Genomic DNA, 56123 nt, shown 5'->3' with positions numbered 1-56123 from the left:
GAAGGTAAGGCCACGATCGACGACACTGCGAGAACCAGAGATGCGAAGCGAAAACCGGACATGGTTCACGCGTCCGCCGGGAACCGTCTGCGGTAATGCTCGACCACGTCGGGATTGCGCAGATTGACAGGCAGCCGGTTGGCCAGCACCAGCAAGGTCTCGCCGGCCGCGCCCACGCCCATGCGCATCATCGATTGCTCGGTAATCCCCGCCATATGCGGGGTGACGATAACATTGTCGAAACCGAAATAGGGATGGTTTGCCGGCAGCGGCTGCGTGGCAAAGACGTCGAGTGCGGCGCCGCCGATCCGGTCTTGGCGCAAGGCCTCGATCAGCGCCTCGTCGTCGATCACCGGTCCGCGCGAAATGTTGATCAAAAGCGCGTCCGGCTTCATGCGGGCAATGCGTTCGCGGCTGATCAGGCCGCGCGTTTCCGGCGTCAGCGGGCAGCAGAGCACGATGATGTCGCTCTGTTCGATCAGCGCATCGATCGACAGGAAGCCGATCCTGTCGGGTGCCGGCTGCATGCTGCGGGTCGTCGCCACGACGTCGAGGCCGAAGCCGTGCGCGGCGATATGGGCGACCGCCTGACCGATGGCGCCGAAGCCGATGATCCCGATGGTCTTGCCGGCAAGCTCGCTGGCATGGCTGGCGTGGTCGCGGCCGGCATTCCAGCCCTTGGCGCGCAAGTCGCGGTCGACCGAACGGAAGCGCCGAAGCAGGGCAAGGGCCGCGAACATCACATATTCGGCGACCGAACGCGCATTGACCGCCGGCACGTTGGCGACCAGCACGCCGGCCGCGGCCGCGGCCTCCATCGGCACCATGTCGAGCCCGGCGCCGTGGCGGACCGCTGCTCTGAGTTTCGTGGCGTTTTCGAACAGCGACGGCGGCAGCGGTGCGCGAACGATGATGACGTCGGCATGCTTCGCCTCGGCGGTCAGCGTTGCCGCATCGAGCGCTGAGGCGACGACGAGTTCACCGGCGCCCGCCAGCATTGCGGAGGCACGCGGATGCAGCGTGTGCGTCGACAGGATTCTGGGCATGGGGCTCTCGCTAGTCGCAATTCTCAAAGGAAAGCGCCGCGCGCTTTTCCCAGAAAAACCGTTTCACACCTTTCCTGGAATTGCACTAGACCTTCTCAAGTGCCAGGCTTTGCGCTTGCGCCTCCCGGCCCTCGATGATCCCCTTCCAGTAGCTTTCCGCGCCTTGCAGGTGGGCGCTCATCAGCGCCTGGGCGAGATTGCCGTCGCGACGCAGCAGCGCCTCGTAGATCTGGATATGCTCGGCATGCGAGCGCACTGAGCGCTCGGGATCGTTGAAGTAGATCGGCAGCCGCTGCTCGCCCATCAGGTAATAGACACTGCAGATATTGTGGAAGACGCCGTTCTTGGTCGCCCGCACGATTTCGAGGTGGAATTCGCGGTCTTCGTTGGCGAGGCCTTCGCCGGCGGCGATGCACTCCTCCGAGGCTTTCAGGATCTCCCGCAGGCGTTCGAAATTCTCTTCAGTGGCGCGGGAACAGGCAAGTTCGGCGGCCTTAATCTCGTGGATCTTGCGCAGTTCGACGGTCTCGTAGATTTGCACCGGGTCGAGCGGCAGGCCGGCACGGGCAAACAGCGCCAGCGCCTCGACACTGGCCTGCCTGGTGTCGACATAGATGCCGGATTTGGCGCGGCGCTCGACGATGCGCATGGCCTCCAGAATGGCCAGCGCCTCGCGGATCTGGCCGCGACTGACGACGAAATGCTCCGCCAGTTCGCGCTCCGAAGGCGTGCGGCCGGTCTCCTTGTCCGAATGGGCGAAGAGATAGGCGGCGAGCTCGGCGAGAAGGTTCTTTTCTTTCATCGTCAACCGCGTTGCGCGTGCGCCTCCAGGAACCGCTCCGAAATGGTGAATCCCAGACCCGGCTTTTCAGGGATCGCTATCATACCGTCCCTTGCTTCGACAGTCTCTTCGATAAGATCGTGGATCATCGGGTTGGCGCCGAGCGAATATTCGACGGTAAAACTGGCAGGCGAGGCCGCACAAACATGCAGGCCGGCGAAGAAGCATGGCGCGCCGGCCCACAGATGCGGGGCAAAGCGCAGATTGAAGGCACTGGCGATGGTGCCGATCTTCATCGCCTCGCTGATACCGCCGCAAAAGGCCGGATCCGGCTGGAAGATGTCGGCGGATTTCAGCACCGCGAGATCGCGGAAGGCGTAGCGCGTCGCTTCGCTTTCGCCGGTGGCGATCGGGATCGAACCCGAGGCGCGCACCTCGGCCATACCAGCCTTGTCGTCGGCGATAACAGGCTCCTCGAACCAGGCGAGGTCGAGATCGCTGGCCAGGCTGATGAAGCGCTTGGCCTCGGCCACCGTATAGGTGCCGTGCGCGTCGACCATCAACTCGACGTCAGGACCGAGCGCCTGCCGTGCGGCGCGGACGCGGGCGGCGGAAATGTGCGGGGCGCCGTCCATGGCGCCGACGCGCATCTTCAGCGCCTTGAAGCCGCCTTTGGCGATGTAGGATTTGAGCTGCTCGCCGATAGCGTCGGCGGCAGCCCAGCCGCCTGAGGCGTAGGCCGGCATGCGGTCGAGCTTGCGGCCGCCGATGAGCCGCCACACCGGCTGTCCCAACGACTTGCCCAGAATATCCCAGAGCGCGATATCGACGGCGCTGATTGCCGCAATGCTCATGCCGCGCCGCGCCAGCTGCGGCATGGCATGGCCGGCGCGCGCGGCACTGTCATGGCGCACGCCGTTGTAGAGCATCTCCCAGATCATGCCGATGTCGGCGGGGTCGCGGCCGATCAGCTGCGGCCCGACCTCGTGATTCAGCATGTAGACCAGCGCACCATAGCTGCCGGCGCTGCCGGCGGCGTTCTTGCCCTCGCCCCAGCCGATCAGCCCGTCGTCAGTCTCAATGCGCAGGATGGCGGCGTCGAACGTCGTCACCTGGCCAAAGTCGCTGCGATGCTGCTTCGCGGCCTCAATCGGCACGCGGACCCACCACGCCTGGACCGTTTTGATGCGCATCCCGATCGGCTACTTGATTAGCGGCAGCAGCGTTTCGGCCGTGATGCGCATCTGGTCGGTGTAGAATTTCTCCGTCAGCACGCTGGAGCCGTGATCCTGGATGAACTTCAGCTGTTCGGGAGAAATGTCGACCGGATTGCGCTCGACCATGTCGGGATAGGGCGCGGCGGGTGTGCGGTCGACTGGCGCGACAAATTCGTTCGTCAGCGCGCCGTCATAGCCGACTTCCTTCAGCGTCTGCACGATCCGTGGCCAATCAATCTGGCCAAGGCCGGCGGCAAAGCGGTTGTTGTCGGCGACGTGGAAGTCGAACAGCCGTTTGCCGACCTGACGGATCGCGTCATGGACGTTAAATTCTTCCATATGGATGTGATAGGCGTCGAGGCAGACGCCGCATTCGGGGCTGACCGCATCGGCCAGGGCCAACGCCTGCGCGCCGCGGTTGAACAGATAGGTCTCGAAGCGGTTGAGCGGCTCGACCGCGATCTTGACGCCGACCTTCTTGGCATGGGTGAAGCATTCGCGGGTGGCGTCGACCACCCACTTCCATTCCTCTTCCTCGGTGCCGTCCGGTACCACTTTGCCGACGGTCGCGGGCACCAGCGTTATGATCTCGCCATCAAGTTCGCTGACCATGGTCAGCACGTCCTTGACGTACTGCACCGAGCGTTCGCGCTGGCCCTGGTCCCTGGCGGCAAGGTTGCGTTCGCCCAGCATCAGCGTCACCGACCCCCAGCAGCGGATGCCGTATTCTTTCAGCAGCGCGCGGGTCTCCTTGGTCTTGTATTGCTCGGGCTCGCCGGAAATCTCGATCGACTCGTAGCCGAATTTCTTGATGCGCTTCAGCGTCACCTCCAACGGTTCCGCGCGCATCCAGTTGTGCGTCGAAAGATGCATGGTCTATCCTTCCCAGAATTCGTCTGTGCCAGTTCGCCTGCGACGCGCCCCACAAGGCGCGTTGCGTGTTTCCTCCCCAAGGCGCTCCAGCGTTTTTGCGCAACTGGTTCGACCAATTGGGCCCTAATGGAGGTCTACAGCAATTTTTGTCGCGCGGCAAGAACCGCCGCCATGCGATATCGACATCTGTGTACCGTATTGATTATGCTGGTATATATCGCCAAAAATGGAATGCCCTGGCAGCTTTGCGCGTGAGTCAAATGGCTTGACCCATTTTCGGTATTTGGTAATACCAGAATGCCGATACGAGAATGCACATCACGAGAGACCAAAGAGGCTGGCCCTGCTTTCATCAGACGCTATGCTTGGTCCTTGGAAAAATGAATTGGGAGGATGCCGATGCCGTCGACAATGAAGGGTCCGGGGCTGTTTCTGGCGCAGTTCGCGGGGGATACCGCGCCGTTCAATTCGCTGGCCTCGATCACCAAATGGGCGGCCGGTCTCGGTTACAAGGGCGTGCAGATCCCGACCTGGGATGCACGCCTGTTCGACCTCAAGAAGGCGGCATCTTCCAAGACCTATTGCGACGAGGTGAAAGGCATCTGCGCGGATGCCGGCGTCGAGATCACCGAACTGTCGACGCATCTTCAAGGGCAGCTGGTGGCGGTGCACCCGGCCTATGATGCCCAGTTCGACGGCTTTGCACCGCCTGCGGTGCACAACAACCCCAAGGCCAGGCAGAAATGGGCGGTCGAACAGATGGAGTTCGGCGCCAAGGCCTCGAAGAATCTTGGCCTGAAAGCCTCGGTGACGTTTTCCGGCGCCCTAGCTTTCCCGTACCTCTATCCCTGGCCACAGCGGCCGGCCGGGCTGATCGAGGAGGCCTTCGCCGAGCTCGGCACACGCTGGAAGCCGATCCTGGACGTCTATGACGAAAACGGCGTCGATGTCGGCTACGAGATCCATCCTGGCGAGGACATCTTCGACGGCGCAACCTTCGAGATGTTCCTAGATGCGGTTGGCGGTCACAAGCGCTGCAACATCAACTACGACCCGTCGCATTTCCTTTTGCAGCAGCTCGACTATCTCGAATTCATCGACATCTATCACGAGCGGATAAAGGCCTTCCATGCCAAGGATGCCGAGTTCAATCCGACGGGGCGGCAAGGCGTCTATTCCGGCTATCAGAGCTGGACCAATCGCGCGGGGCGATTCCGTTCGCTTGGCGACGGGCAGGTCGATTTCGGCGGCATCTTCTCCAAGCTTACCCAGTATGGCTACGATTCCTGGGCGGTGCTGGAGTGGGAGTGTTGCCTCAAGCATCCGGAGGACGGCGCGGCCGAAGGCGCGCCCTTCATCCAGCACCACATTATCCGGGTGACGGAAAAGGCCTTTGATGATTTCGCCGGCGGCACCACCGACAAGAAGATGCTGCGCGCCATGATGGGTATTTGAGACAAGCAGGAGAAAGACATGGTCGGCGCATCGAAGTCGGAAGCGGGGGGCGGCCCGATCCGCTATGGTATGGTCGGCGGCGGCCAAGGCGCCTTCATCGGCGCGGTGCATCGGATCGCGGCGCGCATGGACAATGACTTCGTGCTGGTGGCCGGCGCCCTGTCGGCCAATCCCGAGCGCGCCAAGGCTTCCGCCGCCGAACTCGGTCTCGACCCGGCGCGCAGCTACGCCTCCTATACCGAGATGGCCAAGGCCGAGGCCAAGCGCCCGGACGGCATCGAGGCGGTGGCGATCGTCACCCCCAACAATGTGCACGTGCCGGCGGCCAAGGTCTTCCTCGAGGCGGGCATCCACGTCATCTGCGACAAGCCGCTGGCGACGACTTTGGCCGAGGCCAAGAAGCTCGCGGCCGTGGTTGAAAAGACCGGCAAGGTGTTCGTGCTGACGCACAATTACACTGCCTATCCGATGATCCGGCAGGCGCGCGAGATGGTGGCCAAGGGGCAGCTTGGCGACATCCGCATCGTTCAGTCCGAGTACCCGCAGGACTGGCTGACCGAGGATCTTGCCGCCACCGGCCAGAAGCAGGCGGCGTGGCGCTCCGACCCCAAGCAGGCGGGCGCGGGCGGCGCGCTCGGCGACATCGGCACGCATGCCTACAATCTGGCGCGCTTCGTCTCGGGTCTGGAGCTCGATTCCCTGTCGGCCGATCTCGACGCTTTCGTGCCGGGGCGACTGCTCGACGACAATGTCAATGTCATGCTGCGCTTCAAGCCGGTCGGCAAGGTGCATCCGGCCAAGGGCATGATCTGGGCGAGCCAGGTGGCGCCCGGCCACGAGAACGGGCTGAAGCTGCGCATCTATGGCTCGAAAGGCGGGCTGGAATGGGTGCAGGCCGATCCGAACTATCTCTGGTACACGCCGTTCGGCCAGCCCAAGCAGCTGCTCACCCGCAACGGCGCCGGCGCGCTGCCGGTTGCGGGACGCGTCAGCCGCGTTCCGTCTGGCCATCCGGAAGGCTATCTCGAAGGCTTCGCCAACATCTACCAGGAGGCGGCGCGCGCGATCCGCGCGGCACGCAAGAAGGGCGGCAGACCGGGCAAGGACGTGGTGTTCCCGACCATCCAGGACGGCGTCGAAGGTATGGCGTTCATCGAGGCCTGCGTGAAGTCGTCGAAGAAGAACGGGGCGTGGACGAAACTTTAGGTAGCGCCGGCGCCAAGTCTCTTCTCCCTTCGGGGAGAAGGTGGCCGCTAAGCGGCCGAATGAGGGCGCATGGTGCGAGGTGCGAAAGAAACCAGCGCGCCGTCAAATGGGGAGGGGCTGTCGATGAAAATCGGCATGTGCATGTTTTTGTGGACGACTTCCGTGTCTAAGAAACACGAGCCGTTGCTGCGCGACATCAAGGCGACCGGCTTCGACGGCGTCGAGATACCGATCTTCTCAGGCACGCCAGAGGACTACAAGAAGCTTGGCGATTTGCTCGACCGCATCGGGTTGGAGCGCACGGCTGTTACGGCGATGGGCGACCCGGCGATGAATCTGATTTCGCCGGATGCCGTGACCCGCAAGGCCGGCATCGGCTACATGAAATGGGCGATCGATTGCGCCCAGGCGCTCGGCGCGAGTACGCTGAGCGGGCCGCTGCATTCGACGCTCGGCGCCTTCTCCGGCAGCGGGCCGACCGCTGCCGAGAAGAAGCGCTCGATCGCCTCGCAGCGCGCCATTGGCGATCATGCCGGCAAGCGGAACGTTACCATCGGGTTGGAGGCGCTCAACCGTTTCGAGTGCTATCTGCTGAACACGATGGCCGATCTGTCCGAGCACGTCGATGCCATCGACCGGCCGCACATCAAGGCGATGTACGACACCTTCCACGCCAATATCGAGGAAGCCGACCCGATCGGCGCCTATACGAAGCACCGCAGGAATGTCGTGCACATCCACATTTCGGAGAACGATCGCGGCGTGCCGGGACGCGGGAACATTCCGTGGAAAGAGACTTTCGCGGCCATCCGCAAGAGCGGCTATGACGACTGGCTGACGATCGAGGCGTTTGGCAGGTCGCTGAAGGATCTGGCGGCGGCGACCAAGGTGTGGCGGGATTTTTCCGAGACGCCGGAGGCAGTTTATCGCGAGGGATACAGGCATATCAGGGATGGGTGGAAGCGGGCGGCTTAGCCGCGCCGCCCAAGGAGTGCTGCGTTCCTTCACACCCCCCTCTGTCCGGCAGGACAGAGGGGGGTGCTGTCCCTCGCACGTCACCCCTCCTCGGCCTGCATCCTGTTGTAATCATGGATGGTCCGGCTGAGCCGGCGCCTCAGGAAATTCGAGATGTTGTCGAACACAAACACGACGAGCAGGATCAGCAGCACCATGTAGAAGACGTTGGCCCAGTTGGAATTGGTGCGCATGGCTTCCCAGAGTTTCAGGCCGATGCCGCCAGCGCCGACGGCGCCGATGATGGTGGCGCCTCTTGTGTTGGATTCCCACTGGTAGAGCGTCTGGCTGATGAAGACCGGGATCACTTCCGGCATGACCCCATAGCGCTGCACCAGCAGGCCGTTGGCGCCGGTCGACTTGATGCCCTCGCGCGGTTTGTCGTCGATGTTTTCCAGGCTTTCCGAATAGATTTTGCCGAGCGTGCCTATTTCGGTGAAGAAGATCGCGGCGCTGCCGGCGAGCGGTCCCGGGCCGAAGGCGCGGGTGAAGAACAGCGCCCAGATCAGCATGTCGACCGATCGCATGAAATCGAAGAAGCGCTTGAGCACCTGGCCGAACAATCCGCTCGGCGTGATGTTGCGGGCGGCGAAGAAGGCGAGCGGGAAGGCGACGAGGCCGCCGAGCAACGTGCCGAGAAAGGCCATGACGATGGTCTGCAGCAGTTTCGTCCAGACGTCGCCATGCTGCCACTGCGCATTGTTCCAGATGTTGTCGCCGGCGAGCGCGACGTTCGAGGTGCCAGGCTTAAGTTCCGGTCCGGACCAGATCAGCGAGATCACTTCACTGGCCGATTTGCCGAAGAAGGGCGAGCGCGTGTCGAAGACGAAATTTGCCCAGCCGAGGAAGCGCTTGCGGACCTTGACGCGATCGACGGTGACGCGCACTTCGCCGACAAAGCCCATCCTGGCGACGATCTCGTCGTCATGCGCGGTGATCCAGCCAGGCACCGGACCTGTAATTACCGGCTTACCGCTGGTCAGCGCCACCGGCACCATCTCGCCATTGGCGACGATCGTCGCTTTGGTCTTGTCGAAGGTGACGGACCTGGCCGCGCCATCGATCAGGACGGTGAAGGTGCCATCCGCGTTCTTGACAACCCAGTCGGGATCTGGGTTCTCGCCGAGTGCTGAAAACCGCGGGTATTTCGGCGTGATTTCAGGCTGGTCGAGGCGGAATTCAGGCTGCAGATCGTAGCTGATCCATTGCGTCAGGAAGAGCGGCAGGCGCTCCCAATGCGAGTCGCGCATCACCTGCGGCAGGTCGAAAAACCACAAGGCGTAAACGAGGTAGAGCAGGATGCCGCCGAACAGGAACAGCGGCGCGAAGCGCTTGTAGGCCGGCCGCCGAAAGATTTGCGGATAGCGTTCCTCGATCGACTGGACCTGATCAGTGGTCAAAGCGGTCATTTAAGCGCTCATCAGAAAAGCTTGCTCGCCGACCAGCTTGCGGCGCAGCCAGGCGGAGAACTGGTCGACGATGAAGATCGTCGTGAACAACAGCAGCACCAACGCCACCGTCTTGGCGCCGAAACCGCGCGATATCGAGAGCTTCAGTTCCTCGCCGATACCGCCGCCGCCGACGGCGCCGATAATGGTCGAGGCCCGCACGTTGATCTCGACGCGCAGCAATGTGTAGGACATGAAATTGGGCAGCACCTGCGGCAGGTCGGCGAAGCGCACGCGCTCGAACCAGTTGCCGCCGACCGCTCTCAGGCCCTCTTCGGCGCGCATGTCGATGTTCTCGTTGATTTCATAGAACAGCTTGCCCAGCGCGCCGATCGAATGCAGGCCGATGGCGATGATGGCTGCGATCGGCCCGGTCGAGACAATGGCGGCGAACAGGCCGGCAATGACGATTTCGGGAAAGGCGCGCAGCAATTCCATGAAGCGCTTGACGACGAGCCGCAGCGCCGGATGCGGCGTCAGGTTGCGCGCGGCGATGAACGAAAACGGCACGGCGAAGATGAAACCGATGAAAGTCGAGACCAGCGCCACGTTGAGTGTGGTCAGCATCAGCTCGAAATATTCGGGGATGTAGAAGCCGCCCCAGACATAGACGCGGCCGAGCGGGAAGTTGAACTCCTGGGTGCCGGTGTCATGCGGCGAGGCGATGTCGAACAGCGCCCGCCAGACGTCGTTCCAGTCCTTCGGGATCAGCCAGCTGAGGAAGTCGAATATATGCGGCAGCCGGTCCCAGAAGTGACCGGCATTGGCCTCGTCGGCGAACCACATGCTCGACAGCGTCGCCGCCAGCAGCAGGCCGATGCCGAGGATGGTATAAAGCCGCCGCAACGATATCTGGCGCTGCCAGGCGTTGGCTACCTGCAGGGTCGCGTTGGAGCGGGCTGTTGCTGAGATGGTCATGATCGGGACATGCAAAAAAGGCGGCGTTTTTCACGTCGCCCTTTCTGATTTTGCCGTCAGCCGCCGATGGCTGCCTTACGGGCTTCGACGATGACGTTGTAGAAGTCAGGCTTGACCGGGACGTAACCGGTGAAGTCGCCGCCTTCGACGCCTTCGAAACAGGCCTTGTCCTTCTTCGGCAGGTCGGTGAAGAAGGCGGCAAGCTTGGCGGTCATGTCGTCGCCGAGCGCGGTGCGCACGACCAGCGGGCCGTTCGGGATCAGGCCCGAGCGCCAGACTTCGACGAAGTCGTTGGGGTCGACGGCGCCCTTGGCGGTGACCTTGTGGAAGGTGCCGGAGGTGTAGCCGTTCTTGAAGTCGCCGATGCCGGAGGAATCGTCAACCGCAACGTCGACCTTGCCGTCGCGAACGGCGAGGATGTTGTTTTCATGGCCGCCATTGAACTGGGTCGAGGCGAAGTAGGCGTCGTTCGAGGCGCCGGTGTCCTTCGGGATCTGGGTCAGCGGGATCAGGTAGCCCGAGGTCGAGTCCGGATCGGCGTAGCCGAGCTTCTTGCCCTTGGCCGACTTGATGTCGGTAATGCCCGAAGACTTCAGCGCCAGGCCGATGGAATAATAGCCGGTGGCGCCGTCGGTCTGCTGGGTGGTGAGGATCGGGGTGACCGCCTTCGGGTCCTTGATGTAGACGCTGGCGTAGCCGGAAGCGCCGAGTTCGGCGAAGTCGAGCGTGCCGCCGAGCAGGCCCTGGATGACGCCGTCATAGTCGGCGGCGGGGAACAGCGAGACCTTTTCGAAGCCGAATTCGGTCTTCAGGTGATCGGCCAGGCACTGATAGTTGCGCAGGCGGTCGGTTTCGTTCTCTCCGCCGAGGATGCCGACGCGGAATTCCTTGAGGTCGGCCGCATGCGCGGCGCTGGTTGCCATGGCGAGCGCCGAAACGGCGCCGAATACCATCTTCCTGAACATTTGATGTCTCTCCTGTAAGTTCCGGCCCCGCGCCGGCAGCGTTCTTGATTTTTGCAAGTGCCCTTGACGCGGGCGGTCGATCCAGTGCGGCTCAGTTTTGGTCCATGATCTTTTCCGAAAACCGGTATCCACTTTTCGGGATCATGGATCAGTACCCGGGAATGCGGGCTCGAGCGGGCTGGCGGATGCGGCGATCTTTTGCTTGTAGGCGATGCTGGTCGAGGTGATGGCCTCGGAGATATCGACGCCGTTGCCGTCGGCGCCATAGACCAGGCGCACGGCCTCGCGGTTGAGCGCTTCCGGCGGACCGTCGAAGACGATCTTGCCGGCAGCCATGCCGATGATGCGGTTGCAATAGGTGCGGGCGGTGTCCAGCGTGTGCAGATTGGTGACGACGGTGATGCCTTCGCGCAGGTTGATGTCCTGCAGCGAGTCCATCACCACCTTGGCGTTGAGCGGGTCGAGCGAAGCGATCGGCTCATCGGCGAGCAGCACCTTGGGCTGCTGCATCATGGCGCGGGCAATGGCGACGCGCTGCTGCTGGCCGCCAGACAGCGTGCCGGCTGGCTGCAGTGCGGTGCGGGCGATGTCGAGGCGCTCGAGTGCTGCAATCGCCTCAGCGCATTCGGCGCGGGTAAACATGCCGAGCAGGTTGGAAAAGGTCGAGCGATGATTGAGACGGCCGAGCAGCACATTGGTCAGCACATCGAGGCGCGGCACCAGGTTGAACTGCTGGAAGATCATGGCGCAGTCGCGCTGCCAGCGTCGCAGCGGCGAGCCACGCAGCCGCGAGACCTCGGCACCGTCAAAAAAAATCGATCCCTGGCTGGGGTCGATGAGACGGTTGATCATGCGAAGGAGGGTGGATTTGCCGGCGCCGGAACGACCGATGATGCCGACCATCTGGCCCTGCGGGATCGACAGGTCGATGGCGCTGACAGCGGTGTTCTTGCCAAATCGGCGCGAGACGCCGCGGATTTCGAGCGTGGCAGGGGTCGATAACATCGAAGAGTTCCAGACCTGAATTGATCGTCTGGTTCTCGCCTAGCGCAGCGACATGAACCTGCCATGTCATCACGATGTCAGTTTTGTTACGCTCCACAGCCGTGCGGCAAGTGGGGGTGATCGCACCCGATCAGGCGCCGTATTTCTCGAGGAACGCGTCTGCCTCGAGTACGCGAAAATCGTCGAGCGCGGCGCGCAGCCTGGCGTGGTCCCAGTCCCACCAGGCGAGCGCCTGGTAGCGTTCGGCCGTGCGGCGATCGAAACGCTCGCGGATCGGCTTGGCTGGCACCCCGCCAACGATGGTGTAGGGCGCGACATCCTTCGACACCACAGCGCCGGCGCCTACGGCAGCACCATCGCCGACGGTGACGCCGGGCAGGATGGTCGAGCCGTGGCCGAGCCAGGTGTCGTGGCCGATGGAGACGCGTTTGGCGCGGCGCTGGGCGAAGAATTCTGTTTCGTGCTCGGCGTCGTCCCAATAGTAGGAGGCGCGATAGGTGAAGTGATGCAGCGTCGGCCGCCAAGTCGGGTGGTTTGTGGCGTTGATGCGCACGGCGGCGGCTATGTTGGAGAACTTGCCGATGGTCGCGCACCAGACGACGCAGTCCTGCATGATGTAGGAATAGTCGCCGAGGATGCTTTCGGACACGCGGCTGCGGTCGGCGATCTCTGTCCAGCGCCCCAATGTCGAGTTCTCGACCTGCGCCGTGGCGTGGACCAACGGCGCTTCCGATAGTTTCCTGCTCATGCAGCGATTTTTCCGGCGGCGAAAGAGGTCACGTCGATGATGCGATCGGCGACGGCGTCACGCACATCCGGGTCATGGAAGATGCCGAGCAAGGCGACACCGCCGGCCTTCTTGGCGGCGATCAACGCAACCACAACGTCGCGGTTTTTCGAATCGAGCGAAGCTGTCGGCTCGTCGAGCAGCAAGACCGGATGCTCGGTGATGAAGCCGCGCGCGATATTGACGCGCTGCTGCTCACCGCCCGAGAAAGTCGCCGGCGGCAGCGCCCAGAGCTTTTCCGGCAAATTGAGCTGCCCCAGCAAGGTGCGTGCTTTTTTCCGCGCGCTCTCGCGGTCCTCGCCGCGTTCGACCAGCGGCTCGGCGACCACGTCGAGCGCGGAGACGCGCGGCACGGTGCGCAGGAACTGGCTGACATAGCCGATCGTCTGGCGGCGCACGGAAAGCACCGTGCGCGGGCTGGCGATGGCGAGATCGATCAGGCCGCCCTCATGCTGAACGATGATCTGGCCTTCATCGACGGCATAATTGCCATAGAGCATTTTCAGGATCGAGCTTTTGCCGGCGCCGGAAGGCCCGCCGAGCACGGCGCATTCACCGGCCCGGATCGAGAATGAGACGCCGGCGACAACCGGCAATCTGATGCCGTCGCGCAGATGCATGGTGAAGCTTTTGGCGACGCCGGAAACAACGAGGGGCGTCGGCATCAGAAGGTTCTCCAATCGTTGTTCGTCCGCGGGCCAACACCCCCCTCTGCCTTGCCAGGCATCTCCCCCTCAAGGGGGGAGATTGGCTGTCGCGTTCGACTTCGCCATTCTTCTGCATCGTAGAAGGGGCGGGACATAAAAGCTGCTGATCTCCCCCCTTGAGGGGGAGATGGCCGGCAGGCCAGAGGGGGGTGCCTTGGCGCCATCTTCACACCTGTAGAATCGAGGAAACAAGCAATTGCGTGTAAGGCGCGCGGGGATCGTCGAGCACGCGATCCGTCAGGCCGCTTTCGACGACACGGCCGTCTTTCATCACCATCATACGCTGCGACAGAAGCCGGGCGACGGCGAGATCGTGGGTGACGACGATGGCCGCCAGGCCGAGATCGGTGACCAACCCGCGCAGCAAATCGAGCAGGCGCGCCTGCACCGAGACGTCGAGGCCGCCGGTCGGCTCGTCCATGAACACCAGCCTCGGTCCGGTGACGAGGTTGCGGGCGATTTGCAGGCGCTGGCGCATGCCGCCGGAAAAGGCGCGCGGCTCGTCGTCGATGCGGTCCTCGTCGATCTCGACGCGCGACAGCCAGTCGACGGCAGTGGCGCGGATCTTGCCGTAATGGCGGTCACCGACCGCCATTAGCCGCTCGCCGACATTGGCGCCGGCAGACACCGTCATGCGCAAGCCGTCGGCGGGGTTCTGATGAACAAAGCCCCAGTCGGTGCGCATCAGGAAGCGGCACTCGGCCTCGCTCATACGGTAGAGTTCGCGGAACTGGCCGTCGCGCATGCGGTAGCTGGCGGTGCCAGAAGATGGTAGCAGCCGCGTCGACAGGCAGTTGAGCAGCGTCGTCTTGCCGGAGCCGGATTCGCCGACGACGGCCAGAACCTCACCCGGCCACAGGTCGAAGGTGACATTCTCGCAGCCGACGCGCGAGCCGTAGAATTTGGACAGTTCGGAGACGCGCAGCAGTGGGTCGCCGGTCATTCTGCTGGCCTCATCTTTCCTGCGGTAACATGGCTTTCAGCCGCAAGGTGGCCGCGATGTCCTTCGGCGCGCCGCTTCTCGCAATGGTCGGTGTCGGAGCAGACGAACATGTGGTCGCCATGGTCGTCGAGGATGACCTCGTCGAGATAGACATTTTCCGCCGCGCACAGCGCACAGGGCAGGTCGAAGGTCTGGACCTCGAAGGGATGATCCTCGAAGTCGAGGCTGACGACATCGGTGAAGGGCGGCACGGCATAGATGCGCTTTTCGCGCCCGGCTCCGAACAGCTGCAGGGCCGGCGAACGGTGCATTTTGGGGTTGTCGAATTTCGGCGTCGGCGAGGGGTCCATGACATAGCGGCCCTCGACCTTGACCGGATAGGCATAGGTGGTGGCGATGCGGCCGTGTTTGGCAATGTCCTCGTAGAGCTTCACATGCATCAGGCCGTATTCCTCGAGCGCATGCATTTTGCGCGTTTCGGTTTCGCGCGGCTCGAGGAAGCGCAACGGCTCGGGTATCGGCACTTGGTAGACTAGAACTTGGCCGGCGCTCAGCGGGTGTTCCGGGACGCGGTGGCGGGTCTGGATGATGGTGGCGCTGGCGGTATCGGTCGTCACCGCGACGTTGGCTACCTTCTTGAAGAAGGCGCGGATCGAGACGGCATTGGTGGTGTCGTCGGCGCCCTGGTCGATGACTTTCAGCACATCGTCCGGCCCGATAATCGAGGCGGTGACCTGCACGCCGCCAGTGCCCCAGCCATAGGGCATCGGCATTTCGCGCGAAGCGAAGGGAACCTGATAGCCAGGGATGGCGATGCCCTTGAGGATCGCCCGGCGGATCATCCTTTTGGTCTGCTCGTCGAGATAGGCGAAGTTGTAGGTGGCGATGTCGGTCATGGCGATCAAATCCACTCCCTGCTATTGCATTGACGCCCAGAAAACGGAAATGAAGGCGAAGTCGAATGACTCAGACCGGTTGGATCCAGATTGCAATTCTGCTTCTGGCGTTTGTCTGCGTGGTCGGTTTTGTACCTCGGCGCTGTTTCTGCCTGCTTCCAGAGATGGCGCGCATGTCACAGGCGGAAACGGCAGCTACGTCGGCGGGCATAGCAGCCATTCCCATGACGGCGGCAACGGGGATGGCGGCAACGGGGGTGGCGGCAATGGCGGGGGCGATTAGGCTCATTCGGCCGCCTCCCGCTTCTCTTCCACCTTTGCAGGGTTCTCTCGAGCTTCGTATTCGGCGCGCATGCGGCGCACCAAATCGAGCTCGGCCTGGAAGTCGACATAGTGCGGCAGCTTCAAATGCTCCACGAAGCCGGTCGCCTGAACATTGTCGGAGTGCGAGATGACGAACTCCTCGTCCTGCGCGGCGGCGACGACATCTTCGCCGAGTTCCGGTGCGCGCAGCGCGCGGTCGCACAGCGCCATGGCCATCGCCTTGCGCTCGCTTTGGCCGAAGACCAGTCCGTAGCCGCGGGTGAATTGCGGCGGCGCCTTGGCCGAGCCCTTGAACTGGTTGACCATCTGGCATTCGGTGACGCGGACCTTGCCGAGCAGCACGGCGAAGGGCAGTTCCGGCACGTCGAGTTCCAGCTCGACCTCGCCGATACGCACCTCGCCGACAAAGGGGTGGTTGCGGGCATAGCCGCGCTGGGTGGAATAGCCGAGCGCCAGCAGAAACCCTTCATCGCCGCGTGACAGCGCCTGCAGGCGGATGTCGCGCGCCATCGGAAACTCAAGCGGCTCGCGGGTGATGTCGCCGGGGACATGGTCCTGCGGCATGTCGCCATCCGGCTCAATCAGCCCTTCGCGGGCGAGGATCGTCGAAACGCGCGGCATGGCCTGCGTTTCCGTCTCGCGCTGGAGCGGTTCGGCGACATCGGCGCCGGCGGCGAGTTCCGGGTCGAGCAGGCGGTGGGTGTAGTCGAAGGTAGGCCCAAGCAGCTGGCCGCCGGGCAAATCCTTGTAGGTCGCCGACACGCGCCGCTCGACCAGCATGGCGCCGGTGTCGATGGCGTTGGTGTAGCCGAAGCGCGGCAGTGTGGTGCGGTAGGCGCGCACCAGGAAGATCGCCTCGATCATGTCGCCGCGCGCCTGGACTATGGCGAGCGCCGCCAGTTCCCGGTCGTAGAGCGATCCTTCGCTCATCACCCGGTCGACGCCGAGCGCCAGCTGTTCGACGATCTGGTCGAGGCGCAGCGCCGGCACCGAACGGTCGCCGCGACGGCGGTCCGCAAGCAGGCTGTGGGCATTGGCGATTGCGACTTCGCCGCCTTTTACCGAGACATACATTTATGCCTCCATCGTCTTGATGCGCGTCGTGCGCGGCAGGCAGGCGATACCGTCGGGCGCCGCCAGGATGATGTCGACGCCGCGCGGAAAGCGCTGGCTGTTCTGCTTCCACTGTTCGACGAAATGGCGCGGCATCTGCGCCGGCGCGATGGTCGCCGTCTTTTCGATGCCTGGGCCTTCGAGCAATAGCGGCGCGCCGGAGGTGAGATCGCTGACCTGCAGGATCAGTGTCGTCGAACGGTCGGGATAATCCTGCGTGCCTTGCGAAAAACCGTCGAGGGCGGCCATCTCGGCCGGCGTGGCGACCAACGCGAAATGCGCATCGGCAGGTGTGTTGGCGAGTGGCGCGCCGGCGTGGAAGCCGAGCCAGGACTTGATCGCTGCCGATGCCTGCAAAGCAGGATCGAGCCAGAGCGGTGTGTCGTTGTCGCAGAGCGAAAGTGCAATGGCGCCGGCGGTTGCGGACAGCGGCGAAGGGGGGCGGGCGAAGGCAGGCAGAGGCCGCTCGCTGCCCGGCCGCGCCATGGCATCCATGACCGCGCGGAAGACCGCCTGGGCGTTGAACACCGGATCGGCGAAGCCGCCGTCGATCCATTGGGCTGCGATGTCCATTAGTCTTCTCCGCGCACCATGGTGAAGAAATCCACTTTCGTTGCCGCCGTCTCGGAGCGGCGCTTTTCGCGCGCCTCGCTTTGGGCGGCGCGCAGCGGTGCGACCAGCGCACTCTCGACCGTCTGCCGATGGGCGGGATCCTGCCAAAGTGCATCGGCGATTGCCGCAAGCTTCGCCTTCTGCCTGTCGCGGCCGAGCATGTAGCTGTGGCCGACCTGTCCGGAAGAGAGCCGGACGGTGGCGCGGGTGACGGTCACTTCACCGACATTGAAGGGCGCGCCGCCGCCGCCGATGCGACCACGCACGGTGACCAGACCGGTTTCCGGGCCACGCAGAAGCTCGGCCTCGGAGGTCAGGCCGGCCTCGTTCCAGAGCCGGGCGATGTCGTCGCCGTTAGCCTGCGCCAGCGTTGCCATGACGTCTTTGCGCTCGGCCTGTTCCCGCGCTTCCTGTCCTCGCATTGGGTTACTCCCTGACCATGTAAAATTTGCCTAGTGATGTAGACAACTATACAAATTATACCTATTATCTAACCCGTGTCCATGACGGGTGGATGACAGGGGCTGGAGCGGGGGGGAAATGGTGGCTCAAAAGAGCGCGAGCAGCATCGAACGCCGCAGTGGCGTCTCGCTCTGGCGGCAGATCGCCGACCAGATCCTGCATTCGATTGCGTCCGGCGATTTCGCCGAGAATGCCGCGCTGCCGCCGGAGATGGCGCTGGCCGAACGCTACGGCGTCAACCGCCACACGGTGCGCAGCGCCATATCGGCCCTGGTACAGGACGGTGTGCTGCGGGCCGAGCAGGGACGCGGCACTTTCGTGTTGTCGCGCAAGCGGCTGTCCTATCCGATCGGCGCGCGCACGCGTTTTTCGACGGGCCTGCAGGGACAGACTTCGGAACGGCATATCGTGCTGCTCACGTCCGTAGTTGAATCGGCCAGCCAGCGCGTCGCCGACGGCCTCGGCCTTGCCAGGGGCACCGAGGTGATCCGGCTGGAGACGCGCGGCGAAGCCGATGGACGGCCGGTGTCCCGCGCCGCCAGCTGGTACGAAGCAAAGCGCTTCGCCGGCATCGATGCCGTGATGGCGGAGACCGGTTCGATAACCGCCTCGCTCCGGCGTTTCGGCATCGACGATTATCTCCGGCAATCGACGGTTCTGTCGGCGCGTCACGCCGATGCCGCCGACCTTGCCGATCTCGATTTGCAGCCCGGCGCCATCGTGCTGGTCGCGGTCGCCGTCAACGTCACACCGGACGGCCAGCCGATCCAGTTTGCCGAAACGCGGTTTCCGGCGGAGCGGGTGGAGCTGAAGCTGTCGGCGCTGTAGGGAGCGTCGAGACTCATGCGATATCAGACCAACTCGGTCGCGCTCACTTGTCAGCGGCTTGACGTTTGAGGACCGCCTTCCCCCACTCCGACTCGGCTTCGCCGAGCCACCTCTCCCCCCTCCGGAGGGAGAGGAAGGGAGCCCGCCTTGCCAAGCTCGCGCCTTTCCTCTCCCCCGTCGATGGGGGGAGAGGTGTCGCGCTATGGTGGACGGTGTGGGGGTCGACCTGCGCAGGGCATGGTCAATTCCGGCCGGGTTCACCGCCTGCCATGTTAAGAACCCACCTCGATCACCGCCTTGATCAGCCCGGATTTCTCATGCGCCCATCTTGCGAGATCGCGCGGCGTTCCGGCCAGTGTCGTGCGGTGGGTGACAAGTTTCGCCAGCGGCACGGCGCCGTTGCGGATCGAGGCGGCGACGTGGTCGAAATCGACTTTCAGCGCGTTGCGGCTGCCGATCAATGTCATTTCGCGCTTGTGGAATTCCGGGTCGGAAAAGACGATGTCATCCTTGACGACGCTGACCAGCACGAGCGTGCCGCCATGCGCGACATGGGCGAAGGCCGACTGCACCGAGGCGGTGTTGCCGGTGGCGTCGAAGACGATGTCGAACCCTTCGCCGCCGGTTGCCTCGCGCACCAGTTCGGCTGCCGCTTTTTGTGAGCCGTCGAGCGTGGCGAAGCCGAGTTCGCCTTTTGCAAAATCCAGCCGCTCCGTGCTCATGTCGAGCAGGCTGACATCGAGCCCGGCGATGCGCGCAAACAGCGCTGCGCCAAGGCCGATCGGCCCGGCGCCGATGACCAGCGTGCGGGCGCCTGGTTCGGCGCGAGCGCGCCGCACGCCATGCGCGCCGATGGCGAGGAATTCCACCGCCGCCGCATCGGCCAGCGACAAGCCGTTTGCCGGATAAAGATTCTGCGCCGGCACCAGGATCTGCTCGGCCATGGCGCCGTCGCGATGGACGCCAAGCACTTCGATCCTGACGCAGCAATTCGGCTTGCCGTGCCGGCAGGCGATGCATTTTCCGCAAGCGAGATAGGGATTGATGATGACGGGCTCGCCCACGGCAAGGTCGACATCTTCGCCGGTCTCGACGACGGTGCCCGACACTTCATGGCCCATGATGCGGGGATAGGCAAGGAACGGGTGCTTGCCTTCGAAGATGTGGTAGTCGGTGCCGCAGATGCCGACATGGCTGACGGCGACCAGCGCCCAGCCGGCAGGCGGCGCTCCTGGCGCCGGCCGGTCTTCCAGGACAAGCTCGCCGGGCGAGCGGCAGACAACAGCTTTCATTCGGCAATTCCAGTGTTTCTCAAAAAAGGCGCCGGTCCGTTGTTAAGCAGGCCGGCGCAGAAGGTCAGGGAGAATTACTTGCCGCGACGGCGCAGCCCGTCGAAATAGACGATGATTATGATCAGCGCGCCGGTGATGATGCGCTGCCAGAACGAGTTGACGTTGAGCAGATTGGCGCCGTTGTTGATGGTGGCCAGGATGAAGGCGCCGAGCAGTGGGCCATGCACCGAGCCGACGGCGCCGAACAGCGAGGTGCCGCCGATCACCGATGAGGCGATCGCCTGCAACTCCCAACCTTCGGCCTGGGTCGGGTTGCCGATGCCGATGCGCGCCGCCAGCAGCACGCCGACGAAGGCCGCGCATAGGCCCGACAGCGTGTAGGCCATGTAGATGGTGCGCTGGACATTGACGCCCGAGAGGCGCGAGGCCTCGGCATTGGATCCCACAGAGAAGAGATAGCGGCCCCAGCGGCTGTGGTGCAGGAAGATGTAGGCCGGGATACCGACCAGGATCACCATCCAGAACAGATTGGGGATGCCGACAAAGGAACTGCGCGAGAACGCGGTGAAGCTGTCGCTGTTGATGTTGATCGAGTTGCCGTTGGTCATCAACAGGCCGATGCCGCGCAACGAGGTCAGCGTCGCCAGCGTGATGATGAAGGGCGGCAGGCCCATCTTGACGATGCCGAAGCCATGGAACAGGCCGATGGCAACACCGACCAGCAGCGTCACCAGAATGGCGACCCAGATCGGGAAGCCGGCATTAATCATCATGGCGACAATGACGGTGGCGAAGCCGACCACGGCGCCGACCGAGAGGTCAATGCCGCCGGTGATGATGACGAAGGTCTGGCCGACCGCCATGATGGCGATCATCGAGCCCTGCCGCAAAAGATTGGCGATGTTGTTGGAGGAGGCGAAGCTCGGCGTCGCCACCGACAGCACGATCCAGAGCAGAACCAGCAACGCCAGAAGCGTCAGCCCGAACAGGACGTTGTAGTTCCGTTTCGGTTTTTCGATCGCGACGGTTTCGATGCTCATGGTTCCTCCCGTTTCTTGTTTTGTCAGCCGATCGCCTGCGTCAGCACGTCTTCGTGGCTGGCGGCGCGAAAGCCATGGCTGGCGACCAGTTTGCCGCGCCGGAACACGTGCAGCGTATCGGCGAGCTCATAAACCTCGGGCAGATAGGACGAGATCAGGATGATGCCGGCGCCCTTGGACAACAGTTCCCCGAACAGGCGGTAGATCTCGGCCTTGGTACCGACATCGACGCCGACCGTAGGCTCGTCGAAGATGAACAGCTTAGCGCCGTGCGCCAGCCATTTGCCGATGACGATCTTCTGCTGGTTGCCGCCGGACAGGCTGGAGGCCAGGGCGCCGCGTGTTTGCGTTTTGATGCGGAGGCCGGCGATCTGGCGATCGGCTTCAGCCTTTTCCTTCGTGTTCGAAATCAGCAGGTTGTTGGAGATGCGCTTGTAGATCGGCAGGTTGAGGTTGAGGCCGACCGGCAGGTTCAGGCACAGGCCCTGGTCGCGGCGGCTTTCCGGCGCCAGCGCCATGCCGAGCTTGATCGCGTCGTGCTCGGAATTGATCAGCACCGGTTTGCCTTGCCAGCGGATCTGGCCGGCCGACTTCTTGTGGCGGCCATAAAGCGTGGTGACAAACTCGCTGCGGCCGGCGCCGATCAGGCCATAGAGCCCGACGATCTCGCCGGCACGCACTGTCATCGAGACGTCTTCGAAGCCCTTGCCCGACAGGTTTTTCGCTTCAACGATCACGGCACCGGGGGTGAAATGCTCCTTGTGGTAGACTTGCTCGATCGAGCGATTGATCATCATCTTGACCAGCTCGGCGTCATTGGTCTCGGCAATGTTGCGGGTGCCGACCAGCGTGCCGTCGCGCAGCACCGAGACGCGATCGGCGAGTTCGAACACCTCTTCCATGCGATGGCTGATGTAGATGATGGTGACGCCTTCGCCCTTGAGCCTGCGGATCAGCGTGAACAGCTGGTCGGCTTCCTTGCGGGTGAGATAGGCGGTCGGCTCGTCGAAAATCAGGAACTTGGTGCCGCGCACGGTGGCGCGGGCGGCGGCGATCAGCTGCTGCTGGCCGATGGTGAGGTCACCCAGCATGACATGCGCCGGCAGATCGAAGCCGAGACCGTCGATGATCTTCTGCGCTTCCTTCACCATGGCGCGCTGCTGCAGGATGCCGAAGCGCGAATTCTCCTCGCCGAGGAACATGTTGGCGGCGACGGTGAGATGGCGGCAGAGCACGACCTCCTGATGCACGGCGTTGATGCCCAGCGCCATCGCCTCGTGTGGGGTTGCCAGCGCTGCCGGCTTGCCCTCCCAGATGACATCGCCGGAGGTGCGCGGCATGACGCCGGTCAGAAGCTTGATCAAGGTGGATTTGCCGGCGCCGTTCTCGCCGACGATGGCGTGGATCTCACCTGCCTTGAAGGCAAGGTGAACGGGCTTCAGCGCATGCGTGCCGGGATAGCGTTTTTCCAGCCCGTGCAGTTCGAGGATCGTCCTGCCGGGCGCTAGCGTTGGGGCCGGGTGCAGTTCCTGCGCCGTGGGCGTCATGACAATCCTCCCAGATTGGCCTTACGATTGGCACGTCGCGATGCAGTCAAGCCGCATCGTCGAGGTGATTCAAGCCTGTGGATATTCAAGCTTGTATCCGGTGTTTCCGGGGCGCGAGGCCCCGGAAAGGATTTTTGGTTGACGGGCTCAGAGCTTCGGGTTGAGCAGGGCGTCGATCTTGGGGTCTTTCATGTTTGCCTTGGTCACCAGGTTGGCGCCGGTGTCGACATTGGCCTCGACCTTCTCGCCCTTCGAGGCGGCGAGCGCGGTCTTGATGCCGTCATAGCCCATCCGGTACGGATCCTGGACGACGAGCGCGGAAATGACGCCGTCATTGAGGAACTTGATCAGCTTCTCGTCGCTGTCAAAGCCGACCAGCGCCAGCTTGCCGCCAAGGTTATTCTCGGCGACAGCCTGACCGACGCCCTGCGCCATGATCAGGTTGGACGCGAAGATGCCCTTGAGGTTCGGGTTGGCGGTGATCAGGTCGGTGGCGATGTTGAGACCGGTCGTTGCCTGCCCGTCGGCATATTTGTCGGCGACGAGCTTGAGCCCCGGATATTTCGCGGCCAGCTGCTCGGTGAAGCCCTGCTTACGCTGCTCCAGCGAACCGGCGCCCGGCGCGTTGGTGATCAGGGCGACGTCGCCCTCGATCTTGCCGCCATTGGCTTCGCCGATGGCTGCTGCAAGACCGTCAGCGGCGACGCGTCCGCCCTGCACATTGTCGGTGGTCAGGAACGAGGTGAACGCCTTGGAGTCGGCGCCGGAGTCGATGCCGATGACCTTGACCTTGCTGGCCGCTTCATCGATCGGCTTGCCGAGCGCCTTGAATTCGGTCGGCGCGATGACGATCGCGGCCGGGTTGCCGGCGACGGCATTCTCGAGGATCGAGACCTGGCCGTTGACGTCGGTTTCAGCCTGGGCGCCGAGTTCGGGTACGTTGACGCCGAGATCCTTGCCGGCCTTGCGGGCGCCGGCCAGGACGATCTGCCAGTAGAAGGACGTGGTGTCCTTGACGATGATCGGAATGGTCACTTCCGCCGCCGAAGCCGGCGCCGTGTGCAGCGTGCCGGCAAGCATCGAGGCGGCAGCTAGTGCCATCAGTGAGCGGCGGTTGAGAATGCTGGTCACGAATTTCATTAGGAATCCTCCCTAGATCGCCCGGTGAAGGTTACGGAAGCTCCATTTGGATAGGCGCGGCCCAAACAGAACTTTATCAATAAAAAACAGTTGCCGCTTTTGATAGTGCATCGGTCCGGCCGACGCAAGCGGTGTTTCATATCGGCCTGCGCATGGCTTGGCGGGGAAACCTCCCTGCCGATCCTCAGTGCCACGTCCAGACGCTCCCGATCCTCCTTGATCATCATGGAATATTAATTCCACCGTCGAGTCAATATGGAATATTCATTCCTTCTTGAGAACCGTGATCGTGGCGTTTCGTCAGCCGAGCTCCTGCACGATGGTGTAGGGAGCGTAGCGGGCGAATTCCGCTTGCGGCACCTGGATGTCGAACAGGTCGAGGTTGCGCGTCAGGTTGGCGGGCTTGGCCGTTCCGGTCAGCACGCTGGCCACGACAGGCTCCTGCAGCGGAAACTGCAATGCAGCCGCCGCCAGCGGATATCCGCCCTCATCAGCGATTTTCTCCATCGCGCCTACACGCTCGAGTATGTCCTGCGTCGCCGGCAGATAGTCGAAATGCGCACCGTGCACCGGTCCGGTCGCCAGGATGCCGGAGTTGAAGACGCCGCCGATGATCAGCGAAGTCTGTCGCTCACGACACAGCGGCAGCAACTCGGCTTCAGCCGAGCGGTCGAGCAGCGAATAGCGGCTGGCCAGCAGGATGCAGTCGAGCGGTGCTTCGCGCAGCACGTCGAGGCAGATCTGCACCTCGTTGACGCCGAGCCCATAGGCGGAAATTACACCCGACGTTTTAAGCTCGTCCAGCGCCTTCAAGCCGCCGTCCATCAGCTGGCGAAAGTGCAGCTTCGTCTTCTCGACGCCATGTGTGTAGGTGCCGATGTCGTGCACAAACAGGATGTCTATCCGGTTCAGCCCGAGCCGGGCATAGGAGAACTCGACCGAGCGCATGATGCCGTCATACGAGTAGTCGTAGTCGAGCGCGAAAGGCAGCGGGTCGACATAGGAATGATCGGGAACCTGGTCTTCCGGCACCGGGCGGAACAGGCGGCCGACCTTGGTCGACAGCACATAGGAATCCCTCGGCTTGTAGCGCAGGAAATCGCCGGTCCGCCGCTCCGACAGGCCGAAGCCATAGAAGGGCGCGGTGTCGAAATAGCGCAGGCCGGCATCCCAGGCTGTCTGCAGCGTCTCCATCGCCGCTTCGCGCGGACAGGCCCGGTAGAGCCCGCCGATCGCCGCTCCGCCGAAGCTTATCTCAGTGACCTCGAGCGCAGTCGTGCCGATGCGGCGTTTGTCCATCCAAAGCCTCCCCTTGTGGGCAGTCGTTGCAGCCCGCTTTTTTCGTCGGTGGTTAGAGCGTCGCGCCGAGGTGCCACGGCACGAACTCGTTGTCGCCGTAGCCGAACGCCTCGCTCTTGGTCTTGCGGCCCGATGCCGTCTCGACGATGAGTTCGAAGAGTTCCCGGCCCATGCCGGCGATGGTCTTCTCACCCGAAGCGATGACGCCGCAATTGACGTCCATGTCCTCTTCCATCTGGTGGTACATGGTCGAGTTGGTGGCGACCTTGATCGACGGCGTGGGCCGGCAGCCGAAGCAGGAGCCGCGGCCGGTGGTGAAGACGATGATGTTGGCGCCGCCCGCCACCTGACCGGTCGCCGAGACCGGGTCGTAACCGGGCGTGTCCATGAACACTAGGCCACTGCCGGTGACCTTTTCGGCATAACCGAAGACGCCGTTGAGCGGAGTCTGGCCGCCTTTGGCCACGGCGCCCAGCGACTTTTCCAGGATGGTGGTCAGGCCGCCGCGCTTGTTGCCGGGCGAGGGGTTGTTGTCGATCGAGGCGCCGTGCTTGGCGACATGGTCTTCCCACCATTTGACGAAACCGTCGAGTTTCTTGGCGATCTCCGGCGTTGCCGCGCGATAGGCGAGCAGATGTTCGGCGCCATAGATCTCCGTCGTCTCCGACAGGATGCCGATGCCGCCGACGCCGGCCAGGATGTCGACCGCCGCTCCCAGCGCCGGATTGGCAGTGATGCCCGACATGCCGTCGGAACCGCCGCATTGCAGGCCGACGACGATCTCCGAGACCGGGATCGGCTCGCGCTGATACTGGCCGACTTCCTCGGCGATTTCGGCGAGCACGCCCATCGCCTTTGCGACCGATTTGCGCGAACCGCCGGCGTCCTGGATATTGAAATGGCGTTTTCCCGCCGCCGCACCCTTCTGGCCGTAAAGGGTGAGCTGGTTGACCTCGCAGCCGAGGCCGACCATCAGCGCGCCGCCGAAATTCGGGTGGCGGGTGTAACCGGCGAGCGTGCGGTGCAGTACCATCATGCCGTCGCCGGTGCCGCTCATGCCGCAGCCCTGGCCATGGACGATCGGGACGAAGCCGTCGATCCCCGGATATTTCGGCAACAGCACGCGGTTGGCCTCGTCGGCAATGGCGTGGCAGACGGTGGCCGAGCAATTGACGCTGGCGATGATGCCGATGAAGTTGCGCGTGCCGGCACGGCCATCGGCGCGACGATAGCCCATGAATGTCCGGGCGCGGTCGGCTTCGGTGGCATGCTCCGCTTCGCTCGGCGGCACGACCGGCAGACGGCCGGACTCGAAGACCAGATTGTGCGAATGGACGTGGTCGCCGGGCGCGATGTCCTGGGTGGCGCGGCCGATGGCCTGGGCATACTTGACCACCGCCTCGCCGACGGCGATAGGCTTGATCGCCACCTTGTGGCCGGGCTCGATCAAGGCCGTGGCGACGGCGCCGCCGGGCAGAGGGGTGCCGATCTCGATGCGGCCATTGGCGACCGCGACATTGTCGGCGGGGGACAGAAGAATGCTGTTCGAGGCGTTCACGGGCAGTTTCCTGGGTCTGTTCCTGGGGATGCGCGGATTGACACGCGTCTGTTTACATATAATGTCTTTTATCGTGAAAAAACATTTGTGCGTCAATTGTTTTTTCAGGAGGAGACCATGCGTCCGATGGACGCTTGGCTTGTGGGGAGCGGCGTCTGACACGCAGAGCGTTTTGCTTTGCCGGGTCAGCGCCAGGACATATGTGATATCGCGCTTCAAGCCAGCCACAGCAAGCGCCGGCGCGCAACGGGGCAGGGATGTCGAAGAGCAACAACGTCTACAAGGACGCTTACAACAGGGGTCTGCGGCTGCTCGATGAGACGCAGAGCCTGCCGTCGGAGCCGGAGCTGGGCACTTTGCTTGGCGTCAGCCGTACCACCGTGCGCACCATTCTGGCGCGCATGGAAGAGACCGGGCTGATCGCGTGGAACAAACGCAGCAAGACAGTGCTCAGGGCGCCGAAGCCGGATGATTTCTTCCCCGAGGAGGAGACAGACACACTGGCCCAGATCATCGAGCGGTCGTTTATGCGCAGGTTGCTGGCCGGCGGCGCCGAGGCCGGCATGCAGATCAACGAGCTCGAACTGGCGCGCGAGATCGGCGTCGGCACCACCAGCGTGCGCGAGTTCCTGATCCGCTTCTCCCGCTTCGGCCTGATCGAGAAGCGGCGCAACAGCCACTGGGTGCTGAAAGGATTTACCCGTGCCTTTGCGCTCGAACTCACTGAAATCCGCGAAATGTTCGAGATACGCTCGGCGGCGGCCTTTGCCGCCTTGCCTGGGGATAGTCCGGTCTGGGCGGATCTCGACCGGCTGGAAGACGAGCACCGGCTTCTGGCCAGCGAAATCGCCATCCGCTTCAACGAATTCTCGGAGCTAGACGAGCGCTTCCACCGGCTGATCCACCGGGCGTCGCACAACCGCTTCATCGTCGATTTCTACGACGTCATCGCCATGATCTTTCACTACCACTACCAGTGGAACAAGGCGCAGGAGCGCGAACGCAACGAAGTCGCGGTTGGCGAGCATCTCGCCTACATCGCGGCGCTGAAATCGCGCGATCTCGGCAAGGTCGACGCCGCCTGCCGCAAGCATCTGAAGTCGGCACGCCACACGCTGTTGACGTCGATCCCGGAAATCGGCGGCCGCCCGGCTTCCTGAGCGCGACGTCCGAAGGGACGTTATGCGCACAAGATCTCTGCCTCATGCGTTATCCCAAACCGCTGCGCACTTTTGTGCGACATGGATCGAACGCGCCGCGTTGCCGCAGCGATGATTTGGCGATTTTCCGCCGACATGCCGCGTGCTAGATATCCACGCGTTGCTGCGTGAAGAGGCAGGTCTTTGGACTTCCGGCGTAAGAGATGGAGCATGACGGCCGCCTTTGTCGCGGCCTGTGTGCTGCTGCTCCAGTCGACGCTCGGCGTGTTTGCCTTCGGCATTGCGCCGGATGCCTCGCAACTCGACGCTTTCGGCAATGTCATCTGCAGCCATGAGGGAGCGGTCAAGCTTCCCGGCGGCGATCCGCACCAGCAGCATATGCCGGCGTGCTGCATGCTCGGCTGCAGCATGGCCTCCGTCGCCTATGCGCCGCCGGCAGGCGTCGGCCTGGCGCCGGTCAGCCAGTACTTGGAAACAGTCGCTTTTGCCCCGCCGGCAGTCAGGCATCCCGACGTCACGCGCGAGCGCTCTCCGGCCAATCCGCGCGCGCCGCCGCTTGCGGGCTGAAAACCGCCGCTCGCTTTGCGTAACCTGCGCAGGCGATAATCATCCAATGACAAACACGTTCGCAGCCCGACAACGGCGCGACCTTATATTCATGGAGCCTACCCATGTTCCGTTTTCTTCGTGCCGGCGCGTTGCACCGCAGCACCCGTTTATTCAGCACTATCGAGCAGCGTCTCGGCAGCGCCCTGTTCGCCTTTGCACTGTTGTTCGTCGGCTCCCATTCCGTCCTTGCGCATGAATTCAAGGCCGGTGACATCGAGATCGAGCATCCCTGGTCGCGCGCCACGCCGGCCGGCGCCAAGGTTGCCGGCGGCTATTTCACCATCGTCAACAAGGGCAGCGCGCCAGACCGGCTGCTATCGATTTCCTCCGACATTTCGGGCAAGGCCGAACTGCATGAAATGGGGGTGAAGGATGGCGTCATGACCATGCGCCCGGTCAGTGCTGGCCTGGATATCCCGGCGGGCGGCAAGGTCACGCTGGGTCCCGGCGCCTATCACGTGATGTTCATGGATCTGAAGCAGCCCCCTAAAGAAGGCCAGATGTTTGCCGCTACGCTGACTTTCGAGAGGGCCGGAACCGTGACCGTCGAGTTTGCCGTGCAAGCCATAGGCAGCGCGCCACCCCTGGAAGACAACGACTGACCAATTATTGCCAATCAATTTTTTCGAGAGGGACCCATCATGAACAAGCATCATTTGCCGGCCGCTGCATTCCTCGTCCTGGGGACAAGCGCTGCCTTCGGCCATATCACGCTCGAAACCCAGGAAGCGCCGGTCGGTTCGACCTACAAGGCCGTGCTGCGGGTGCCGCATGGCTGCGACGGCAAGGCGACGATTGCCGTGCGCGTGCAGATCCCGGAAGGGGTGATCGGAGTGAAGCCGATGCCCAAGCCCGGCTGGACGCTGCAGGTCAAGAAAGGCAAGTACGAGAAATCCTACCAGCTCTATGGCGAGGCGGTGACCTCGGGCGTCAAGGAAGTCGACTGGAGCGGCGGCAGCCTGCCGGATGAATTTTATGACGAGTTCGTCTTCCGCGGCACGTTGGCCGCCGATCTGCCGGCCGGGCAAAAACTCTATTTTCCGGTGGTGCAGGAATGCGATGGCGCCACCACGCGTTGGATAGAGATTCCGGCGGCTGGTCAGGATGAGGATGCGCTGGAAGATCCGGCGCCCGGCCTCAACCTGCTGCCCAAGAAATGATGCATTGGCGGCGCGCTGCCTCGAAGCGGCGCGCCACTGTTTTGGTGGATGGCATGAACGTGGCCTGTTTTCAGCGGATAGAACGGACAGCCGGCAGGTGCTTCGGCCTGCTGGCCGCGATCCTGCTGCTTGCCGTCCTTGCCACGCCAAACCAGGCCTTTGCCCATGCGGCGCTGATCAAGGCCGAGCCTGCCGACGGCGCGGTTCTGGAGCGAGCGCCGACGCAATTTTCGCTGACCTTCAGCGAGCCTGTGTCGCCGCTGGTGCTGACCTTGGTGCGGCCCGACGGTACGCCTGTCGCTTTGACCTCGTTTCGGTTGAGCGACCAAACGGTTGAGATCGACAATCCACAAAAGCTCGGGCCGGGCACCCATGTCTTGAGCTGGCGGGTGATTTCCGCCGATGGCCATCCGGTCGGCGGCTCGGTGCTGTTTTCCGTTGGCGCGCCAAGTGCGGCGCCGGCGGTGGGGGAAGCTGTCGATATAGATTTGCGGTCAGCGATCTGGACCGGCAAGGTTCTTCTCTACATCGGGCTTTTCCTCGGCATTGGCGGCGCCTTCGCGCTGACATGGCTGGCGCAAGGCCAGCGCTCAGGCCAGCGCTTCGTCATTGCCGCCATCCTGTGCGGGCTGGTCGCAGCACCCCTGTCGCTCGGGTTCCAGGGGCTGGACGCGCTGGGCGCGCCACTCGCCCGGCTGGCGCAACCGGTGGTCTGGCGGACGGCGCTTGGCACCAGCTTCGGCTGGACGGTGCTGATTTCGCTGGCGGCGCTCGGGCTTGGCCTGCTGTCGTTGGTCGGATCGCGTGCTGGCGCCAGGCCGTTGGCGCTCGCCGGGCTGGCCGGTGTGGGTGCAGCCCTTGCCGCCAGCGGCCATGCCAGTGCAGCCGAACCGCAATGGCTGACGCGGCCTATGGTGTTCCTGCATGGCGCCGGCATCGCTTTCTGGGCTGGAGCATTGCTGCCGCTCGGCCTGGCGTTGAGCAGCCAATCGGTGGAAGCCGGGGCGTTCCTGCGGCGGTTTTCGCGCGCGATCATGCCCGTGGTGGTAGTGCTTGCCGCCGCCGGTGTGGTGCTCGCCATCATCCAGGTGCAGACACCGGCGGCACTGGTCAACACCGCCTATGGCCGGCTGCTGCTGATCAAGCTGGCGCTGCTGGTGTTTCTGTTCACGCTGGCGGCGGTCAATCGATGGCGGCTCACCGCCTTGGCCGAGGCCGGAGCGACGGAAGTGCGGCGACGGCTTAGCCGCTCGATCTCAGTCGAAATGCTGATCGTGCTCCTGATCTTCGGCGTTGCCGCCGGCTGGCGCTTCACGCCGCCGCCACGGGCCCTGGCAATCGCCGCGGCACAACCGACGTCGACCCATATCCACACTATGAAGGCGATGGCCGACATCGACATCACGCCCGGCCATACCGGGGAGGTCACCGCCTCCATCGTCATCATGGATGGCGATTTCGGCCCGCTCGACGCCAAGGAAGTGACGCTGGTGCTGTCCAAGCCCGATTCGGGGATCGAGCCGATCAAGCGTCCGGCGACCAAGCCAGGCGACGGCACCTGGCGCGTCGATAATCTCGTCATTCCGATTCCAGGCCGCTGGACGGCGCGGCTCGATATTCTGGTTTCGGATTTCGAAGTGGTAAAGATCGAAGCGCCGATCGATATCCGCGCCGAGTGATATTCAGCCCGCCTGCGAAGGGCGCTCAGCCGAGTTCCTGGGCTAACCCGATGAGATGCCCTTCCGGCCCGCGGATGTAGCAGAGCCGATACACCTCCTGGTAACGGACGACTTCACCGGCCAGCTGCGCGCCACGCTTGCGGAGCCTTTCCAGCGTGTCGTCGATGTCGTCCACGGTAAACATGACGCGCAGGTAGCCCAGGGCGTTGACCGGGGCGTTGCGGTGATCGGCGACGACAGTCGGCGTGAGGAAGCGGGAGAGCTCGAGCCGGCTATAGCCATCCGGTGAGCGCATCATGGCAATCTCGACGTGCTGATCGCCGAGCCCGGTGACACGTCCGGCCCACTCGCCTTCGATCGTCGCCCGCCCTTCCAGTTCGAGGCCGAGCTCGCAAAAGAAAGCAATCGTCTCGTCGAGGTCATCGACGACGATTCCGACATTGTCCATCCGTTTGACTGCCATATGTCCAACCTAACGTCATATGTTCGATCGGCAAGGCGTCGCCTGGTCACCAACTGACCCTTCCTGACTCGGTCTGACACAACGCAGACGCAACACAATTCGGCGAGGCGGTTGACGTGGCGCGAAAGGCCCGTCAATCATCTCGCCGAAAAATGGGCATCCCGAAAAACGCGGCCTCAACAAAATCCGAAAGCAGGGAAGAAACGATGGAAAAAGCCGAAATCGGCCTGATCGGCCTTGGCACAATGGGCTCCAACCTCGCGCTCAACATTGCCGAGCACGGGCACCGCATCGCCGTCTTCAACCGCACCAAGGCGCGCACCGATGCCTTCCTCGAAGGCGCCGGTTCGCTCAGGGACATGGTGGTGCCCTGCTACAGCCTGGAGGAACTGGCAGCTGCGATCAAGCCGCCGCGCCCGGTCATCATCATGGTGCTGGCCGGCAAGCCGGTCGACGAACAGATCGAAGCGCTGCGCGGCGTGTTGTCTGACAACGATATCGTCATCGATGCCGGCAACGCCAATTTCCGCGATACGATGCGGCGCTTTTCGGAACTGTCGGGCTCGGGTCTCACCTTCATCGGCATGGGCGTATCGGGCGGCGAGGAAGGCGCGCGCCATGGACCGTCGATCATGGTCGGCGGCACCGAAGACTCCTGGAAGCGCGTCGAACGCGTGCTGACCGCGATCTCGGCTAAGTTCAAGGATGAACCGTGCGCTGCCTGGCTTGGCACAGACGGCGCCGGGCATTTCGTGAAAACCATCCACAACGGCATCGAATATGCCGACATGCAGATGATCGCCGAGATCTACGGCATCCTGCGTGACGGTCTCGGCATGGGGCCGAAGGAGATCGGCAAGGTCTTCGAGGACTGGAACAAGGGCCGGCTCGATTCGTATCTGATCGAGATCACCGCCAAGGTGCTGGCCGCCGACGATGCAAAGACCGGCAAGCCGGTGGTCGACATCATCCTCGACCGTGCCGGCCAGAAGGGCACCGGCAAATGGTCTGTCATCGAGGCGCAGCAGCTCGGCATTCCGGCGACGGCCATCGAGGCGGCGGTGGCGGCCCGCGTGCTGTCCTCGATCAAGGATGAGCGGCAGGCGGCCGAAAAAGCCTATGGCAATATCGGCGTCATCAAGATCTCCGGCGACAAGGCGGCACTTCTGAAAGACCTGGAGCTGGCGCTGCTCGCCGGCAAGATCGCCGCCTATGCACAAGGTTTCGCGGTGATGAGCGCCGCCTCGAAGGAGTTCAACTGGAACTTGCCGATGCCGACCATCGCCAAGATCTGGCGTGCCGGCTGTATCATCCGCTCGCAGATGCTCGACACCATGGCGGAAGCCTTCGGCTCGGGCGGCGCGTCCACCAACCTTTTGATGGCGCCGGCTTTCACCACCATGATGCAGGAGGCGCATCCGTCGCTCCGGCGCATCGTCGCAAGAGCGTCGGAGGCCGGTTCGCCCGTGCCGGCGCTGGCGTCGGCGCTTGCCTATTTCGACAGCTACCGCCAGGGCCGCGGCACCTCGAACCTGATCCAGGCGCAGCGCGATTTCTTCGGCGCGCATGGTTTCGAGCGCATCGGCGAGCAGGGGGCTTTCCATGGCCCATGGGGCAGCGGCGCTGCCGGCTAGGGTCAGGTGAGGCGGCCTCTCCGGTCGTGCCAGTCAGCCCTGATACGCGACGACGTCGCCTGGCTTGACCACAGTCTGCAAAGAGCCAGGTGCCGCGCCGCCTATCCAGCCCAGCACGGCGCGGGCAAGCTCGGTGCCGGCGAGGCGGAAGTCTTCGTTGACGATCAGCAACTCCCGGCGGAACAGATGCAGCAGTTCCGACGATTGCTTGGACACGACATCGACGTCGCGGCCGAGTTTCAGGCCGGCATCCTCGATGCCGGCGACGATGGCCAGCGTTGCTGCGGCGGCGCTGCTGACGAAACCGTCCGGCCTGACGTCGCGGCGCATCAACTGCGCGGTCCGCGTCCTGATCTGATCGATCGACTGGTCGATCGAAACAGCGTTGAACGGCACTTCGCTGGCGTCGACCTCGCTCAGTGCGTCGGCAAAGCCATTGACCGTGTGGTCGTAATAGGTGAGCCCGACCGGCGGCGCTACCAGCGCCAGCCGGCGCCGGCCGACGCTGGCCAGATGGCGCACCGCTTCGGCGGCGAAGGCGTAATTGTCGAAGTCGTGATAGGGGTGGACAAGCCCCATATCGGTGCGGCCATGCGTGGCAAAGGGTATGCCACGCTCCAGCATGTAGCGGGCGCGCGGGTCGTTGGGCTGCGTGCGTGAGATAATGACGCCATCGGCCGAGCCGGACTCGACCAGATACTTTACCGGGTCCAGCGGATCCTGCGAGCGCGAGTAGGGCGTGACGATCAGGTGATAGGGTGTGTCGGCAATGACCTCCGAGACGCCGTAGATGATGTCCGAGACAAAGCTCATGATCTCGCGCTCGGTATTGAGCACGAGGCTGATAACATTGGTCTTGCCAGTCCGCAGGCGCACGCCGGCGCGGTTCGGCCGGTAGCCGATCTGCCTGGCGACGAGTTGAACCCGCCGCCTGGTCTCGGCGCCGATCTCGGGTGCATCCTTGAGCGCGCGCGAGACGGTGGTGACGCCGAGCCCGGTCATGAAGGCAAGCGTTTTCAGCGTCGGCCGCTCATGCGCCGACGCCTCGTCGTCCTTCTCCGTCTGGTCCCTGTCCATTCGTCCCGCCCCGTCAGGCGCATAGCAGCCGCCGGACCAGCCGACAATCGCTTCGATGACGATGTGGCACGGTTCTTCGCCGTCAGGCCTCAATATACTGAAACGTTACAGATTTCCAACATCGCAGCGAGTGGGTCTCTCAAGCCATGGTTTTGGCAGGGTTTTGGCGGCCAGAAACGTTGCGCGAGAATCAGGTTCGAGACGTTTTTCTTGCGCTGCAGCATGATTTTGCAGCGCAGCACCCGGTTTTGCGCGGAGTTTGCCGGTTTGCACGCAACGAATTTGTTCGCGCCTCGAAAAAACATTCGAGCGCGTTTATCTCAGGGGTTGCACGCACCGCATAATTGCCGTATCGAAAATCTGTAACGTTTCAGATTCTGGGAGGAACCGAAATGCGCTATAGACTTTTGACCGCTGCCCTTGCCGCGACGGCCGCGCTTCAGCTTGCCGGCCCGGCGGCCGCCACCGACCTGGAAGTGACCCATTGGTGGACGTCCGGCGGCGAGGCGGCGGCGGTTGCGGAATTCGCGAAGGCTTTTGACGCGACCGGCAATCACTGGGTCGACGGCGCCATTGCCGGATCCGGCGGCACGGCACGGCCGATCATGATCAGCCGCATCACCGGCGGCGATCCGATGGGCGCCACCCAGTTCAATCACGGCCGGCAGGCCGAAGAACTGGTGCAGGCCGGCCTGATGCGCGACCTCACCGATGTCGCCACCAAGGGCAAGTGGACGGAAATCGTGCGGCCGAAGAGCCTGCTCGACAGCTGCACCATCGACGGCAAGATCTATTGCGTGCCGGTCAATATCCACTCCTGGCAGTGGTTGTGGCTGTCGAACGAAGCCTTCGAGAAGGCCGGCGTGCCGCTGCCGAAGGACTGGAATGAATTCGTGGCGGCAGCGCCCGCCCTGGAAAAGGCGGGCATCATCCCGCTCGCTGTCGGCGGACAGGCCTGGCAATCTTCCGGCGCCTTCGACGTGCTGCTGGCGGCGGTCGGCGGCACCGACGCGTTCCTTAAGGTCTACAAGGACAAGGATGCCAAGTTCGCCGCCGGGCCCGAGATCGCCAAGGTCTTCAAGGCCGCCGACGATGCCCGCAAGATGGCGAAGAACACCAATGTGCAGGACTGGAACCAGGCAACCAATCTCGTCATCACCGGCAAGGCCGGTGGCCAGATCATGGGTGACTGGGCGCAAGGCGAGTTCCAGGTTGCCGGCAAGGTCGCCGGCAAGGACTATGCCTGCCTGCCGGGCCTCGGTCTGAACGAAGTGATCGCCACCGGCGGCGACGCCTTCTATTTCCCGCTGCTCAAGGACGCCGACAAGTCCAAGGCGCAGGAGGTGTTGGCAGAGACGCTGCTCGACCCCAAGACTCAGGTCGCCTTCAATCTCAAGAAGGGCTCGCTACCGGTGCGCGGCGACGTCGATCTCAACGCGGCCAATGACTGCATGAAGAAGGGTCTGGCGATCCTCGCCAAGGGCGCCGTCATTCCGTGGACTGACCAACTGCTTTCGCAGGATACCCAGAAGCAGAAGGAAGATCTCTTCGCCGAATTCTTCGCCAAGCCGGACCTGACCATCGAAGACGCGCAGAAGCGCTTCGCCGACCTCATCGCTTCGGCAGACTGACGTTGGAGGCAATACACCTCGCTCCCGGCCTTGCGAAAGCAGGGCCGGGATCGCACCGCCCTTACCCAGCCGGCTGACGAGATGAGCAAGAGCGAACGCCCCAACCCGCTGTTCCGCAACATCAATGCGAAGGTCGCCTCGATCCCGATGATCCTCACCGCGTCGGTGGTTTTCGTCGGCGGCACCGTCTGGACGGTGTTCTATTCCTTTACCAATTCGAAGCTGCTGCCACGGCTGAATTTCGCCGGGCTCGACCAGTATTACCGGCTGTGGGCGACGCCGCGCTGGCTGATCTCGATCGAGAACCTTTTGATCTACGGCGCGATCTCGCTCGTGTTCTCACTGGTCATCGGCTTCCTGCTTGCAGCGCTTCTCGACCAGAAGATCCGTTTCGAGGACACGTTCCGCACCATCTTCCTCTATCCGTTCGCGCTTTCCTTCATCGTCACCGGCCTGGTCTGGCAGTGGCTGCTCAATCCGGATTTCGGCATCCAGCATGTGGTGCGGGACCTCGGCTGGACGAGCTTCAACTTCGACCCGCTCTACAATTCCAGCATCGTCATCTACGGCATTTCGATTGCGGCGCTGTGGCAAGGCACCGGGCTCATCATGTGCTTGATGCTGGCCGGCCTGCGCGGCATCGACGAGGACATCTGGAAGGCGGCGCGGGTAGACGGGATCCCGATGTGGAAGACCTATCTGTTCATCGTCATCCCGATGATGCGGCCGGTTTTCATCACCACGCTGGTCATCATCGCGTCGGGGATCGTCAAGGTCTACGACCTCGTTGTCGCCCAGACCAGTGGCGGCCCCGGAATCGCCTCCGAAGTGCCTGCCAAATATGTCTATGACTACATGTTCTTCGCACAGAATCTTGGCCAGGGCTTCGCCGCCTCGACCATGATGCTGCTCTCGGTGGTGATCGTCGTCGTGCCGTGGGCCTACCTTGAATTCGGAGGCAGGAAGCGTGGCTGACCCGGCCGTCCCTTTGCCCGCCAGCGCGGGTGCCGCCGAGCGCGAAGCCTCGGGGCCGCGCGGGCCGAAGCCGCGGCATGTCTTCTCGCGCCGCAACATCTTCCTCTATGGCACGCTGATCGTGGTGGCAGTCTACTATCTGCTGCCGCTCTATGTGATGGTGGTCACGTCGCTCAAGGGCATGCCCGAGATACGGATGGGCAATATCTTCTCGCCGCCGCTCGAAATCACGTTCGAACCGTGGGTGAAGGCGTGGGCGACGGCCTGCACCGGCCTCAATTGCGACGGGCTTTCGCGCGGCTTCTGGAATTCGGTGCGCATCACGGTGCCGTCAGTGCTGCTGTCGATCGCGATCGCCTCGGTGAACGGCTATGCGCTCGCCAACTGGCGCTTCAAGGGCGCCGACACATTCTTCGTCATCCTGATCGTCGGCGCCTTCATCCCCTATCAGGTGATGATCTATCCGATCGTCATCATCCTGCGCGAGATCGGCCTCTACGGCAGCCTCAGCGGCCTGGTGATCGTCCATTCCATCTTCGGCATGCCGATCCTCACGCTTTTGTTCCGCAACTATTTTGCCTCGATGCCAGAAGAGCTGTTCAGGGCGGCACGGGTCGACGGCGCCGGCTTCTGGGGCATCTTCCTGCGGATCATGGCGCCGATGTCGCTGCCGATCTTCGTCGTCGCCATCATCCTGCAGGTCACCGGCATCTGGAACGACTTCCTGTTCGGCGTCGTCTACACCCGCCCCGACACCTATCCGATGACGGTGCAGCTCAACAACATCGTCAATTCGGTGCAAGGCGTGAAGGAGTACAACGTCAACATGGCCGCCACCATCCTGACCGGCCTTGTGCCACTCATCGTCTACTTCATTTCCGGCAAGCTTTTCGTGCGCGGCATCGCCGCCGGTGCGGTGAAAGGGTGATGGCGATGACGGCAGCCAACGGCACCAGCGTTTCGATCCAGGACCTGTCCCTGAACTTCGGCTCTGTATCGGTGCTGCAGACCCTCAATCTCGAGGTCGCAGAGGGCGAGTTCATCGTGCTGCTCGGTCCCTCGGGCTGCGGCAAGTCGACCTTGCTCAACTGCATCGCCGGGCTGCTCGATATTTCCGAAGGCCGCATCTTCATCAAGGGCAAGAACGTCACCTGGGAGGAGCCCAAGGATCGCGGCATCGGCATGGTGTTCCAGTCCTATGCGCTTTATCCGCAAATGACGGTGGAGAAGAACCTGTCGTTCGGCCTGCGCGTTGCCGGCGTGCCCAGGGATGAGATCGCCAAGCGCATCGCACGCGCCGCCGAGATCCTGCAGATCGAGCCGCTTTTGCAGCGCAAGCCCGCGGCCTTGTCCGGCGGCCAACGCCAGCGCGTGGCGATCGGGCGGGCGCTGGTGCGCGACGTCGATGTCTTCCTGTTCGACGAGCCACTATCCAATCTCGACGCCAAGCTGCGCTCGGAACTGCGCGTCGAAATCAAGCTTCTGCATCGCAAGCTGCAGAACACCATGATCTACGTCACCCACGACCAGATCGAGGCGATGACGCTGGCCGACCGTATCGCGGTCATGCGCGGCGGCGTCATCCAGCAGCTCGACGCGCCGCAGACGATCTACAACCGGCCGGTCAACCGTTTTGTCGCGGGCTTCCTCGGCTCGCCGGCGATGAATTTCCTCGAAGGGGAGCTGGAAGCCGGTGCTGCTCCGGCGTTCAGGACCGACGGTGTTTCGGTGCCGCTCGACCGCTATACCTTTGACGGCACGGAGCGCCCGGCCGGCGCTTGCGTGCTGGGCATCCGGCCTGAACACATCGCTTTCGGTGACGCTGCAAAGTCGATGCCGTTTTCCGCCGGCGGTTCGGTCGAGATCGTTGAGCCGATGGGTTCCGACACGCTGGTGTGGACCAAGCTTGCCGGCCGCAACTTCTCCTTCCGCGTCGAAGCGGAACGGACGCTGCGCAGCGGCGATCCGATCCAGTTCGGTTTCGATCCGGCGCGCGCCTCGCTGTTCGACGCTGCGACCGGCAATCGCCTGTGACCCTCTAGAATCATCCGCAAACCATCCTCCCAAGAACGACCGAAACGATCCCCCGAAAACATCCCCAAGCCTTAACCACCCAAGAAACGGACAGAGACGATGAACTGGTCATTCCAACTCTACAGCGCCCGCAATTTCCAGCCGTGGGACGGCATCCTGAAAATGCTCGGCAAGCTCGGCTACAAGGAAGTCGAAGGTTTCGGCGGCGTCTATGACGACCCCACGGCGTTCCGCGCCGAACTCGACAAGAACGGGCTTTCGATGCCGACCGGACATTTCTCGATCGATGCGCTGGAGAATGATTTCGACGGGGTACGCAAAACAGCCGACGCACTCGGCATCACGCTCGTCATCTGTCCCTATCTGCTGGCCGAGCAGCGGCCGGCCGACGCTGCCGGCTGGCGCGGCTTTGGCGAGCGTCTGGCCAAGGTCGGCGAGACCGCAAAAAAAGCCGGCTACGGCTTTGCCTGGCACAACCATGATTTCGAGTTCAAGACACTCGCCGACGGCTCGGTGCCGCAGGATCACATCCTGTCGGCTGCGCCCGACATCGGCTGGGAGATGGACGTCGCCTGGGTAGTCCGCGGTGGCGTTGATCCGCTGCCGTGGATCGAAAAGCACGGCAAGCGCATCAGCGCCGTCCATGTCAAGGACATGGCCAAGTCAGGCGAAGGCCTTGACGAGGACGGCTGGGCGGATGTCGGCCACGGCACCATCGACTGGGCCGGCCTGATCAAGACACTTCGGGCGAAGAGCGCGGCCAAATATTACGTCATGGAACAGGACAACCCCAACGATATCGAGCGCTTCGCCAGCCGCTCGCTCGCATCCGTCAAGGCTTACTAGGAACAATCATCATGGCAAAGAAACTGGGTATCGGCGTCATCGGCTGCGGCAACATCTCGAAAGCGTATTTCTCGCTGGCGCCGCTGTTTCGCGGCATTGAGATGCGCGCCTGCGCCGACATCAACATGGACGCGGCCAAGGCACGGGCGAAGGAGTTCAAGCTGCGCGCCGAGACCGTCGAAGAACTGCTCAAGGATGACGAGATCGACATCGTCGTCAACCTCACCATCCCGGCGGTGCACTACGGGGTGTCGAAGCAGATCCTCGATGCCGGCAAGCACGTCTATTCGGAAAAGCCGTTCGTGCTGTCGGTCAAGGAAGGCCTCGACCTCAAGAGCCGGGCCGAGAAGAAAGGGCTGCGCATCGGTTCGGCTCCGGACACTTTCCTCGGCGGCGCGCACCAGCTGGTGCGCAACCTCATCGACACCGGCGCGCTCGGCAAGATCACCAGCGGCACCTGTCATGTGATGGGCCACGGCATGGAGCACTGGCACCCCAATCCCGATTTCTTCTTCCAGCCGGGCGCCGGGCCGGTGCTCGACATCGGGCCCTACTACATCACCAACCTGATCCAGCTGATCGGGCCGGTGAAGCAGGTGGCGGCCTTCGCGACGACGCCTGCCAAGGAACGCACGATCTCGTCGAAACCGCGCGCGGGCGAAAAAATCCCGGTGAACACGCCGACGACGATCCACGGCCTGCTGGAGTTCGAGAACGGCGCCGTGATCACGCTCAACACCAGCTGGGACGTCTGGGCGCATGGTCACGCGCCGATGGAACTCTATGGCGAGACGGGCACGGTGTTCGTGCCGGATCCGAATTTCTTCGGTGGCGACGTGCGCATAACCAAGGCGGCAAAACCGGTGAAGAAACTGCCGAAATGGCAGCATCCGTTCGGCGTGCCCAACGAAATGCACGGCCAGGGCATGATGGCCAACTACCGCACCGCAGGCCTTGCCGACATGGCGCTGGCGATCGCCGAGGGCCGGCCGCATCGTTGCTCGATGGAGCTCGCGCTGCATGCCGTCGATGTCATGACCGGCCTGTTGCGGTCGGGCGAGACCGGCAAGTTCGTCGCCATGCAGACCAGCTGCGAGCGGCCGGCTGCACTCGGCGTCAAGGACGCAAAAGGACTGTTGGCGAAGCAGAAATGAGGTAGACGGGTGGCGGCGCGCGCGCGCCGACACCCATACAATCCAGGATCTGTACCCATGCGCTGGCAGCCGGCTGAACACCGCTATGAGAAAATGCTCTACAACAGATGTGGGCGATCCGGCCTGAAACTGCCGGCGATCTCGCTCGGCCTGTGGCACAATTTCGGCAACGACACGCCGCACAAGACCAAGCAGGCGATCGCGCGCAAGGCCTTCGATCTCGGCATCACCCATTTCGATCTCGCCAACAATTACGGCCCGCCGCCCGGCTCGGCCGAGATCGCCTTCGGCGAGATATTGCGCACCGACTTCGCCGGCTATCGGGACGAGCTGATCATCTCGACCAAGGCGGGCTATGAGATGTGGGCAGGGCCTTATGGCGAATGGGGCAGCCGCAAATATGTGCTGGCGAGCCTCGACCAGAGCCTGAAGCGGATGGGGCTCGACTATGTCGACATCTTCTATTCGCACCGCTTCGATCCGGATACGCCGCTTGAGGAAACGATGGGCGCTCTCGACCATGCGGTGCGTTCCGGCAAGGCGCTCTATGCCGGCATCTCGTCCTACAATTCGCAGCGCACGCGCGAGGCGGCCGACATATTGAAGCAGCTCGGTACGCCCTGCATCATCCATCAGCCGAGCTATTCGATGCTCAACCGCTGGGTCGAAGAGGACGGACTGCTCGATACGCTGGAAGGGCTCGGTGTCGGATCGATCGTGTTCTCGCCGCTGGCGCAAGGCATGCTGACCGACAAATATCTCGGCGGCATCCCCGAGGGTAGCCGCGCCAGCCAAGGCAAGTCGCTGCGGCCCGCCTTCATCAACGAAAAGACCATCGCTAACATCCAGGCGCTGAACGCGATCGCCGGCAAGCGTGGCCAGACGCTGGCGCAGATGGCGCTGGCCTGGGTGCTGCGCAAGGGCCGGGTCACCTCGGCGCTGATCGGCGCCAGCCGGCCCGAACAGGTCGAGGACTGCGTCGGCGCGCTCAAGGTGCTCGAGTTCAGCGATGCCGAGCTCGCCGAAATCGACACTTACGCACGCGAGTCCGACATCAATCTGTGGGCGGCGTCGGCCGAGCGCAAAGGCCCGCCGCGGAAGTAAGCGGAACAGCCGGCACCGGACATGAATCAAAACGGCGGGAAAGATCCCGCCGTTTTGCGTTTATCAAGCTTCGGGCCCGTTCAGGGCTTCTTGGCCGTGCCGAGACCGGCCTTGGGCGCCGCCGCGGCTGCGGGAGCCGGGGTCTTCATCTTGGCTTCGATCCAACCCGTATAGTTGGCCAATCGCGTGTAGATGCCATAGGCATTCTTGTGGCCGCAAGCGGCGGTGCCGTCGGACGGACCTTCGCCCCAGGAGACGACGCCGACCTGGACCGGACCGTTGGCGCCGGTCATGAACAGCGGACCGCCGCTGTCGCCGTTGCAGGCGTCGCGTTCGCCGCTGTCGGTGCCGGCGCAGATCATGTTCTTGGTCAGCGGATCCGACATATCGGCGGCGATCGCATTGGCGGCGGCATCGATGCCCTTTTCCGAATAACGCATCCGATGCGAGAGATCGCCAAGTGCCGCCTTCAGGTCATGCGCATAGATCGACTTGATGCCGCTGTTGCAGGCAGCGCTCGGCTCGAGATCGAGATCGGCCACCATCAGCGCGGTCGGGAAGGTGCCGTCCTGCATCTTGCCCCAGCCGATGACCGTGGTCTTGCCGCTGTCTGGCGTCGGCTCATTGGTGATCTTGATGACCGGCGCATCGGCGGGCTCCGCCAGCCGGAGCAGGCCGAGATCATTGTCCAGCGTCTGTTCGCTGTAGCCCTCGTTGACGATGACCTCGACCACCTTGTAGCGCTTGCCTTCGGTAAGATCGGTGGCGCCGGTCAGCACGGTCACCGTGTCGGGCGAAATCGGCCGGCCCTTGTCGTTGAGGCAGTGCGCCGCCGTCAGCACCCATTGCGGAGCAATCAGGCTGCCGCCGCAGAATTGCGCGTTCGGCTGCGAGGCCGGGCTGGGGTCCAGCCGGGCGCTGGTCAGCAGCGCCACCTGGAACGGATAGGCCCCTTTGTCGGCTTCCTTGCCGCCATAGACGCGGTCGGCCCCGTCGGGATTCTCGGCCTTGGCCTTGTCCCGGGATTCGGCGACGCGCTGCATCGGCGAGACCGCCGCTTCCGGCCTGGCGGCGTCGTCGGCTGCATAGAGCGCGTTGACGGCGGGGAAAGCGGCCGCGATGCCCAGCAGCGATGCAGCGGCAAGCGGCCTGAACCGATGGATAATGTTCACCTTGAAACCCTCCTGAGATGAAAAATGCCGAGCCATGCCGCCATGACGCATAACCAACAGAAGCGGTACCGGTACCTCGATCGCCTTCTGCCAGAACGAACGACATCCGCGCGGTCATAAAACCGAAATACGACTTTTGCTAATCGTGCCCCATCGGGCAGAGCCCACCCAAACCCTATAGCCCCCCACGGGCTACGTGGAAGCGATTTGTCATTGCCAATGTTGGATTATTTTAGGCAGTATATCGACGCGGGTGCGTTTGGCGGAGGGCTTTAACGAGGCCGCCCGGACCGATGATCCGATACGGGCGGGTAACCAAACTAATTTTTTAACTCCACCACGATCTCGACAATATTTCTGTATTTTGCTCCACTCCTTGCTGACTTTTGGGAGAGTCTCACCATGACGAAACTGACAAGCACTATCATTGCGTCCGCACTGCTATCCACCGCACTGTGGACGATGCCTGCCTTCGCCGCCGATCCCGGCTCAGCGAATGCCGGCAATGGCGAAAGCATGCGCGATCTCGGAACGGGCGACTACCAGCCCGGCCGTGCAAAGCCGATCGCGCCGCCGAAACTGACCGAAGATGAAGCCAGCCGGGCAGCGCCGCTGACCGACGAGGGCACGGCGGTCAAATCCTATGGCATCGTCGGACGTTCCGCCGATGGCAAGGACATCAAGATCGATGCCGGCGAGACGCTGAAGGACCTTGTCATCAAGGAACTGAATGCGCCCGCTAACGCACCAGCGGCCAACAAGACCGGGCTGACGGGCGGCGACGAAGCCGGCCGCCAGGTGTTCGGGGCCGACGACCGCGAGCAGATCAAGAACACCAAGACGTACCCGTTCACCGCGATCGGCTATATCGAAGGCAAAGCCAAGAGCGGTTACGGCAGCTGCTCGGGAACCCTGATCGGTCCGCGCACGGTGCTCACCGCGGCGCATTGCCTCTACAGCAATGAAGACAAGGCTTGGCTCGACGACGTCATCTTCGTGCCGTCGCTCAACGGCAACACCGCCGACGATGCACCGTTTGGCGCTTTCAGCTACGAGAGCGTCTATATCTTGCAGGGCTTCATCGACAATTATCAGGGTTACTACGGCTCGGTCATTCCGTGGGATCTCGGCATCATCACGCTGAAGCAGGATGTCGGCACCAATCTCGGCTGGCTGGGTTATGCCAACTATGAGAACCTCGGCGATTTCACCGCAAACATCGTTGGCTACCCCGGCGACAAGCCGATGGGAACGATGTGGAAGGCGACCTGCGAAGTGAAAGCCGAAAACGTCGGCGCGGAGTATTTCCAGTACGACTGCGACACCTATCCGGGATCGAGCGGCAGCTCGGTCTACGCCTATGATAATGGCGCCAAGCAGCGCATCGTCACCGGCGTGAACGTGGCCGAAAGCCCCAACGCCAACACTGCGGTGCGCCTGAACGCCGCCAACGTGGCGTGGATCAACAGCCTGTACAAATAAGGCTGAATGATCTTTCGCCGGCAAACAGCGGCGATAACCAGCACTACCAAACCGGCGGCGGGACGTTCCTGCCGCCGGTTTTTTTTGTATCGAAACACCTCTCTTGCACTGTGTTGCAGCGGTGCTTACGCTAGGCGATCCAAGGGGTTGGGTAAGATGGCGCGGGCAAGAATGATCTTCGGGGTCAAAGCGATGGCGGCTGCATCCATGCTGGCCGCACTGACATGCTTTTCCGCTATGGCCGATCAAGGCGGTGCCGCACCCGATGGCGCCTGGGCCGAGCGGGTGCAAATCCTCTATCAAAGCGAAACACGTTCGGTGCTGCGCAAGAATGTACGGGTCTGGGATTCCCACCCGGAATTGGGTCTTGATTTCACCTGGGAGCCGGCAGCCGGCGTGTCGCCGGACCGCACCGTCGCAGCCGACGGCACCGTCAACGGCAAGGGCAGGCTGGTCTGGCGCGTACGCGGCTCGGCGAGCTACGACCCCAAGACGATCTATTCCAGCTATTTCGGCGAGATCAGGAATGGCCGCCCCGAAGGACAAGGCCGGCTGGAGCTGCGTTCGGGCGAGATTCTCGACGGCCATTGGGTCGCCGGCCAGCTCGACGGCCATGCGATCCATGTCGATGCCGACGGCAATCGCTATGAAGGGCAATTCAGGGCCGGTGTGCCGAATGGCGAGGGCAGGCTGGAGACGAGGACAGGCAAGATATTCGTCGGCTCTTTTGCCGATGGGCTGAAGGATGGCAAGGGCCGCACCCGGTTGCCCGGCGGCACCGTCTACTGGTCGCAATGGGCGATGGGCAAGGAGATCGGCGGTGCGCGCCCCGACGTGCTGGCCGATGCCAGAGTGGGCGGGTTGCTCAAGGCGCAGACCGGCGGCGGTTCCGCCGACAAGGTCGAGATCGGCATTGCCGTCGACCAGCGCATGACGCAGCAGGCCGACATGCAGTACCAGCATCTGGTGCGCGACGAAGACATCGCGATCTATCCGGTGTCGGACCAGTACAATGATGCCTGGAACGGCACCGGAGAGATTCGTACCGGCAATGTCTATGAAGGCATGGACTGGGAGACGGCGCCGGCCTTCGCCGAAGTCGACCTCAAGACCACCGACCAGTCGAGGGTCAAGATCGACAGCCTGGAAATGAAGGTGGCCGCGAGCGAGGCCTACCGCAAGCCGATGCTGTCGATCAGCGAGCATTATGGCTGCGTCGGCTTCCGCCCCGACTTCTCGATCGTCAACAATGGCTGGGGCGACGTGAAAGACATGAAGATGTCGATCCAGTTCACCAGGACCGACGAGGAGGACAACGCGACCGGCGAGCCGAGCCGCACGTTCACGAAGGACATCGGCACTTTCGGCGACGGCGTCGACGTCTCGATCAAGAACGTGCTGATTGAAGCCGGCGTCGACACAACCACGCTCGAGACCGAGCGCTTCACTTGCCCGTCAAGGGACAGCCTGGATGTCTGCCGCGCCCAGGTGGCCAACAAGGTCAAGTTCGGCGACGTTGCCGATTACATCAGCGGCAGCGTCGAGAAAATGAGCGTGACCGGGATTGGCAAGCTCGATTATTCCTGGGCGGACGAACAGGGCGCTATCTACCAACAGAGCGAGCCGTTTCGCGTCATCGTCTCGCTGGTCAGCATCGAGGTTCCAGAATCGCTCGCCGAATGCGGCGATGGCGGCGGCGCGTCGCCCGAAGCGCTGCGCTACCAGAACATCGAATTTCCGATCGGCAAGACCGATTACAGCATCCCCATGCCGGTGCGCGGCAATAAGCATCTCAGCGCCTACACGGCACGGCTGAAAATGTGGTCGTCAATGTCGTCGATCCATCGCTTCAGCATCGCCGCCCATTTCGCCGATGGCAGCACACGGGAGAGCAAGCCGGCCACGTTCTTCTATTTCAGGCCGAAGCAGTCGCTGTTTGAAACCAGCACCAAGCCGGCGGTCTGCTATCTGCCGGAAGATATGCAAGGCTGTTGAGGTCCTGTCACGTCCTTTCGGGAATCGCGTTATTTCGAGCCCATCTCGAAATAATTGGGCAGCGGGATCAGCCTGGCAAAGATCGTGCCCTGGCTGAACACCCTGAGTTCCAGCATCGACCCGGACGATCGTTCGGCCTTCTGGTCGAACAGGAAATTGCCGAGCGAATAGATCTCCGCAACATCGCCGCCGCCGAGCGGAAGGATCGCCTCGCTCGATACATGCGGATGGCCGCCGACGATTGCCGTGACGCCGCGCAGCCGCATCTGGTCGGCAAGCATCTCCTCGCGCGGCGACGGCTCCGTCTTGTACTCGCGGCCCCAATGGACGAAGGCAATCACCGGCCGCTCGGCATTGTCGTGCAGCAGCCGGTCGAGCAAAGCAGGCGTCAGAAGGTCGGTGTTCCTGGAGCCGTTGGTATCAATGTCGGTCAGCCCGACCAGGTCGAGATCGGCAAGCGCCAGCGTCTCGCCCTGGCCGAAATGGGCGATGCCGGCGGCGTCCAGAGCGGCCAGCGTCTCGGCATAGCCTGACGGGCCGAGGTCGTAGGCGTGATTGTTGGCAAGGCTGACAGCGGCGACATGCAATTTCTTCAGCATGCCGATGGCGAGATCGGTTGGCATCGCCAGCGTCATGTCGTCGATCGCTTCAGGGACGTTGGGCAGGATGACGCCTTCGAGATTGACGATCAGCGGCCGCGAGCGGGTCAGGGCCAGCACGCTGTCGACGATCTTCTCGGCAACACCGTCGCGGACCAGGATCCTCATCATGGCGCGACCGAAATTCACGTCGCCGGCGAAATAATAGAGCTTGTCGTCGGGACGGGCAGGATTGTTCAAGCCGGGGCCGAAGGCGCCGAACAGCGCCACGACATAGCTGGTGGTGCGCTCGACATAGTCGCCCGAATGCGCCTGCGAGTTCTCGTTGGCGACGACCAGGGGCGCAGCACCGAACAGTTCGCGCTGCAGCCTGGTCTGGATATAGAGCGCACCGACCGAATCGGCGTGATCCGGCTGGCGCAGCGCCGCGATGCCGTCGAGCGAACCGGCGGCGAGCATGTTCAGCGTCTGCTGGTCGAAACGCCTGGCTTCGTGCTGCGGCAGATAATGTGAGAAATCGGTGGATTCGACGATCAGCGTGTCCTTGTCGACGATCGCTTTCAGCGCCTGCGCCAGCCGGTCCCAGTCGGCTCGCTTGGCTTTGACCGACATCGCCACCGGCACGATTTCAGCTTCGGGGAAATAGTGATGCAGGAAAGGCAGCATCGCCTGCACGCCATGCTCCCTGGCGAACAGGCAGGAGTCTTCGACCATGTCGCTGTTCGCTTCCAGAAGGTGCACGGCTTCCGTGTCGGCCTGGACTGGACCGAGCACTGTTTCAAAACCGCGCGGCGTCATGGCGAAGAGTTTCTGCGTCTCGTGGAAATGGTCCGGCGACAGGATGACGATGCGCTTGTAGCGGAAGCCGGACGCGGCGTGGAAACCGAGTGCGACGAGATCTGCGACGAGCAGGTGGTGGGGGACTGTGATGCCGGTGAGGCGTTGGTTGGACGGCTCGATTCTGGCGACGGCGGCGATGGCGTCGGTGAAGAGTGTGGGGTCGGAGTAGAAGGACGGGAAGTTTGTGTCGCCGGGCGGGCAGGTGATGGGGGCGGCAGACGCTTGAAGCACTGAGAGGATAAGCAAGGCGGTGGCAAAGACCAGAATGCTGGTCCGTGCCCAGGCACCCCCCGCTGTCCTGCCGGACATCTCCCCCGCAAGGGGGGAGATTGGATGTCGCCTCGGCTTTCGCCAATCATCAACCTTGAAAATAGATCTCCAGCAATGAAGAGACTGATTTCCCCCCTTGCGGGGGAGATGGCCGGCAGGCCAGAGGGGGGTGCCTGGGCGCCGACCTCTCACGGCTCAGCCAGCACAATGTTCTCCACGCCGCCGACATAGTAGAACGGCTTCTGCTTGGACGCGGTCAGCCGCAGCACTTCGCGCGAAATGTAGTCGGCGAGGCCGAACAGCGTCACGCCGCCGTCGGAGGTCTTGGCCCGGCCGCGCAGGCCTTCGAGGATCGAATAGGTGAAGACGCCATGGCCGAGCTCGGGCAGTTCTGCGGCGGTGTTGTTGGCAGCGGTGGCCGAGAAGACGACGATGCGTGCGTCCTGCGCGTCTTTTTCCAGGCGCGGGTTGAAGGCGTTGGCGGCGTGGCAGGTGTCGAGCAGCATGAAGCGCAGGCCCTTGGCCCGCTCAACCGATTTCTGGATGTCGCCCCAGTCGACCAGCGAGGAGCGCTTCCAGCGGTCGGGATCCTGTTTGCGGCCGTCCGTGGGGATGAAATAATAGTCTTCGTCGATGTTGATGCCGTGACCGGCGACGAAAATGATGGTGGTGTCGTTCTCGCCGGGTTTGTCGAGGAAATCGGCGAGCTGGTCGTCGATCGTGTCGGAATCCGGCTCCAGGATGCTGTCGGCGCTGGCGACCTTGAACACGTCCTTGCCGGCATCGGGCGCCTCATCCAGCGCTTCGCGGTTGACCAGAACCAGCGTCTCCATCGCCGAGAACAAGGGCGCGGATTTCTGCGAGATCACCTTGAGGAATTCGGTAGCGTCGTCGACGGGATAGCGCAGATCGCAGGCGTGGCCGGCGCATGCATCGGTGAGGAAGGGATATTTGTCGACGCCGATCACGGCGACGTAGAGCTTGCCCTTGTTGGCCGGCTTCTCGGGTTTTTGGCCAAGTGCCGTTACGCTGCGCTCGGTCAAATAGCCGAACTCATTGGTGCCGGTGATGCGGATGGTGTTCTCGCCATTCTCGACCGGCACTTCGACGATGGTGCTCTTGCCGCCATCGGCCGAGCGCGCCGTGACATTGCCGACATTGCGGCTGTTCGACAGGATCGAAAATCCGGCGACATCGGCGCCGGCTTCCTGCGCGCCCGAAATCTCGACGGCGACATAGCCCTCGCGGACGTTGCTCTGGTCGGCGGCAAGCTTGATGCCGAATTCCGGCGGTTTGCGCTCGAGCAGCTTTTCCAGCTGGCGGTCTACGCCGGGGCGCATTTCCTGGACCGCCTGTTCGGCGCTGCGCAGGATGATGGCCCGGCGCACCATTTCCGGGCTCCAGAGATATTTCTTCAGCTGGCCGGCGCTGATGAAACGCCCTTCGTGGTCGCGGCCCTGATTGACGTGCCAGCCGATCAACTTGTCGCCATCGGCGGAGGAATAATAGTAGCCCTGCGGCATCCAGGCGATCCATTCGGAGCCGGCGAAGAACATCGACACGATCAGTTTGTGTGTCTTCAAATTCCACAGCCGCACGGTCTGGTCAGCGCTGCCGGTGACCAACAGCCCTTCCTTCTCGGCGGCAACCATGGCGTTGATCTCGCCGGTGTGGCCGGTGAATTCACCCGATACCTCGGCGGCCGCGGTTTTGTATTCCAACAGCGTGCCGTCCCTGCCGCCGGTGATCAGGCCAAGCCCATTGCCGATCAGCGTGTAAGCCGAATGGACGAAGCCATTGGTGGCGGAATTCTCGATGCTGTGCATCACCTTTCCGCCGCTCGCGATTTCGAGCACGGCATTCTCCAGGCCGTCCTTGCCGCCGGGGACAGCACGGAGCGACCACTCACCCTCTGCGAGTGCCGCGCGGGCATAGGCGCCCTGTTCCGCAAACGCCACCGGGTCCTCGAAGAACCGCTCGGCCGTCGGTAGCGCCAGCACCTTGTCCAGCGTGCCCTGCAGCTCGGGACAGGACACGCGTTCAGGGCAGGGGTTGGTGTTGCCCCAAGCGATGGAGCTGCTCGCCGCATCGATCCCGATCGCCGTCACCGGTTCGCCGACCCCTTGCAGCAGCGCCTTGCGCTCGCCGGTCATGGGGTTCCAGACCTGGATGGCGTTGCGGGTGCCGCCGGCTGTCGCCACCAGCGAGCCGTCGGCATTGCCGGCGCCAGCAAAGACCGTGCCGTCATGGCCGTTATAATCGAGCAGTTGCTCGACGCTGTCGGTATTCCAGACCGCCGAGCGATGCTTGTCGGCGCAGCGATAGCTGCATGACGCCACAAGCCGCGAACCCGTGGCGAAGCTCAGAGCGCCGATCTGGAAATCCTGCTTCGGCATGGCGCGGACGAATTTGCCGGTGCTGGCCTGCCAGAGCTGGACGTCGCCGTCCTTGCTGCCGGTGGCGAACAGCCTGCCATCCAATGACACGGCGAGTGCGGCGACGCCGACATCGCGCAGCGGTTCGGCCTCGGCGGGCAAAGCGATTTCCTCTGACTTGGCGATGTCCCAGAGCCTTATGCCGTTGTCGGTGGTCGTCGCCACCAGCCGGGTTCCCGCAGCGGCGAAGGCGAGCTTTTCCACACGCCAGGAATCGGCATCGAGTTTTTCCGCCAGCGTCCAGCCCGACGCGGATTTGTCGTCCGCCCGCCAGAGGTAGACGAAACCATCGCCACCGCCGGCGGCGAGCGTGTTTCCGTCGGGTGAAAAGGCGACATCATAGATGGCATAGTCGGCGGCCTTGAGCACGGTTTTGATCTTGCCGGTGGCGAAATCGAACAGCCTGATATCGCCATAAGGGGGCTTGTCGCCGATGCCGGCGCCGAAATAACCGCCGGCGGCGATCGTCTTGCCATCCGGCGACACGGCAATCGCAAAGACCTTGCCGTCATTGCCATTGCCAAGATAGCCGCGAATGGTGCGGAGCGTCACCCCGCTCTGCCAGTCCCAGATGCGGATGGTCTTGTCATCGGACGCCGAGACCAGTCCCTCGCCGTCCGGCGTGAAGGCAAGATCGGTGACCCTGGCGCTGTGGCCGCCGGTGTTGAGATCGAGATGGAAATCGAGGTCCTCGGCACCGGCGGTTGACGTTAACGCCAGAAGACCGACCAGGATTAGCCACCGGATAGCACGCAAGGGATGGGAGCTGCCCGGCACCTTGTTGCGCCGCTATTTGGAGTCGGCGGGCGGCGGCGACCCGTGACGCACATAATTCTCGATCGCCTGGGCATAATTGGCGGAACCGGCCTTGCGTTCTTTTTCGATGTAGCCGGCAAAATAGCTCCAGAACGACACCGCGTAGTCGCGGAAATAGGCATCGGCGACATCGCGCGAACAGAGCTTGCCCTCGACGCAGATGGAGAGACGATTGAGGAAATAGACGATGCGGTCGAAATTGTCGTTGAAATCGGCGATCGGCATGGTGCCGCCGCCGGCAGTCATCGCCTCGATGCCGATGCGTTGCCGGAAAACCTGTTCCTCGGTTGGCGACGGCGTGGCGCTGAGCAGATTGTCGTATTTGGCGTTGAGTGCCGACAGGCGCTCCTTGAGCGCGCGTTGCGCCTGCTGAAAATCCTTGCTTTCCCAAAGCTCGACCAGCGACATCGTCTGCTCGACGCGCTTCTGTTCCTGGTTTGCGAGAAACTGGAAGACCGAGAAGCCCAAGGTGAAGACGATCGCCAGGCGCACGGCGAGACCCGACCAGGCGTAGATCAGCATGCGCCAGTCGCGGTCGGTGAACGGGTTGGCTTCCTTCTTGATCTCGTGACTGCTCGGCCACGGAAAGCCTTCGGTGGTTTCGGGCAAGGTCGCCGGCTTCTTGGCCGGTGCCGGCGCCGATGTGGCCGGCGATTTTTGCGTTGCAGCGCCCCCCGGCTTTTTCATCCGCAGCTGTCCAGTTGGATAATGGCGGTGGGATCAAGCACGATGCCGGGTGTCTCCAGCTTCTTTTTCAGGCAATCGAGCTGCGTGCGCGAAATCATGAACTGCACGTCCGGTTCGGAAGCCGCCTTGCTTGGTGACGGCAAGGGCTCGACCACGCCGCGCGAGGCGCAGCTGGAGAGATCGACGACAACGGCCGTGTTGCCGGTCTTGGCGATCTGGTCGTACTGGTCGAGAAAGCAGGTGGCGAGCTCGGAATTGGTGACGATCTGCTTGGCGCACAGGCCGCAATTCTCGTCCGCCGAGGCGCTGGCAACCAGCAACAGGCTGCCGGCAAGGCCGACCGTCGCTGCACGCCAGGAGAGCACGGGGATAGTCACTGATGTCCTCATCTGTTGCATCCAGCCGCGGCGCATAGAAGTGTCGCGAGCCGGGAATGTTCATATATCACGCCGGCAAGAGCCGGCGAAGCGATGTCAGGTCAGGCGCGGGGCACCGTCTCCATCGGGAAGATCATCACCGCGCCTTTGGGACCGCTCTTGTCGGCAAGCCGCATCACCGAGCGCGTCGCCGGCGCCATGCCGATGTCGGCCAGCATGTCGGAAAAACCAGGCGTTCCCGATGCGGCACGCGTCACGGCGCGCACGCCTTCCTGGGCAAGAAAGCTCAGATCCTCTTTCTCGCTTTGCGGCGGCGCCTCGGTCAGCACGGCAATCATTCGCTCCATGCCGAAGCTGGTGTCGGTGAAGGCGAGCAGCCCTTCCTTCAGGCCCTGATCGGCCTGCTGATTGATCGGGGCCAGCCGCTCGGCGACGATGTGGGTGATCGAATAGTCGCTGCCGATATACAGCACGTTGATGTCGACGAACTCGTCGGACTCGTTCTTGGCCGCAATGTGTACCTGATCGCCCGGCGAAACGCGCGGCACCGTTGACGATTCGATCGGCTCCAGCGCATCGCTGTCCTGGCGCTTGATCAGGAACTGGACGCTGACCTCGTCCGGCCGGTAGTCGGACGCCGCGGCGAGCCGCGACAGGCCGGTGGCGCGGAAGATCGTGGTCAGGGTCTTGGCTGTGTTTTCCGCAAGCTTGTCGCGGCCATCCTGATGGATGACGATGCGCGGCGGCTTGCTGCCGTCCTTCAAGCTGATGTCGCCGGACGCCGGCAGGAACCACAGCGCCGGTTCGTCGCTGGCGTTGGCGGCAGCGCCGTCCATGGATTTTTCGCGCAGCACCGCAAGCCGCAGATCGGCGCTCTTGCCGGGCTCGACCAGCGCGATGTGGAAGCCGGACTTCGGCTTCGCCACCAATTCGTCCAGAACCGAATTGACCAGCTCGGTTTCCTTTTCGAGCCCTGCGGTCGGCGCCGGCTTTGCCACCAGCAGCTTGTAGTCGACTGCGAGTTCGGCAACGCGCGCATAGGCGCCGGCGGGCACCGCCGTCGGCGCAAGCGCCGGCTTGCCGTCGAATTCGACCGGTGCGAGCTGGCTTTCGAGGTTTTTTGCCGATTTCACTTCGAGATAGCCGACGGCGTCGGAGAGCTTCGACAGCGCCGAAGGCAAAATGGCGAGCTTGCTGCCGGGGGTCAGACCCTGCAGCAGCCCGGCGCCGATCGCGACATCGCCGTCCTTGACGGCAATCGGCCATTGCATGACGGCGTCGGTCTTGTCGGTGCCGAACACGCGGGCGTCCAGTTCGCCCTCGAACAGGGGCGTCGGCCTTGTGCGGCCGTCGGCCGAATATTGCTGCAGCACGGCCTGGCCGAGCTGGCGATAGGTGACGTTGGGGTTCTCGGCCAATTTCGACAGGATGGTGAAGGTGAACAGGCCGAAGCGCGGCGCGTCGGGCGTGCCCTTGGGCAGCGGCATTTCCGGCGTCGTCTCGACCGTCTGCGCGGCATAGAAGGCGACCAGCTTGCCCCTGGCGATCGGCTCTGCGCCGGTCGGCGTCAGGTTGAAGGCCGGCTTGCGGCCGCCATTCTCGTCGAAACCGCGCGATGCGCTTGCCGAGATGTCGTCATAGGCCTTCACCGCGGCTGCTCTCGCCGCGTCGTCGCCGCCGACGAGGTCGGCGAACTCGACCTTGCGCTCCAGTTCGTCATCGACTTCCGCGGCGCGCGTCGCGGTGCCGGAATGGCAGCAGTCGAACACCACCCAGACAAAGGCGCCCTTGTCGCGGATGGCGTCGAGTGCGGCGCCGACCTCGTTGTCGACCAGCGCGTTCGGCACGCCCTCTTCGCGGTTGATCCATTTGTCGATATCGGACGGCAGGAAAATCTCGTCGAGGCCGTCGGTCTCGTCACCGGCCTTGGCTTGCGGCTGCTGGGCGCCGTGGCCCGACAGATGCAGATAGACGAAATCGTCGCGTTGCACCTTGCCGGCGAGGTCGGCAAGGGCGGCCTTGATCGCCGCATGCGTCGGCGGGCCGTTGGCGCCTTCGACGTCCTTGGCGAGCAGGATCACATTCTCGGCCGAGAACTTCACCGGATCGGGCGTGTTCTTCAGGAGATAGTCGCGCACCAGGCCGGCATCGTTCTTCGGCCCGATCAGCCAGTTCTTCTGCGGCAGGTTCGGATAGTCGGTGCAGGCAACCAGCAGCGCGTGATAGGTGCGCGAGGCAGCGAGGGCGCGGAACGAGACCGTACCGGCAGCCACAAGCGCCGACGTGCCGACGAGCAGCGTCCGTCGTGTCAGTTTGATCATAATTGCTTCCCCAAGCCCGATCGAATTTGCAAGTGCGGCACCTTTCGTCGCGAATTTTGTCAGTATTTTGAATGTGGTCGGTGCCGTCAATCGGCGGTGGTAGTCATGGTGTCGATGGCGATAACGGAAACAGTGGCAAAAAGCCCGCTTCATCGCTATCTCAAGGGAATTGAGACCGCCGCATGGCAGAAATGATTTGCGAGCGGCGCTGGATCAAACAGATAGAACATGATGTCGTCCGAGAACCGCTTCACACTTTTCGGCATCATGCTCTAAACGATCGGAAAACGGGATCATGGCGGCAAGGGATGTGCTGACGAAGAATCAGCTGAGCGTGCTCGAAAAGCTTGAGGCCGCCAGCGGACCGCTCAGCGCCTATACGCTTCTCGACCAGCTGCGCGAGCGCGGTTTCCGCGCGCCGCTACAGGTCTATAGGGCGCTCGACAGCCTGGTGAAGTCAGGCTTCGTGCACCGGTTGGAAAGCCTCAACTCCTTCGTCGCCTGCGCCGAACCGCACGACCATACGCATTCGATGACAGCCTTCGCTATCTGCGACACATGCGGGCAGGTGATGGAGATGTCCGACCATGACGTCGGCCACCGGCTGGACGAATGGGTGCGCTCGACCGGGTTTGCTGCGAAGAAGGCGGTCATCGAGTTTCGGGGGACGTGTGCCAAGTGCCTGGCTGAGGCGGCTTAGCTTGCTTCCTACTTGAGCCGAGGCGGTGCGTTATTCTCGAATTCGTTCAAGAATGTCTCATAGACGACGTACCGCGTAGGCCCAGGTGTTAGCTGCTCCATAAGCAGGGGTTTCACCTCGTCGAGCCAAGATAATTTGCCAAGCCCAGACCCGATTTTTGGCAAGGCGATGGATTCTACCCGGTTTTTGTCGGCCCATTTCACAAGCCCGCGAACTGCTTTCCGTAAATAGGGAAGCGTGGCGTGATACATATCTGGCTGGGTTGCCAGATAAATGAAGCCCGGTTGTGTGCGTCAAGTTCTGCAAAATGGGGCAGCCATGATGCTGGTCATGCGGCTTGGCGCAGAGCGAGCTTCTTGTGCTCGCGCAGGTCGTCCATGTTGATGTATCGGTTGGCCTCCATCCAGTTTTCATTGGTCTCGACGGC

At 63.0% G+C, this 56123-nt stretch carries 52 protein-coding genes (1 of these 52 running past the window's edge); 21 read left to right on the top strand and 31 right to left on the bottom strand.

The window, feature by feature from the left end; genetic code table 11:
* The 5 genes from NKJ64_RS21775 to NKJ64_RS21755 form a co-directional block, all read right to left on the bottom strand.
* Window positions 1-62 carry the start of a hypothetical protein gene (locus NKJ64_RS21775; protein WP_023692018.1) on the bottom strand. 316 nt of this gene lie to the left of the window's left edge, so only the first 62 of its 378 coding nucleotides appear in the window; its start codon is at window positions 60-62; the stop codon falls past the left edge of the window.
* Between the two features lie 3 nt (window positions 63-65).
* On the bottom strand, window positions 66-1046 hold the full coding sequence (locus tag NKJ64_RS21770; protein WP_023686626.1) for an NAD(P)-dependent oxidoreductase: 981 nt from the start codon (window positions 1044-1046) through the stop codon (window positions 66-68).
* Between the two features lie 85 nt (window positions 1047-1131).
* Complete coding sequence (locus tag NKJ64_RS21765) at window positions 1132-1848, bottom strand: FadR/GntR family transcriptional regulator (protein ID WP_352463295.1); 717 nt, start codon at window positions 1846-1848, stop codon at window positions 1132-1134.
* A 2-nt stretch (window positions 1849-1850) separates the two neighbouring features.
* Window positions 1851-3020, bottom strand: coding sequence for a mandelate racemase/muconate lactonizing enzyme family protein (locus tag NKJ64_RS21760; protein WP_023683009.1), 1170 nt, complete (start codon window positions 3018-3020; stop codon window positions 1851-1853).
* 9 nt (window positions 3021-3029) lie between these two features.
* A complete protein-coding gene (locus NKJ64_RS21755; protein WP_023692016.1) occupies window positions 3030-3917 on the bottom strand; it encodes a sugar phosphate isomerase/epimerase family protein in 888 nt (295 codons plus the stop codon).
* A gap of 399 nt (window positions 3918-4316) precedes the next feature.
* Between NKJ64_RS21755 and NKJ64_RS21750 the strand changes: the two genes are divergently transcribed.
* The 3 genes from NKJ64_RS21750 to NKJ64_RS21740 all read left to right on the top strand — a co-directional run bounded on the left by NKJ64_RS21750 (window position 4317) and on the right by NKJ64_RS21740 (window position 7553).
* Complete coding sequence (locus tag NKJ64_RS21750; protein ID WP_023726430.1) at window positions 4317-5372, top strand: sugar phosphate isomerase/epimerase family protein; 1056 nt, start codon at window positions 4317-4319, stop codon at window positions 5370-5372.
* Between the two features lie 18 nt (window positions 5373-5390).
* A complete protein-coding gene (locus NKJ64_RS21745) occupies window positions 5391-6578 on the top strand; it encodes a Gfo/Idh/MocA family protein (protein ID WP_023820501.1) in 1188 nt (395 codons plus the stop codon).
* A gap of 123 nt (window positions 6579-6701) precedes the next feature.
* Window positions 6702-7553: a sugar phosphate isomerase/epimerase family protein gene (locus NKJ64_RS21740; protein ID WP_023669833.1), complete on the top strand. Its 852-nt coding sequence runs from the start codon at window positions 6702-6704 to the stop codon at window positions 7551-7553.
* An 80-nt stretch (window positions 7554-7633) separates the two neighbouring features.
* On the opposite strand, the gene phnE (NKJ64_RS21735) is transcribed toward NKJ64_RS21740, so the two are convergent.
* The 8 genes from phnE (NKJ64_RS21735) to NKJ64_RS21700 all read right to left on the bottom strand — a co-directional run bounded on the left by phnE (NKJ64_RS21735) (window position 7634) and on the right by NKJ64_RS21700 (window position 15261).
* Window positions 7634-9001: a phosphonate ABC transporter, permease protein PhnE gene (phnE, locus tag NKJ64_RS21735; RefSeq protein WP_352463294.1), complete on the bottom strand. Its 1368-nt coding sequence runs from the start codon at window positions 8999-9001 to the stop codon at window positions 7634-7636.
* Window positions 9002-9958, bottom strand: a complete 957-nt coding sequence (gene phnE, locus NKJ64_RS21730) for a phosphonate ABC transporter, permease protein PhnE (RefSeq protein WP_023669831.1) — start codon at window positions 9956-9958, stop codon at window positions 9002-9004.
* A 56-nt stretch (window positions 9959-10014) separates the two neighbouring features.
* A complete protein-coding gene (gene phnD / locus NKJ64_RS21725; RefSeq protein ID WP_023669830.1) occupies window positions 10015-10923 on the bottom strand; it encodes a phosphonate ABC transporter substrate-binding protein in 909 nt (302 codons plus the stop codon).
* 141 nt (window positions 10924-11064) lie between these two features.
* Window positions 11065-11928, bottom strand: a complete 864-nt coding sequence (gene phnC, locus NKJ64_RS21720) for a phosphonate ABC transporter ATP-binding protein (RefSeq protein ID WP_023826320.1) — start codon at window positions 11926-11928, stop codon at window positions 11065-11067.
* A 130-nt stretch (window positions 11929-12058) separates the two neighbouring features.
* Entirely contained in the window at window positions 12059-12676 is a 618-nt protein-coding gene (locus NKJ64_RS21715; protein WP_352463293.1) for a DapH/DapD/GlmU-related protein, read from the bottom strand.
* Complete coding sequence (phnL, locus tag NKJ64_RS21710; protein WP_023669827.1) at window positions 12673-13380, bottom strand: phosphonate C-P lyase system protein PhnL; 708 nt, start codon at window positions 13378-13380, stop codon at window positions 12673-12675. The genes NKJ64_RS21715 and phnL overlap by 4 nt, the downstream gene beginning before the upstream one ends.
* A 208-nt stretch (window positions 13381-13588) precedes the next feature.
* Window positions 13589-14365 carry a phosphonate C-P lyase system protein PhnK gene (gene phnK / locus NKJ64_RS21705; protein WP_023669826.1) on the bottom strand — a complete coding sequence of 259 codons (777 nt, stop codon included), beginning with the start codon at window positions 14363-14365 and terminating at the stop codon, window positions 13589-13591.
* Window positions 14362-15261 (bottom strand): alpha-D-ribose 1-methylphosphonate 5-phosphate C-P-lyase PhnJ, encoded by a 900-nt coding sequence (locus tag NKJ64_RS21700; RefSeq protein ID WP_023726432.1) that lies wholly within the window; start codon window positions 15259-15261, stop codon window positions 14362-14364. The genes phnK and NKJ64_RS21700 overlap by 4 nt, the downstream gene beginning before the upstream one ends.
* Between NKJ64_RS21700 and NKJ64_RS21695 the strand changes: the two genes are divergently transcribed.
* A complete protein-coding gene (locus tag NKJ64_RS21695; RefSeq protein ID WP_352463292.1) occupies window positions 15260-15544 on the top strand; it encodes a hypothetical protein in 285 nt (94 codons plus the stop codon). The two genes, NKJ64_RS21700 and NKJ64_RS21695, sit on opposite strands and share 2 nt — an antisense overlap.
* Before the next feature lie 2 nt (window positions 15545-15546).
* Here NKJ64_RS21695 and NKJ64_RS21690 read toward each other — a convergent pair whose 3' ends face one another.
* The 3 genes from NKJ64_RS21690 to phnG are packed head-to-tail and all read right to left on the bottom strand — an operon-like array spanning window position 15547 to window position 17732.
* Entirely contained in the window at window positions 15547-16659 is a 1113-nt protein-coding gene (locus tag NKJ64_RS21690) for a carbon-phosphorus lyase complex subunit (protein WP_352463291.1), read from the bottom strand.
* Window positions 16660-17271, bottom strand: coding sequence for a phosphonate C-P lyase system protein PhnH (gene phnH, locus NKJ64_RS21685; RefSeq protein ID WP_352463290.1), 612 nt, complete (start codon window positions 17269-17271; stop codon window positions 16660-16662).
* On the bottom strand, window positions 17271-17732 hold the full coding sequence (phnG, locus tag NKJ64_RS21680) for a phosphonate C-P lyase system protein PhnG (RefSeq protein WP_352463289.1): 462 nt from the start codon (window positions 17730-17732) through the stop codon (window positions 17271-17273). The genes phnH and phnG overlap by 1 nt, the downstream gene beginning before the upstream one ends.
* A gap of 118 nt (window positions 17733-17850) precedes the next feature.
* On the opposite strand from phnG, the gene phnF reads away from it, so the two are divergent.
* Complete coding sequence (phnF, locus tag NKJ64_RS21675) at window positions 17851-18600, top strand: phosphonate metabolism transcriptional regulator PhnF (RefSeq protein WP_352463288.1); 750 nt, start codon at window positions 17851-17853, stop codon at window positions 18598-18600.
* 272 nt (window positions 18601-18872) lie between these two features.
* Here phnF and NKJ64_RS21670 read toward each other — a convergent pair whose 3' ends face one another.
* The 6 genes from NKJ64_RS21670 to NKJ64_RS21645 all read right to left on the bottom strand — a co-directional run bounded on the left by NKJ64_RS21670 (window position 18873) and on the right by NKJ64_RS21645 (window position 26476).
* The gene (locus tag NKJ64_RS21670; protein WP_352463287.1) at window positions 18873-19892 is read right to left on the bottom strand and encodes a zinc-binding alcohol dehydrogenase family protein; all 1020 of its coding nucleotides are present in this window, start codon (window positions 19890-19892) and stop codon (window positions 18873-18875) included.
* A 74-nt stretch (window positions 19893-19966) separates the two neighbouring features.
* A complete protein-coding gene (locus tag NKJ64_RS21665) occupies window positions 19967-20932 on the bottom strand; it encodes an ABC transporter permease (RefSeq protein ID WP_023683015.1) in 966 nt (321 codons plus the stop codon).
* A gap of 23 nt (window positions 20933-20955) precedes the next feature.
* Complete coding sequence (locus NKJ64_RS21660) at window positions 20956-22479, bottom strand: sugar ABC transporter ATP-binding protein (RefSeq protein WP_031197627.1); 1524 nt, start codon at window positions 22477-22479, stop codon at window positions 20956-20958.
* Window positions 22480-22626: 147 nt separating this feature from the next.
* Entirely contained in the window at window positions 22627-23619 is a 993-nt protein-coding gene (locus NKJ64_RS21655) for an ABC transporter substrate-binding protein (protein WP_352443909.1), read from the bottom strand.
* A 300-nt stretch (window positions 23620-23919) separates the two neighbouring features.
* A complete protein-coding gene (locus NKJ64_RS21650) occupies window positions 23920-24918 on the bottom strand; it encodes an aldo/keto reductase (RefSeq protein ID WP_352443908.1) in 999 nt (332 codons plus the stop codon).
* 52 nt (window positions 24919-24970) lie between these two features.
* The gene (locus NKJ64_RS21645; protein WP_023712307.1) at window positions 24971-26476 is read right to left on the bottom strand and encodes a UxaA family hydrolase; all 1506 of its coding nucleotides are present in this window, start codon (window positions 26474-26476) and stop codon (window positions 24971-24973) included.
* A gap of 257 nt (window positions 26477-26733) precedes the next feature.
* Here NKJ64_RS21645 and NKJ64_RS21640 point away from each other — a divergent pair, with 257 nt between their 5' ends.
* The 5 genes from NKJ64_RS21640 to NKJ64_RS21620 all read left to right on the top strand — a co-directional run bounded on the left by NKJ64_RS21640 (window position 26734) and on the right by NKJ64_RS21620 (window position 31084).
* Window positions 26734-27636 (top strand): GntR family transcriptional regulator, encoded by a 903-nt coding sequence (locus NKJ64_RS21640; protein ID WP_352463286.1) that lies wholly within the window; start codon window positions 26734-26736, stop codon window positions 27634-27636.
* Window positions 27637-27846: 210 nt separating this feature from the next.
* The gene (locus NKJ64_RS21635; RefSeq protein WP_023728562.1) at window positions 27847-28203 is read left to right on the top strand and encodes a DUF2946 family protein; all 357 of its coding nucleotides are present in this window, start codon (window positions 27847-27849) and stop codon (window positions 28201-28203) included.
* A gap of 104 nt (window positions 28204-28307) precedes the next feature.
* The gene (locus NKJ64_RS21630) at window positions 28308-28847 is read left to right on the top strand and encodes a copper chaperone PCu(A)C (RefSeq protein WP_352463285.1); all 540 of its coding nucleotides are present in this window, start codon (window positions 28308-28310) and stop codon (window positions 28845-28847) included.
* A 39-nt stretch (window positions 28848-28886) separates the two neighbouring features.
* Window positions 28887-29405 carry a YcnI family copper-binding membrane protein gene (locus NKJ64_RS21625; protein WP_352463284.1) on the top strand — a complete coding sequence of 173 codons (519 nt, stop codon included), beginning with the start codon at window positions 28887-28889 and terminating at the stop codon, window positions 29403-29405.
* Between the two features lie 53 nt (window positions 29406-29458).
* Window positions 29459-31084, top strand: a complete 1626-nt coding sequence (locus NKJ64_RS21620) for a copper resistance CopC/CopD family protein (protein WP_023686611.1) — start codon at window positions 29459-29461, stop codon at window positions 31082-31084.
* 25 nt (window positions 31085-31109) lie between these two features.
* On the opposite strand, the gene NKJ64_RS21615 is transcribed toward NKJ64_RS21620, so the two are convergent.
* On the bottom strand, window positions 31110-31547 hold the full coding sequence (locus NKJ64_RS21615; protein ID WP_352463283.1) for a VOC family protein: 438 nt from the start codon (window positions 31545-31547) through the stop codon (window positions 31110-31112).
* A 206-nt stretch (window positions 31548-31753) separates the two neighbouring features.
* Between NKJ64_RS21615 and gnd the strand changes: the two genes are divergently transcribed.
* Window positions 31754-33181 carry an NADP-dependent phosphogluconate dehydrogenase gene (gene gnd / locus NKJ64_RS21610; protein ID WP_023692001.1) on the top strand — a complete coding sequence of 476 codons (1428 nt, stop codon included), beginning with the start codon at window positions 31754-31756 and terminating at the stop codon, window positions 33179-33181.
* A 33-nt stretch (window positions 33182-33214) separates the two neighbouring features.
* On the opposite strand, the gene NKJ64_RS21605 is transcribed toward gnd, so the two are convergent.
* Entirely contained in the window at window positions 33215-34258 is a 1044-nt protein-coding gene (locus tag NKJ64_RS21605) for a LacI family transcriptional regulator (protein ID WP_023683027.1), read from the bottom strand.
* 392 nt (window positions 34259-34650) lie between these two features.
* Between NKJ64_RS21605 and NKJ64_RS21600 the strand changes: the two genes are divergently transcribed.
* The 7 genes from NKJ64_RS21600 (at window position 34651) to mgrA (ending at window position 42002) form a co-directional block, all read left to right on the top strand.
* A complete protein-coding gene (locus tag NKJ64_RS21600; protein WP_023683028.1) occupies window positions 34651-35889 on the top strand; it encodes an ABC transporter substrate-binding protein in 1239 nt (412 codons plus the stop codon).
* An 81-nt stretch (window positions 35890-35970) separates the two neighbouring features.
* Window positions 35971-36864 (top strand): carbohydrate ABC transporter permease, encoded by an 894-nt coding sequence (locus NKJ64_RS21595; protein ID WP_023683029.1) that lies wholly within the window; start codon window positions 35971-35973, stop codon window positions 36862-36864.
* A complete protein-coding gene (locus NKJ64_RS21590; RefSeq protein ID WP_023669802.1) occupies window positions 36857-37792 on the top strand; it encodes a carbohydrate ABC transporter permease in 936 nt (311 codons plus the stop codon). The genes NKJ64_RS21595 and NKJ64_RS21590 overlap by 8 nt, the downstream gene beginning before the upstream one ends.
* Window positions 37793-37797: 5 nt before the next feature.
* Complete coding sequence (locus NKJ64_RS21585; RefSeq protein WP_023686606.1) at window positions 37798-38898, top strand: ABC transporter ATP-binding protein; 1101 nt, start codon at window positions 37798-37800, stop codon at window positions 38896-38898.
* Between the two features lie 99 nt (window positions 38899-38997).
* Window positions 38998-39744, top strand: a complete 747-nt coding sequence (locus tag NKJ64_RS21580; protein ID WP_023669800.1) for a sugar phosphate isomerase/epimerase family protein — start codon at window positions 38998-39000, stop codon at window positions 39742-39744.
* Between the two features lie 11 nt (window positions 39745-39755).
* Window positions 39756-40898: a Gfo/Idh/MocA family protein gene (locus NKJ64_RS21575; RefSeq protein ID WP_023669799.1), complete on the top strand. Its 1143-nt coding sequence runs from the start codon at window positions 39756-39758 to the stop codon at window positions 40896-40898.
* A 57-nt stretch (window positions 40899-40955) separates the two neighbouring features.
* Window positions 40956-42002: an L-glyceraldehyde 3-phosphate reductase gene (mgrA, locus tag NKJ64_RS21570; protein ID WP_023686605.1), complete on the top strand. Its 1047-nt coding sequence runs from the start codon at window positions 40956-40958 to the stop codon at window positions 42000-42002.
* Between the two features lie 80 nt (window positions 42003-42082).
* Here mgrA and NKJ64_RS21565 read toward each other — a convergent pair whose 3' ends face one another.
* A complete protein-coding gene (locus NKJ64_RS21565) occupies window positions 42083-43174 on the bottom strand; it encodes a S1 family serine peptidase (RefSeq protein ID WP_023713445.1) in 1092 nt (363 codons plus the stop codon).
* Between the two features lie 402 nt (window positions 43175-43576).
* Between NKJ64_RS21565 and NKJ64_RS21560 the strand changes: the two genes are divergently transcribed.
* Window positions 43577-44656 (top strand): trypsin-like serine peptidase, encoded by a 1080-nt coding sequence (locus tag NKJ64_RS21560; RefSeq protein WP_352463282.1) that lies wholly within the window; start codon window positions 43577-43579, stop codon window positions 44654-44656.
* Between the two features lie 192 nt (window positions 44657-44848).
* Window positions 44849-46651: an MORN repeat-containing protein gene (locus NKJ64_RS21555; RefSeq protein ID WP_352463281.1), complete on the top strand. Its 1803-nt coding sequence runs from the start codon at window positions 44849-44851 to the stop codon at window positions 46649-46651.
* A gap of 29 nt (window positions 46652-46680) precedes the next feature.
* Here the strand turns inward: NKJ64_RS21555 and amrB are convergent, their stop codons facing one another.
* The 5 genes from amrB to NKJ64_RS21530 all read right to left on the bottom strand — a co-directional run bounded on the left by amrB (window position 46681) and on the right by NKJ64_RS21530 (window position 54996).
* A complete protein-coding gene (amrB, locus tag NKJ64_RS21550) occupies window positions 46681-48399 on the bottom strand; it encodes an AmmeMemoRadiSam system protein B (protein ID WP_352463280.1) in 1719 nt (572 codons plus the stop codon).
* Window positions 48400-48548: 149 nt separating this feature from the next.
* A complete protein-coding gene (locus tag NKJ64_RS21545) occupies window positions 48549-51551 on the bottom strand; it encodes a hypothetical protein (protein WP_352463279.1) in 3003 nt (1000 codons plus the stop codon).
* 33 nt (window positions 51552-51584) lie between these two features.
* A complete protein-coding gene (locus NKJ64_RS21540; RefSeq protein WP_023686599.1) occupies window positions 51585-52298 on the bottom strand; it encodes a DUF4760 domain-containing protein in 714 nt (237 codons plus the stop codon).
* Window positions 52295-52687 (bottom strand): hypothetical protein, encoded by a 393-nt coding sequence (locus NKJ64_RS21535; protein WP_352463278.1) that lies wholly within the window; start codon window positions 52685-52687, stop codon window positions 52295-52297. The genes NKJ64_RS21540 and NKJ64_RS21535 overlap by 4 nt, the downstream gene beginning before the upstream one ends.
* An 89-nt stretch (window positions 52688-52776) precedes the next feature.
* Window positions 52777-54996: a caspase family protein gene (locus NKJ64_RS21530; RefSeq protein WP_027049728.1), complete on the bottom strand. Its 2220-nt coding sequence runs from the start codon at window positions 54994-54996 to the stop codon at window positions 52777-52779.
* A gap of 295 nt (window positions 54997-55291) precedes the next feature.
* Between NKJ64_RS21530 and NKJ64_RS21525 the strand changes: the two genes are divergently transcribed.
* On the top strand, window positions 55292-55696 hold the full coding sequence (locus NKJ64_RS21525; RefSeq protein ID WP_023686595.1) for a Fur family transcriptional regulator: 405 nt from the start codon (window positions 55292-55294) through the stop codon (window positions 55694-55696).
* Between the two features lie 8 nt (window positions 55697-55704).
* On the opposite strand, the gene NKJ64_RS21520 is transcribed toward NKJ64_RS21525, so the two are convergent.
* The gene (locus tag NKJ64_RS21520) at window positions 55705-55947 is read right to left on the bottom strand and encodes a macro domain-containing protein (protein ID WP_352463277.1); all 243 of its coding nucleotides are present in this window, start codon (window positions 55945-55947) and stop codon (window positions 55705-55707) included.
* Window positions 55948-56123 lie beyond the last annotated feature (176 nt).

Origin of the sequence: Mesorhizobium sp. M0062 (assembly GCF_040323125.1) — a bacterium.
In the GTDB taxonomy this organism is placed as follows: domain Bacteria; phylum Pseudomonadota; class Alphaproteobacteria; order Rhizobiales; family Rhizobiaceae; genus Mesorhizobium.
The sequence above is the reverse complement of the archived record's forward strand: the minus strand, read 5'-3'. Positions and strand labels throughout refer to the sequence as shown.

Excerpts from the sequence above, each read along its gene's own strand:
- NKJ64_RS21535 (WP_352463278.1), bottom strand. The coding sequence starts at position 52,687 with ATGAGGACATCAGTGACTATCCCCGTGCTCTCCTGGCGTGCAGCGACG.
- NKJ64_RS21770 (WP_023686626.1), bottom strand. The coding sequence starts at position 1,046 with ATGCCCAGAATCCTGTCGACGCACACGCTGCATCCGCGTGCCTCCGCA.
- NKJ64_RS21665 (WP_023683015.1), bottom strand. The coding sequence starts at position 20,932 with ATGAGCATCGAAACCGTCGCGATCGAAAAACCGAAACGGAACTACAAC.
- NKJ64_RS21690 (WP_352463291.1), bottom strand. The coding sequence starts at position 16,659 with ATGTATGTCTCGGTAAAAGGCGGCGAAGTCGCAATCGCCAATGCCCAC.
- phnD (WP_023669830.1), bottom strand. The coding sequence starts at position 10,923 with ATGTTCAGGAAGATGGTATTCGGCGCCGTTTCGGCGCTCGCCATGGCA.
- phnH (WP_352463290.1), bottom strand. The coding sequence starts at position 17,271 with ATGGACATCGCAGCCCAATGGATCGACGGCGGCTTCGCCGATCCGGTG.
- NKJ64_RS21670 (WP_352463287.1), bottom strand. The coding sequence starts at position 19,892 with ATGAAAGCTGTTGTCTGCCGCTCGCCCGGCGAGCTTGTCCTGGAAGAC.
- NKJ64_RS21695 (WP_352463292.1), top strand. The coding sequence starts at position 15,260 with ATGGCGATCAAATCCACTCCCTGCTATTGCATTGACGCCCAGAAAACG.
- NKJ64_RS21655 (WP_352443909.1), bottom strand. The coding sequence starts at position 23,619 with ATGAAATTCGTGACCAGCATTCTCAACCGCCGCTCACTGATGGCACTA.
- NKJ64_RS21615 (WP_352463283.1), bottom strand. The coding sequence starts at position 31,547 with ATGGCAGTCAAACGGATGGACAATGTCGGAATCGTCGTCGATGACCTC.
- phnC (WP_023826320.1), bottom strand. The coding sequence starts at position 11,928 with ATGTTATCGACCCCTGCCACGCTCGAAATCCGCGGCGTCTCGCGCCGA.
- NKJ64_RS21760 (WP_023683009.1), bottom strand. The coding sequence starts at position 3,020 with ATGCGCATCAAAACGGTCCAGGCGTGGTGGGTCCGCGTGCCGATTGAG.
- mgrA (WP_023686605.1), top strand. The coding sequence starts at position 40,956 with ATGCGCTGGCAGCCGGCTGAACACCGCTATGAGAAAATGCTCTACAAC.
- amrB (WP_352463280.1), bottom strand. The coding sequence starts at position 48,399 with ATGTCCGGCAGGACAGCGGGGGGTGCCTGGGCACGGACCAGCATTCTG.
- NKJ64_RS21745 (WP_023820501.1), top strand. The coding sequence starts at position 5,391 with ATGGTCGGCGCATCGAAGTCGGAAGCGGGGGGCGGCCCGATCCGCTAT.
- NKJ64_RS21660 (WP_031197627.1), bottom strand. The coding sequence starts at position 22,479 with ATGACGCCCACGGCGCAGGAACTGCACCCGGCCCCAACGCTAGCGCCC.
- NKJ64_RS21755 (WP_023692016.1), bottom strand. The coding sequence starts at position 3,917 with ATGCATCTTTCGACGCACAACTGGATGCGCGCGGAACCGTTGGAGGTG.
- NKJ64_RS21560 (WP_352463282.1), top strand. The coding sequence starts at position 43,577 with ATGACGAAACTGACAAGCACTATCATTGCGTCCGCACTGCTATCCACC.
- phnE (WP_352463294.1), bottom strand. The coding sequence starts at position 9,001 with ATGACCGCTTTGACCACTGATCAGGTCCAGTCGATCGAGGAACGCTAT.
- phnE (WP_023669831.1), bottom strand. The coding sequence starts at position 9,958 with ATGACCATCTCAGCAACAGCCCGCTCCAACGCGACCCTGCAGGTAGCC.
- NKJ64_RS21765 (WP_352463295.1), bottom strand. The coding sequence starts at position 1,848 with ATGAAAGAAAAGAACCTTCTCGCCGAGCTCGCCGCCTATCTCTTCGCC.
- NKJ64_RS21575 (WP_023669799.1), top strand. The coding sequence starts at position 39,756 with ATGGCAAAGAAACTGGGTATCGGCGTCATCGGCTGCGGCAACATCTCG.
- gnd (WP_023692001.1), top strand. The coding sequence starts at position 31,754 with ATGGAAAAAGCCGAAATCGGCCTGATCGGCCTTGGCACAATGGGCTCC.
- NKJ64_RS21530 (WP_027049728.1), bottom strand. The coding sequence starts at position 54,996 with ATGATCAAACTGACACGACGGACGCTGCTCGTCGGCACGTCGGCGCTT.
- NKJ64_RS21640 (WP_352463286.1), top strand. The coding sequence starts at position 26,734 with ATGTCGAAGAGCAACAACGTCTACAAGGACGCTTACAACAGGGGTCTG.
- phnL (WP_023669827.1), bottom strand. The coding sequence starts at position 13,380 with ATGCCGACGCCCCTCGTTGTTTCCGGCGTCGCCAAAAGCTTCACCATG.
- NKJ64_RS21740 (WP_023669833.1), top strand. The coding sequence starts at position 6,702 with ATGAAAATCGGCATGTGCATGTTTTTGTGGACGACTTCCGTGTCTAAG.
- NKJ64_RS21605 (WP_023683027.1), bottom strand. The coding sequence starts at position 34,258 with ATGGACAGGGACCAGACGGAGAAGGACGACGAGGCGTCGGCGCATGAG.
- NKJ64_RS21635 (WP_023728562.1), top strand. The coding sequence starts at position 27,847 with ATGACGGCCGCCTTTGTCGCGGCCTGTGTGCTGCTGCTCCAGTCGACG.
- phnG (WP_352463289.1), bottom strand. The coding sequence starts at position 17,732 with ATGCGAGGACAGGAAGCGCGGGAACAGGCCGAGCGCAAAGACGTCATG.
- phnF (WP_352463288.1), top strand. The coding sequence starts at position 17,851 with ATGGTGGCTCAAAAGAGCGCGAGCAGCATCGAACGCCGCAGTGGCGTC.
- NKJ64_RS21715 (WP_352463293.1), bottom strand. The coding sequence starts at position 12,676 with ATGAGCAGGAAACTATCGGAAGCGCCGTTGGTCCACGCCACGGCGCAG.
- NKJ64_RS21585 (WP_023686606.1), top strand. The coding sequence starts at position 37,798 with ATGACGGCAGCCAACGGCACCAGCGTTTCGATCCAGGACCTGTCCCTG.
- NKJ64_RS21540 (WP_023686599.1), bottom strand. The coding sequence starts at position 52,298 with ATGAAAAAGCCGGGGGGCGCTGCAACGCAAAAATCGCCGGCCACATCG.
- NKJ64_RS21630 (WP_352463285.1), top strand. The coding sequence starts at position 28,308 with ATGTTCCGTTTTCTTCGTGCCGGCGCGTTGCACCGCAGCACCCGTTTA.
- NKJ64_RS21580 (WP_023669800.1), top strand. The coding sequence starts at position 38,998 with ATGAACTGGTCATTCCAACTCTACAGCGCCCGCAATTTCCAGCCGTGG.
- NKJ64_RS21555 (WP_352463281.1), top strand. The coding sequence starts at position 44,849 with ATGGCGGCTGCATCCATGCTGGCCGCACTGACATGCTTTTCCGCTATG.
- NKJ64_RS21700 (WP_023726432.1), bottom strand. The coding sequence starts at position 15,261 with ATGACCGACATCGCCACCTACAACTTCGCCTATCTCGACGAGCAGACC.
- NKJ64_RS21600 (WP_023683028.1), top strand. The coding sequence starts at position 34,651 with ATGCGCTATAGACTTTTGACCGCTGCCCTTGCCGCGACGGCCGCGCTT.
- NKJ64_RS21595 (WP_023683029.1), top strand. The coding sequence starts at position 35,971 with ATGAGCAAGAGCGAACGCCCCAACCCGCTGTTCCGCAACATCAATGCG.
- phnK (WP_023669826.1), bottom strand. The coding sequence starts at position 14,365 with ATGACCGGCGACCCACTGCTGCGCGTCTCCGAACTGTCCAAATTCTAC.
- NKJ64_RS21620 (WP_023686611.1), top strand. The coding sequence starts at position 29,459 with ATGAACGTGGCCTGTTTTCAGCGGATAGAACGGACAGCCGGCAGGTGC.
- NKJ64_RS21650 (WP_352443908.1), bottom strand. The coding sequence starts at position 24,918 with ATGGACAAACGCCGCATCGGCACGACTGCGCTCGAGGTCACTGAGATA.
- NKJ64_RS21625 (WP_352463284.1), top strand. The coding sequence starts at position 28,887 with ATGAACAAGCATCATTTGCCGGCCGCTGCATTCCTCGTCCTGGGGACA.
- NKJ64_RS21520 (WP_352463277.1), bottom strand. The coding sequence starts at position 55,947 with ATGTATCACGCCACGCTTCCCTATTTACGGAAAGCAGTTCGCGGGCTT.
- NKJ64_RS21750 (WP_023726430.1), top strand. The coding sequence starts at position 4,317 with ATGCCGTCGACAATGAAGGGTCCGGGGCTGTTTCTGGCGCAGTTCGCG.
- NKJ64_RS21525 (WP_023686595.1), top strand. The coding sequence starts at position 55,292 with ATGGCGGCAAGGGATGTGCTGACGAAGAATCAGCTGAGCGTGCTCGAA.